Genomic DNA, 57,671 nt, shown 5'->3' with positions numbered 1-57,671 from the left:
TCGCGGGGTGTGCAGTCGTCCTCCCCACGCCCACTCTCAAAGAAACCTCAACTGCCGCGGTAATCCTGCCTATTCCCGCTGCGGCTGCCGTCCGTGGCCGGAAATCGCAGGTGGGCGCCGCCTCTGGGTCCGGCACCGTCTTACCGCCGGTTTATGGGCGTAAGGGGCAGGATGGAAGCTCACAGTCACTGGTTCAGTGCACAGACATGCCCGCGGACGACGCGGGACCCTAGGGAAGGAAATGCGCCGTGCGCGTACTCGTCGTCGAGGACGAGCAACTGCTCGCCGATGCGGTGGCCACCGGACTGCGCCGGGAGGCCATGGCCGTCGACGTCGTGTACGACGGCGCCGCGGCCCTGGAGCGGATCGGCGTGAACGACTACGACGTCGTGGTGCTCGACCGGGACCTTCCGCTGGTCCACGGCGACGACGTCTGCCGCAAGATCGTCGAGCTGGGCATGCCCACCCGGGTCCTGATGCTGACCGCCGCCGGAGACGTCAGCGACCGCGTCGAGGGCCTGGAGATCGGCGCGGACGACTATCTGCCCAAGCCCTTCGCCTTCACCGAGCTGACCGCCCGGGTCCGCGCGCTCGGCCGGCGCACCACCGTCCCGCTGCCGCCCATCCTGGAGCGGGCCGGCATCAAGCTGGACCCCAACCGCCGTGAGGTGTTCCGCGAGGGCAAGGAGATCCAGCTCGCGCCGAAGGAGTTCGCGGTCCTGGAGGTCCTCATGCGCAGCGAAGGGGCCGTGGTCTCGGCCGAGCAGCTCCTGGAGAAGGCCTGGGACGAGAACACCGACCCGTTCACCAATGTGGTGCGCGTGACCGTCATGACGCTGCGGCGCAAGCTCGGCGAGCCCCCGGTGATCGTCACCGTGCCGGGCTCCGGCTACCGGATCTGACGGCGATGGCCGCCACTCCCGCCCCGCCGTCGGCGCCTCCCAAGCCGACCTGGGCCCCGAAAAGCGCCGAACCGCCCTTCCCCTGGCTGCGACCGACCATCCGGATACGCCTCACGCTGCTCTACGGCGGCATGTTCATGATCGCGGGGATACTGCTCCTCTCGATCATCTATCTGCTGGCCGCGCAGGCCCTGCACGCCGGCAGCGCCCCCTTCAAGATCGTGGGCGGTCAGAACCTCACGCTGTCCAGCAGCAACTGCCAGCTGCCGAGGACCGGCACCGTCGCGGAGTTCAACGACGCGATCAGCGCCTGCATGGCCCAGCAGCGCCAAGAAGCCTTGGACAACCTCCTGAGCCGCTCCCTGCTCGCGCTCGTCGGCCTCAGCGTCATCGCCTTCGCTTTCGGGTACGCGATGGCCGGCCGGGTGCTCTCGCCGCTCGGCCGGATCACCCGGACCGCCCGCCGGGTGGCCGGTACGGACCTGAGCCGGCGGATCGAGCTGGACGGCCCCGACGACGAGCTCAAGGAGCTCTCCGACACCTTCGACGAGATGCTGGACCGCCTGGAGCGGTCCTTCACGGCCCAGCAGCGGTTCGTCGCGAACGCCTCGCACGAGCTGCGCACCCCGCTGGCGATCAACCGCACGCTGCTTGAGGTGCACCTCTCCGACCCCGGCGCCCCGGTGGAGCTCCAGCAGCTCGGCAAGACGCTGCTCGCCACCAACGAGCGCAGCGAGCAGCTCGTCGAGGGCCTGCTGCTGCTCGCCCGCAGCGACAACGAGATCATCGACCGCAAGCCGGTCGATCTCGCCGAGGTCGCCTCCCGCGCCATCGACCAGGCCAGGAGCGAGGCCGAGACCAAGGGCGTGGAGATCAAGGGGGAGCGGGCGCCCGCGGTAGTCCAGGGCAACGGCGTCCTGCTGGAGCGCATCGCGCTGAACCTGGTCCAGAACGCGGTCCGCTACAACGTCCCCGAAGGCGGCTGGGTCGAAGTGGTCACCGAGCTCCGGGACGGCCATGCGACGCTGCTGGTGTCGAACACGGGGCCAGTGGTTCCCGCGTACGAGATCGACAACATCTTCGAGCCGTTCCGGCGGCTGCGCACCGAGCGCACCGGCAGCGACAAGGGGGTCGGCCTCGGCCTATCCATCGCCCGGTCGGTCGCGCGGGCCCACGGAGGCCGTATCATCGCGGAGCCCCGCGAAGGCGGCGGCCTCGTGATGCGTGTCACCCTGCCGGTCTGAGACGCTGCTCGAAGCTGTTTCGGCAGTTCGCTTTGCGCGGAATTTTCGGGACCCGTTCCCAAGAGTTTCGTGTGTGATCAGTCACAAAGGCAAACTTCCGGCCACCTACTCTCCGTGATCGGTGAATCCCCTGGAATCCCGGTAAAAGTCCGGGTTTCCGGGGGGTGAGATCACGGGAAGTACACGGGGTGGCACTCGTGAAGTGCGACATGAGGACCGTGTACGGTCCCGATCGCCATCCAAGACGATCACTCTTGAGGAGTGCGGTTGGGTGTCGATTGAGTAACAGACCTTGATGTGAGGCAAAATCTCCGCCTCAGGTCGGGCACAAGTCCGGCCTCTCACGCGTTACGTGCGCTGAGACACCGCAACCACCCAGAGGGGGAGAGCGACATGGCAACGGACTACGACACCCCACGCAAGACCGACGACGACGTCGATTCCGACAGCCTTGAAGAGCTGAAGGCCCGGCGTAACGACAAGTCCACCTCGACTGTTGACGTCGACGAGTACGAGGCCGCCGAAGGCATGGAACTGCCCGGCGCGGACCTCTCCAACGAAGAGCTCGCCGTTCGCGTCCTGCCCAAGCAGGCCGACGAGTTCACCTGCATGAGCTGCTTCCTCGTGCACCACCGCAGCCAGCTGGCCCGGGAGAAGAACGGTCAGCCGATCTGCCGCGACTGCGACTGAAGCAGGTCGGCGTGGCAGGCGCGAAACCGCCCCGGAAGCGACCGTTCCGGGCGGAGGGTGCCCCGGGTTCCACCGAGGCACCACAGGGCGGCACAGGCCCGGCAGAAGGCGTTGAAGCCCCCGCCGAGCCGGCCGGCCTCCCCGCGGTGAGCGCTGCCGACGGTGCACGTGACGCCGGGCGGGGCCAACAGGCCTCGCTCGAAGCAGCCGTCACGGCAGCAGGTACGGGGAAAGAGAAGAAGGCGGGGCCCGCGGCCGGGGCCCGACGCCTGGACGCCCTGCGCAAGGGCGCTCTCGACAAGGGCGTCCCCGCCCTGAAGAAGAGTGTTCCGGCGCTCAAGAAGGGCGTACGCAAGGGCGGCGAGGGCATCAAGACCTCGCTCGGCCACCTTGCCGACCGGATCATCGACGTCGCCCCCCGCATTCCCGTGCGGGACCTGGCGACGCTGCGCGCGCACTTCCCGGGCCTCGGCCCGGAGGAGATCGCCGACAAGCTGATCGCGGGCGCCGCCAACGGCACGTCCACGGTCGGCGCGGGCATCGGCGCGGCCGCGATGCTGCCCGTTCCGCCCGCGATGCCCGCGGAGCTGGCCGCCGAGGTCACCGGGGTCGCCGCGATCGAGCTGAAGCTCATCGCCGAGCTGCACGAGGTCTACGGAATGCGGCCGCCCGGCACCCTCAAGCAGCGCTCGATGGCGTATCTGACGTCATGGACCGAGGAGCGCGGCATCGACGTCACCAAGCCGACGACGCTCAACTTCGCGCTCGGCGGCCAGATGAAGCGCGAGCTGCGCCAGCAGATCATGAAGCGCATGGCCCGCAACCTGCCGAACCTGACGCCGTTCATGGTCGGCGCGGCTGTTGGCGCCGTGATGAACCGCCGCGACACCAAGAGGCTCGCCGCGCACATCAGGAAGGACCTGCGCAAGCACCAGGTGCCCTGGGACGCGCTGCCCGAGCTCCCCGCCCTGGAACGGCCGGACAACCCGCTGCCGCCGGGGGAGCACCCCAAGGAACTCGGCCGCTGAAGGCCGGGCCCCCGCGAAGCGGAGGGCTCAGGCGGTACGGACCGCGTTGAGCGCCGTCTTCAGCGCCTCGGGGTCGCGGGTCGAGAGGTAGACGTACGGGGTCGGGTCCGCCGGGTCCGTGATCTCCACCTTCACCGCCGTCGGGATGTACGCCCGCAGCAGCATGAACGCGCGCGGATCGGCCTTGTGCAGCCGCCAGGCCCGCGCCTCCTCGGCATCCAGGACCTCGGGCTCGCCCAGCGCCTGCACCGGAATCCGGGCCTCCCCGGCGACCAGGGTGTCCGCGAGCACCCGGATCCGCACCGAACCGTACGAACTCACCACCACCCAGGACACCGCCGTGCCGCCCACCAGACCGGCCAGCATCGGCAGCGTGCCCACCGGCAGCAGCATCAGCGCGCAGGCGACGCCGACCAGGCCGGAGATGAACCACCAGGAACGGGGCGCGGTGAGGCGTTCTGCGTACTGCGGGGCGTTGGGCTGCATGAAACCTAGCTTGGCACGGCGCGACCTGCGGCTTGGACCGCGGGTAAGGTCTGCGGCTGTGACTGCTACATCTGCGTCCCTGACGCCCCCGCCCGACGCCATGGCGCCGGTGCGGCACCCGGAGGCGCCCGCACCCGGCGAGCTGCTCGGTGCGCACTACGGGCACTGCTTCGGCTGCGGCGACGGACAGCCCCACGGCCTGCACCTGGCGGCGCGGGCCGGCGAGGGCGTCACCGTCACCGCCGAGTTCACCGTGCGCGAGGCGCACCAGGGCGCCCCCGGTCTCGCGCACGGCGGGGTGCTGGCCACCGCGCTCGACGAGACGCTCGGCTCGCTGAACTGGCTGCTGAGGGTGATCGCGGTGACCGGCCGTCTGGAGACGGACTTCGCCCGACCGGTCCCGGTCGGCACGGTGCTGCACCTGGCGGCCGAGGTCACCGCGGTGGCCGGCCGCAAGATCTACTCCCGGGCCACCGGCCGCATCGGCGGCCCCGAGGGGCCCGTGGCGGTCCGGGCCCAGGCCCTCTTCATCGAGGTGAAGGTGGACCACTTCATCGACAACGGGCGCCCGGCCGAGATCCAGGCCGCCATGTCCGACCCCGACCAGCTCAGGCGCGCTCGCGCCTTCGAGGTGAATCCGTGATGCGTGAACCCGTAGACGTCCTCATCCGCCGTGTCGACCCGGAAGTGCCGATCCCGGCGTACGGGCACCCGGGCGATGCCGGAGCCGATCTGGTCACCACCGAGGCCGCCGAACTCGCTCCGGGCGAGCGGGCCGTCCTGGCGACCGGCGTCTCCATCGCGCTGCCCGACGGGTACGCGGCCTTCGTGCACCCCCGTTCGGGCCTGGCCGCCCGGTGCGGTGTCGCCCTGGTGAATGCCCCGGGGACGGTGGATGCCGGGTACCGTGGAGAGATCAAGGTGATCGTGGTCAACCTCGACCCGCGCGAGAGCGTGCGGTTCGAGCGTTTCGACCGCATTGCCCAACTGGTCGTCCAGCAGGTCGAGAAGGTGCGCTTCCACGAGGTGGCGGAGCTTCCCGGCTCGGCGCGGGCCGAGGGGGGCTTCGGGTCCACCGGCGGTCATGCCGCCGTGGACGGTTCGGCCGCCAGTGGCGGTACAACGGGTGGGAATCGATACGCTTCGGTCGTATCCGACCGGGAAGGACAGTGACGTGTTCGGACGTCGCAAGAAGAGCGGGACTGCCGATGACGCGGCGGGCGAGGCCGAGCAGGTCGTCGACGGCACCGAGGCCGATGACATCGAGGCCGGGGACAAGAGCGAGGTCCGCAGGGTGAACCTGCCGCCGGCACCGCGTCCGGACGGCCCCTGGGACCTCGCCGAGGTCACCGAGCCCGGCGAGGGCCGGGTGGACCTCGGCGGACTCTTCGTCCCCGGGGTCGAGGGCATGGAGCTGCGGGTCGAGGTCGCGGGCGACGCGATCGTGGCGGCCACGGTCGTGCTGAACGACAGCGCGGTCCAGCTGCAGGCCTTCGCGGCGCCGAAGAAGGAAGGCATCTGGGGCGAGGTCCGCGAGGAGATCGCCTCCGGCATCACCCAGCAGGGCGGCATCATCGACGAGGTCGAGGGCCCGCTGGGCTGGGAGCTGCGCGCGCAGGTCCCGGTGCAGCTGCCGGACGGCACCAACGGCGTCCAGCTGGTCCGCTTCGTGGGCGTGGACGGCCCGCGCTGGTTCCTGCGCGGTGTCATCTCCGGCCAGGGCGCGGTGCAGCCGCAGGCCGCCGGGCTGCTTGAGACGATCTTCCGCGACACCGTGGTGGTCCGCGGCGAGGGCCCCATGGCGCCCCGCGACCCGATCGTCCTGAAGCTGCCCAACGACGCGCAGATGGTGCCCGAGGGCGTCCAGCAGGACGACCAGGAGGGCTCCCGCTTCTCCGGCGGCATGGGCCAGCTCCAGCGCGGCCCCGAAATCACCGAGGTCCGCTGACCCCGGCCGGCGCCCCGCGCGCCGGGCAATTCGCTTACGGCCCGCGGCGGTTGGTCCTCGAAAACCAACCGCCGCGGGCCGTCGCATTGCGTTCGGGCTTTCGGCCGGGCCGACCCTCGCCACCTGCGCCGGAGCATCAGAATCGCGTCAATACGGGACCTCCGCCCCACCCCCACCCCATTTGCCGCAATTGTTGGCCGTAAGGTCGACGCTGCGTACGCAGCTGAATTCTGAAAGACAATGGGGCCATGGCACGCGGCAAGCTTCGGATCTACCTCGGCGCGGCACCGGGCGTCGGCAAGACGTACGCGATGCTGTCCGAGGCCCATCGGCGGGTGGAGCGCGGCACCGACTGCGTCGTCGCCTTCGTCGAGCACCACGGGCGGCCGCGCACCGAGGTGATGCTGCACGGCCTGGAGCAGATCCAGCGGCGCGAGATCGAATACCGCGGGACCGTCTTCACCGAGATGGACGTGGACGCGGTCCTGGAGCGGCGCCCCGCCGTCGCCCTGGTGGACGAACTCGCGCACACCAATGTCCCCGGCGCCCGCAACACCAAGCGCTGGCAGGACGTCGAGGAACTGCTCGCGGCCGGGATCGACGTGGTGTCCACCGTCAACATCCAGCACCTGGAATCCCTCGGCGACGTGGTCGAGTCGATCACCGGCGTACGGCAGCGCGAGACCGTGCCCGACGAGGTGGTGCGGCGGGCCGACCAGATCGAGCTGGTCGACATGTCGCCCCAGGCGCTGCGCCGCCGCATGGCGCACGGCAACATCTACAAGTCCGAGAAGGTCGACGCGGCCCTGTCGAACTACTTCCGGCCCGGCAACCTCACCGCGCTGCGCGAGCTGGCGCTCCTGTGGGTCGCCGACCGGGTGGACGAATACCTCCAGCAGTACCGCGGCGAGCACGACATCCAGTCCACCTGGCAGGCCCGCGAGCGGATCGTCGTCGGCCTGACCGGCGGACCCGAGGGCCGCACCCTCATCCGCCGGGCCGCCCGGATGGCCGCCAAGGGCTCCGGCAGCGAGATCCTCGCGGTGTACGTGGCCAGGAGCGACGGCCTCACCTCCGCCTCGCCCAAGGAACTCGCCGTCCAGCGCACCCTGGTCGAAGACCTTGGCGGAACCTTCCACCACGTCATAGGCGACGACATCCCCACCTCGCTGCTGGCCTTCGCGCGGGGCGTCAACGCCACCCAGATCGTCCTCGGATCCAGCCGCCGCAAGGCCTGGCAGTACATCCTCGGCCCCGGTGTCGGGCAGACCGTGGCCCGCGACTCCGGGCCCGACCTCGACGTCCACATCGTCACCCACGAGGAAGTCGCCAAGGGCCGCGGACTGCCGGTGGCGCGCGGGGCCCGGCTCGGGCGCGCCCGCATCGTGTGGGGCTGGGCGGCCGGCGTGATCGGCCCCGCCCTGATGACCGTGCTGCTCAACAATGTCGACGCGGACCTCGGGCTCGCCAACGACATGCTGCTGTTCCTGACGCTGACCGTGGCCGCGGCCCTGCTAGGCGGCCTGATGCCGGCGCTCGCCTCGGCCGCGGTCGGCTCGTTCCTGCTGAACTACTACTTCACCCCGCCCATCCACAAGATCACGATCGCCGATCCGAAGAACATCGTCGCCATCGTGATCTTCGTGCTCGTGGCCGTGTCGGTGGCCTCCGTCGTGGACGTCGCGGCCCGCCGCACCCACCAGGCCGCCCGGCTGCGCGCGGAATCGGAGATCCTCTCCTTCCTCGCGGGCAGCGTGCTGCGCGGCGAGACCAGCCTGGACGCCCTGTTGGAGCGGGTCCGCGAGACCTTCGCCATGGAGTCCGTGGCCCTCCTGGAGCGCGAGAGCGACGTGGCGCCCTGGACCCGCGCGGGCAGCGTCGGACCGCGCCCGGTCGGCCGCCCCGAGGACGCGGACGTCGACATGCCGGTCGGCGACCACATGGCGCTGGCGCTGTCCGGACGCGTCCTGCCCGCCGAGGACCGCCGCGTGCTCGGCGCCTTCGCCGCCCAGGCCGCCGTCGTGCTCGACCGCCAGCGCCTGGTGGGGGAGGCCGAGGAGGCCCGCAAGCTCGCCGAGGGCAACCGCATCCGTACCGCGCTGCTCGCCGCCGTCAGCCACGACCTGCGCACCCCGCTCGCCTCCATCAAGGCCGCCGTCACCTCGCTCCGCTCCGACGACGTCGAATGGTCCGACCAGGACCGCGCCGAGCTCCTCGAAGGCATCGAGGGCGGCGCCGACCGCCTCGACCACCTGGTCGGCAACCTCCTCGACATGTCCCGCCTGCAGACCGGCACCGTCACCCCGCTCATCCGCGAGATCGACCTCGACGAGGTCGTCCCCATGGCGCTCGGCGGCGTCCCCGAGGACAGCGTCGTCCTCGACATCCCCGAGTCGCTGCCCATGGTCGAGGTCGACCCGGGCCTGCTGGAGCGGGCCGTCGCGAACGTCGTGGAGAACGCCGTCAAGTACAGCCCGCCCGACAGCCCCGTCACCGTCGCCGCCAGCGGCATGGCCGAGCGCGTCGAGATACGGGTCACCGACCGCGGCCCCGGCGTCCCCGACGCCGCCAAGGACCGCATCTTCGCGCCCTTCCAGCGCTACGGCGACGCCCCGCGCGGCGCCGGAGTCGGCCTCGGCCTCGCCGTCGCCCGCGGCTTCGCCGAAGCCATGGGCGGCACCCTCTCCGCCGAGGACACCCCCGGCGGCGGCCTCACGATGGTCCTCACCGTCCGCGCCGCCCCCAGTCCGGGCCGGGCCCCCGCCGACCTCTCCGCCCAGGTCACCTCATGAACCGAACCGTTCCGCCAGAGAATGCAGAAGGCAGGTACTCCAGATGACCCGGGTGCTCGTGGTCGAGGACGAGCCGCAGATCGTGCGCGCGCTCGTGATCAACCTCAAGGCACGGAAGTACGAGGTGGACGCGGCCCCCGACGGCGCGACCGCCCTCCAGCTCGCCGCCGCCCGCCACCCCGACGTGGTCGTGCTCGACCTCGGCCTGCCCGACATGGACGGCGTCGAGGTCATCAAGGGGCTGCGCGGCTGGACCCGGGTCCCGATCCTGGTGCTCTCCGCCCGCCACACCTCCGACGAGAAGGTCGAGGCGCTGGACGCCGGCGCCGACGACTACGTCACCAAGCCGTTCGGCATGGACGAGCTGCTCGCCCGGCTGCGTGCCGCCGTACGCAGGGCCGAGCCGGTCGGCGGCGCCGACGGCGCCGACGACCTGGTGATCGTCGAGACCGACGGATTCACCGTCGATCTCGCCGCCAAGAAGGTCAACCGCGACGGCCGCGACGTACGCCTCACCCCGACCGAATGGCACCTGCTCGAAGTCCTGGTGCGCAACACCGGCCGCCTCGTCAGCCAGAAGCAGCTGCTCCAGGAGGTCTGGGGGCCCTCCTACGGCACCGAGACCAACTACCTGCGGGTCTACATGGCCCAGCTGCGCCGCAAACTGGAGCTCGACCCCTCGCACCCGCGCCACTTCATCACCGAGCCGGGCATGGGCTACCGCTTCGAACGCTGAGCCGGTGATCGGTGCTGTCCACACGCTTTGATCGGGTGGGGGTGTCCCCCGGTACGCTTTCTGTATGAGTGCTGACCTTCGTACCGAGAAGCCCGCGGGGCGCTTCCGCCGGATGCTCGACCGGCTGTCCACCTCGCAGGAGGATCTGCACTCCGCGGAGCTGCAGGAGGACACGCAGGCCACGGGGTGCACCCGCATCTCCGAGTGCAGCGACCGCCAGATAGTCAAAGTGACTGGTACCTTGCGGACCGTCACCCTGCGTCCGCGGGCGGGTGTGCCGGCGCTGGAGGCCGAGCTCTTCGACGGCACCGCCCCGCTGGACGTGGTGTGGCTGGGACGGCGCTCGATCGTGGGCATCGAGCCGGGCCGCAAGCTGATCGCTTCGGGCCGGATCTCCATGAGTCACGGCCGGCGAGTCCTGTTCAACCCCAAATACGAACTCCGACCGCTCGGACAGGAGTAGCCGGTGACGTCAGTCGACAAGCCGACCACCACCCCCACGCACACCCCGCCCGACGCCGACGCGAAAGCCGTCACCGAGGCCGCGCTCTTCGAGGCGTTCGGCGGGGTGCGCGGCATGGTGGAGACGGTCCTGCCGGGGCTGCTCTTCGTCACGATCTTCACGGTCAACAAGGACCTGCACACCTCGGCGATCGCCGCCCTCGCGGTCTCGCTGCTGCTCGTCGTGGTCCGCCTGGTCCGCAAGGACACCATGAAGCACGCCTTCAGCGGCGTCTTCGGCGTGGCCTTCGGCGTGGTCTTCGCGATGATGACGGGCAACGCCAAGGACTTCTACCTGCCGGGCATGCTGTACACCCTGGGCCTGGCCCTGGCGTACCTCGTCACCACGGTCTTCGGGGTTCCCCTGATCGGGCTGATCCTCGGCCCGGTCTTCAAGGAGAACCTGTCCTGGCGCACCCGCAACCCGGGCCGCAAGAAGGCGTACGCGAAGGCGAGTTGGGCCTGGGGGCTCATCCTGCTCGCCAAGTGCGCGATCCTCTTCCCGCTGTACTGGTGGGCCAACACCTCCCAGCTCGGCTGGGTGCTGATCGCCCTGAAGATCCCGCCGTTCCTCCTCGCGGTCTGGCTCACCTGGGTCTTCCTCGCGAAGGCCCCGGCGCCGATCGACGTCTTCGCCGAGATGGAGGCGGAGGAAGCGGCCGAGAAGGCCCGCAAGGCCGCGGCTCAGGCCCCCGGCGCGAGCTGATCCCCGAACGCGGGAAGGGCCCGGAACCACCTGGTTCCGGGCCCTTCCGTGTGTGCGGTGTCAGCCCTCGCGGCGGACCGACAGCAGGTCCTCCAACTGCTCCTCGCGGGCCTGCGCGGCCACGAACAGCAGCTCGTCGCCCGCCTCCAGGGTCTCCTCCTGGCTCGGCGTGAGCACCCGCGTGCCCCGGATGATCGTGACCAGGGAGGTGTCCTCCGGCCAGGCCACATCGCCGACCTGCGTGCCCGCCAGCGCCGACTCCGGCGGCAGCGTCAGCTCGACCAGGTTGGCGTCGCCGTGGCTGAAGCGCAGCAGGCGTACGAGATCACCGACGCTCACCGCCTCCTCCACAAGCGCCGACATCAGCCGCGGCGTCGAGACGGCGACGTCCACGCCCCACGACTCGTTGAACAGCCACTCGTTCTTCGGGTTGTTGACCCGGGCCACCACCCGCGGCACCCCGTACTCGGTCTTCGCGAGCAGCGAGACGACCAGGTTCACCTTGTCGTCGCCGGTGGCCGCGATGACCACGTTGCAGCGCTGGAGCGCCGCCTCGTCCAGCGAGGTGATCTCGCAGGCGTCCGCGAGCAGCCACTCGGCGAGCGGCACCCGCTCCACCGAGATGGCGGTGGGCGCCTTGTCGACCAGCAGCACCTCGTGCCCGTTCTCCAGGAGCTCGCCCGCGATGGAACGGCCCACCGCGCCGGCCCCGGCAATCGCCACACGCATCAGTGACCGCCCTCCTCGGGGCCCTGGGCGAACGCCGCCTCGACCTTTTCGACCTCGTCGGTACGCATCATCACGTGCACCAGGTCGCCCTCCTGCAGCACCGTCTGGGACGTCGGCAGAACCGCTTCGCCCAGCCGGGTGAGGAACGCGACGCGCACGCCGGTCTCCTCCTGCAGCTTGCTGATCTTGTGGCCGATCCAGGCCGCCGAGGTGTGCACCTCGGCCAGCTGCACGCCACCGCTCGGGTCGCGCCACAGCGGCTCCGCGCCGGACGGCAGCAGCCGCCGCAACATCTGGTCGGCGGTCCAGCTGACCGTGGCGACCGTCGGGATGCCGAGACGCTGGTAGACCTCGGCACGGCGCGGGTCGTAGATCCGCGCCGCCACGTTCTCGATGCCGAACATCTCGCGGGCCACCCGGGCCGCGATGATGTTGGAGTTGTCACCGCTGGAGACCGCCGCGAACGCGCCGGCCTCCTCGATCCCCGCCTCGCGCAGGGTGTCCTGGTCGAAGCCGACCCCGGTCACCCGGCGTCCGCCGAAGCCCGAACCGAGCCGACGGAAGGCCGTGGGGTCCTGGTCGATCACCGCGACCGTGTGCCCCTGCTGTTCCAGGGTCTGCGCGAGAGCGGCTCCCACTCGCCCGCAGCCCATGATGACGATGTGCACGTGCCCTTTACCCCGCACTCCTGGTCGCCCCGATGACCTGCGCAAACACCCTGCTCACTACTTCCTTCTCGGCTAGCCGGGCAACAGCGTGGCAACAGAAATCCACGTTGCCGCCTGACGAGCTTATGCGGCCCGCCCCCGGATGCACTCACCAGTGCCGTTATCGCATCAGGACGTCAACAGGAGGCGGCTGGGCCTTATCCATACGCAACGCTTACGATCCTCTGCGTGTCCAAACTGACCGACCTGCCCAAACGGATCCTGATCGGCCGGGCGCTGCGCAGCGACAAGCTGGGAGAAACACTCCTCCCCAAGCGCATCGCACTCCCCGTCTTTGCCTCCGACCCGCTCTCGTCCGTTGCGTACGCACCCGGAGAGGTACTCCTGGTGCTCTCCGTGGCGGGTGTGTCGGCGTACCACTTCAGCCCCTGGATCGCGGTCGCGGTCGTGGTGCTGATGTTCACCGTGGTCGCCTCGTACCGGCAGAACGTGCACGCCTACCCGAGCGGCGGCGGTGACTACGAGGTCGCCACCACCAACCTCGGACCGAAGGCCGGACTCACCGTCGCGAGCGCCCTGCTCGTCGACTACGTGCTGACCGTGGCCGTCTCCATCGCCTCCGGCATCGAGAACCTCGGCTCCGCGATCCCCTTCGTGGTCGAGCACAAGGTGCTGTGCGCCGTCGCGGTGATCGTGCTGCTCACCCTGATGAACCTGCGCGGAGTGAAGGAGTCGGGCAAGCTCTTCGCGATCCCGACGTACGTCTTCGTCGCCGGCGTCTTCATCATGATCGCGTGGGGCGCCTACCGGGGCCTCGTCATGGGCGACACCATGAAGGCCCCCACCGCCGACTACACGATCAAGGCCGAGCACCAGGGCCTGGCCGGCTTCGCCCTCGTCTTCCTGCTGCTGCGCGCCTTCTCCTCCGGCTGCGCGGCGCTCACCGGCGTCGAGGCCATCAGCAACGGCGTCCCCGCCTTCCGCAAGCCGAAGTCCAAGAACGCCGCCGGCACCCTGGCCCTCATGGGCGGCCTCGCCGTGACCATGTTCTGCGGCATCATCGCGCTGGCCATGGCCACGAACGTACGGATGGCCGAGAAGCCCACCGAGGACCTGCTGCTGGGCGGCGCCCCCGTCGGCTCCGGATACGTCCAGAACCCGGTGATCTCGCAGGTCGCCGAGGCCGTCTTCGGCAACGGCAGCTTCCTGTTCATCGTGCTCGCCGCGGCCACCGCGCTGGTCCTGTTCCTGGCCGCGAACACCGCGTACAACGGCTTCCCGCTGCTCGGCTCGATCCTCGCCCAGGACCGTTACCTGCCCCGCCAGCTGCACACCCGCGGCGACCGCCTCGCGTTCTCCAACGGCATCGTGCTGCTGGCCGGCGCCGCGGTCCTGCTCGTCGTGATCTACGGCGCGGACTCGACCCGGCTGATCCAGCTGTACATCGTCGGCGTCTTCGTCTCCTTCACGCTCAGCCAGACCGGCATGGTCCGCCACTGGAACCGCCATCTGGCCACCGAAACCGACCCGGCCGAGCGCCGCCGCATGATCCGCTCCCGCGCGATCAACGCGTTCGGCGCCTTCTTCACCGGGCTCGTCCTGGTCGTCGTGCTCGCCACCAAGTTCACCCACGGCGCCTGGGTCGCGCTGCTCGGCATGGTGATCTTCTACGGAACGATGACCGCGATCCGCAAGCACTACGACCGGGTCGCCGAGGAGATCGCGGCTCCGGACGAGCCCTCCGACGACAGCCTGCGGCCCTCCCGGGTGCACTCGATCGTCCTGGTCTCCAAGGTCCACCGCCCCACCCTGCGCGCCCTGGCCTACGCCAAGCTGATGCGTTCGGACCAGCTGGAAGCCCTGTCGATCTCGGTCGACCCGGCCGAGACGAAGGCGCTGAAGGAGGAGTGGGAACGGCGCGGCATCAACGTACCGCTGAAGATCCTCGACTCCCCGTACCGCGAGATCACCCGGCCGATCATCGAGTACGTCAAGGGCCTGCGCCGCGAGAGCCCGCGCGACGCGGTCAGCGTGTTCATCCCCGAGTACGTGGTCGGCCACTGGTACGAGCACCTGCTGCACAACCAGAGCGCCCTGCGGCTCAAGGGCCGCCTGCTCTTCACCCCCGGCGTGATGGTGACCTCGGTCCCCTACCAGCTGGAGTCCTCCGAGGCCGCGAAGAAGCGGGCCCGCAGGCGCGCGGACTGGAACGCGCCCGGTTCGGTGCGGCGGGGCCCGGCACCCCGCCCCAAGGAGCCCAGCGGCAAGAGCTGAGCGGTGCTGGTGGCGGGCGGCCGGGCGACACCCACGTAGACTGGTGGGCTGTTCACCCGGTCGCCCCGCCGTTTCCCCCTCATCCCTGGAGTCACCCACCCATGCAGCAGAACGCATCCGAGTCGTCGCTGTCGTCGCTGGTCGGGGAGGAGTACGAGGTCGAGGTCGGCCCCGTCGCGCACGGCGGCCACTGCATCGCCCGCACCGCCGAGGGCCGTGTCCTGTTCGTACGCCACGCCCTGCCGGGCGAGAAGATCGTCGCCCGCGTCACCGAGGGCGAGGCGGATTCCCGCTTCCTGCGCGCGGACGCGGTGCGGATCATCGAGGCGTCCAAGGACCGGGTCGAGGCGCCGTGCAAGTACGCGGGCCCCGGCATGTGCGGCGGCTGCGACTGGCAGCACGCCAAGCCCGGCGCCCAGCGCCGGCTCAAGGGCGAGGTCATCGCCGAGCAGCTCCAGCGGCTCGCGGGCCTCACCCCCGAGGAGGCGGGCTGGGACGGCACGGTCATGCCCGCCGAGGGCGACAAGCTGCCCGCGGGGCAGGTCCCGGCGTGGCGCACCCGCGTCCAGTACGCCATTGACGACGAGGGCCGCGCGGGCCTGCGCAAGCACCGCTCGCACGACGTCGAGCCCGTCGACCACTGCATGATCGCCTCGCCGGGCGTCTCGGAACTGGGCATCGAGAAGCGCGAGTGGCCGCAGCTGGAGTCGGTCGAGGCGATCGCGGCGTCGGGTTCGCACGACCGCCAGGTCGTCCTGACCCCGAAGCCGGGCGGCCGCCTCCCGCTGGTCGAACTCGACAAGCCGGTGTCGGTCCTGCGCGTGGAGGAGAAGGACGGCGGCGTCCACCGCGTCCACGGCCGCGCCTTCGTCCGCGAGCGGGCCGACGGCCGCACCTACCGCGTCGGCATGGGCGGCTTCTGGCAGGTCCACCCGCAGGCCCCCGACACCCTGGTCAAGGCCGTGATGCAGGGGCTGATGCCGCGCAAGGGCGAGATGGCGCTCGACCTGTACTGCGGCGTCGGCCTGTTCGCCGGCGCGATCGCGGAGCGGGTGGGGGAGACGGGCGCGGTGCTGGGCATCGAGTCCTCCAAGCGCGCGGTGGAGGACGCCCGCCACAACCTGGCGGACCTGCCGCGGGTCCGCGTGGAACAGGGCAAGGTCGAACAGGTCCTGCCCCGCACCAAGATCACCGAAGCCGACCTGATCGTCCTGGACCCGCCCCGAGCGGGCGCCGGCAAGCAGACGGTCCGCTACCTGGCAGCCCTGGGCGCCCGCCGCATCGCCTACGTGGCCTGCGACCCGGCGGCGCTGGCGCGGGACCTGGGGTATTTCCTTGAGAACGGGTACAAGCCGCGGACGCTGCGGGCGTTTGATTTGTTTCCGATGACGCATCATGTGGAGTGCGTGGCGATTCTGGAGCCTGTCAGGGAAGGCGCCTAAAGCAGCGGTCCGCGGCCGCGCCTGTTGCAGGCTGCACCAGGCGCGGGCCTGTCGGCACAGCTACGAGCTTGGGACCGGCACGACGGAGCGCGTCTTGTGGTGCAGCAGCGCGCGCAGTTCGGCCCGGGTTTCCGGGTCGGTCGAGTAGATGACCGTGCCGACCATGCCGCGTGTCAGCAGCACTTTGTAGGTGTTGCGGATCAGCCGGTCGATGTCCTTGTCCGAGGTGGCATCCTTGCCGTTTCGCTTCTTCAGCGCAGGGTCCCTGGAGGCGTCGCGGTCGGTGACCCAAGCCTCTCCCCGTCGGACCAGATCAGGACCGATGATCACTCCGCTCCAGTCGTACTCGAAGCCCTGCGCTGTGTAAACGCAGCCGACTTGGTTGAATCCGGCCGGATCTGTGGCCCAGAGCGCGGAGGGGGGAGCGCCCATGATCGACCGGTCGCCCTTGAGGTTCCAGGGGCGTGCCCAGTCGCCGATCCGCACGTCGGCAGGGAGCGGCTCGCCGGGTTTCGCGTCGGACCAGGGCCAGCAGAAGCCGGCTGAAATCCTGGCCGTATAGCCCTTTGTCTGCTTCTCCCGTAGGGATGCTTCCAGTTCCGCCGGGGAGTCGACGACCTCGAGCTGCATACGACCGTCCGGCTCCCAGGGCTCAGGTGCATCCCCCTCCAACGAAAGAAGGCGGACCACCCACCGCACGTAGGCGTCACTGCCACCGCAGCGGAACTGGCTGTCCAACTCCACCACATGGCAGATCAGCTTTTTCTGGGCAGCCGCAGCCTCGATCTCCTCGACTGTGCCCGTTTCCCCGGGCCGGACGACCTGGTGCTGGTCCAGAAGGAAGACCGGGACGCGCGCAACGTCGATCAGTTCCTCGAGCTGCCGCTTGCCCGTGCGCTCAGCTGCCGGAGTGAAGCGGCTGGCCGATGTCTCCCGGATCCGGTGCGCCTCGTCGCACACCAGCACATCCAGACTGTTGCGCTTCGCGGTTCCAAAACTGTTGAAGTACTTGAAGAGCTCGCGGACCTCCGGCTTTCGTGTGCCCGCCACCTTGCGCATGGTCTTGGTGAAGGACTGGGAACCGGTGGCGTGCAGCGCCGGGATGCCACGGCGATACAGTTCGCCGAGCACCGACAGCGCGATCACGCTTTTGCCGGTTCCCGGGCCGCCGGTGATCACGACAACTTCCTTGTGGTCCGACTCGTGGGCTCGAGCGACCGTCTTCAACACCGTCTCGTATGCGATCCGTTGCTCGTCGAGGAGTACGAACTGTTCACGCTCACGTACCTCTTGTGCGGCAACGTTCAGCAGCTGCTTCGACGGCTGAACCTTGGCGGCTAGCAGCTCGTCGGCTGCCTGTGCTCCTGAAACAGGTGCCAGCCTGGATTGCAGGTATGCGAGGAATGCACTGCGGCGGTCGGCGGTGAAGAGACGACCCCGCTCATTGAGGGCCACCTCGTCCAGGCCCGCGACGCCGAACTCGGTCGCGTTGTGCAGATAAACAGCGCCCCAGATCCGCTCGGGGTGCTGCGCGAGGGCCCCGTTGAAGGCGATCAGGTAGTCGCAGTAGCCGCGTACCTGCTCAATGGGGTTCAGGACAGGGTGGCGATACCCGTCGACGCGGCACAGCAGCGGATCGATGCCGTCGTCAGGGTGGGCTTCACTCCACTGCTTGAGCTCCACGACGACGTATGACGGCTGTCCCGTCTTCGGATCCACCCCGGCCACTACGGCATCGGCCCGCTTGCTGGTCAGCGGAAGCCCGAATTCAATGAGCACTTCCGCCTGACCGAGCCCGGCATCGAGGAGCGCATCGGTGAGCGCCGGAAGGCTCCGCTCCCAGGAGCGTACTTCTGAGAAGCTGGGTCGGTATCCGTGCGCATGGGTGAATTGTTCGGTCAGATGGAGAGTCAATGACCCTTCGAGCAGGCGCGCAGCGACTGCGGTGGCCGAGTCACGAAACAGCAAGGAATGCCCCCAGGCAGCACGAAGTCCCTCGTGCGGGTGGGGGCATGTCCTGTGGCGGAAGCCCGGCGGGCCGCGATTGACGATTGATCGAATGTTATCGAAACGCCGACCGGGCGCGGTGGCGGGAAGACGACGTCAATGACGGGCGATCTTGCGCATGGGACTCGGGAGTGGGTGCTGTACGGAGGTGATCACGCGTCCGCGCAGGGCGTCCCTTGTCGCTTCGTCCGTGGCGTAGACAACAACTCCCATGATCCCGCGGGTCAACAGCACGTGGTACGCGTTGCGGACACATCGCTCGATGTCGGCCTGGTCGATGGATTTGGGTCGCAGTTCTGGGTCGTGCGTTGCCGTCCGGTCGACGATGAACTGGCCGCCCCGCCAGAGCAGGTCGGGGCCGATGATGATGCCCACCCAGTCGAACTCGAACGTCTGAGACGTGTAGACACAGCCGATCTGGTCGGCACCGCGAGGATCCGTGGCCCAGAAGTCGGCGTCCGGCGCGCCTTCCACCGCATACCCGGCCTTGACGTTCCAGGGCCGCTGCCATCCGTCGATCGTGACGTCCGGAATCAACTCACCATTGTCGTCAGGATTGCTCCATGGCCAGCAGAAGCCGGCCACGGCCCGGGTGCTCGCCCCTTCGAGCCTTCGGGCAGAGAGGAAGTCCTCCATCTCCTGCGGGGTGTCGGCGAGATGGACCTGCATCCGTCCGTCCGGTACCCACGCCTGAGGCGTGTGGATGCCCACGCTGAGCAGCTTCAGTACCCAGTCCCGGTAGTAGGCGCTGCCCTGCGCCCGGAACATTCCGCCCAGGTCGATCAGGGTGTGTTTGAGCCCCAGCGCCTTGGCGCGTTCAACCAGGTACTCGGCGGTGCCGACTTCACCGGGGCGCAGAGACTGCCAGTCATCGAGCAGAAAGACGGGGACGCGAGCGGCTTCGATGATTTCGTCCGCCTGCGGACGCGGGTTCTCCCGTTCTTCCCGCGGCGTGTAGCGGTCGATGGAGTGCCGTCGAATCCGGTGTGCCTCGTCGCAGATCACCACGTCGCAGCTGTCTGTGGGGAGTTTCTTCAGCTGGTTGAAGTATGTGAACAGCCGGGTGGCTTCCTTCTTGAGCTTCCCCTTCGTGCCGTGCGGCGCGTTCTGCGCATAGGTTTCGCGCAGGGTCAACGTGAGCGCCTTCGCACCAGAGGCATGTACGACATTCCAGCCGGCCTGGTCGAGAGTTCGGCGGAGCTCGAGCGCGATCGCGCTCTTGCCGCTGCCGGGCCCGCCCCGGACGATGATCACCTCCTTGGTGCCGCCGTTGTGGACCCGCCGCACCGCCTCGTGGACGTCCTGGTGCGCCATCTCCTGTTCGTCCAGCAGCTCAAACCGCTCGCCCGAGCCCAGACGCGCGGCCAGGTTGACGTCGGTGATCTTGGGGGGCTCGTACTCGGCGGAATCGATGAGGGCCTGTGCTGCCTCTCCACCCGGCCGCGGTGCCAGCCGCGCGCCGAGCAGTTTCCTGAACGATTCCAGACGATCCATGGTGTAAAGCCGCCCGTGATCGCTCTCGGGTAGCTCGAACAGCTCGCGCACGTCGTTGTCATGGGCGTTGTGCATGAGCACGGCTCCCGCCATGCTGTTGGGTTTGCCGCGCAACACGGCCTTGTACTGCATCAAGTAGTCGCAGTACTTCTGCACTTGCCGGACGGGGTGCAGTTTCCACTTGTCGAAGCCGAGGTCGACCGCGACCGATCGCTCGGGGTGCACCTTGGTCGTGCGCTGCTGCTTTAGTTCGATCAGTACGTAGGAGGGGGCACCGCTTCCGGGGTGCACGCCGGCGAGCAGCATGTCCACATCGGCATCGGTGTGCGGCAGCCCGAACTCGATGAACACCTCGACCTGACCGAGCCCGCGCTCGTGGAGAGCGTTGATCACCGGGGGGAGGCTGTTCTCCCACGACTCGACCAGCGACTTCCCGGGGTCCTTCCCGTCGTCCTGCCCATTGTCCTTCTTGTGCTTGTCCTTGTAGGCCCGAATCAGCCGCTCGGTGAGCGGACGGTGCTCCATCCCGGGCTGCCGTCTGATCTCTTCAAGCAACGCAGATGCGGATTCCCGGAGCAGATATGACGACAAGGACTTCTCCCACGGCACGCGAAAGCTCGTGCGGGTGGAGGCATGTCCTGGAGGCGGAAGCCTGGCGGGCCGCGATGACAGTGGGAACGTTAGCTCGATCTCGGGAGGCGAGGGGCAGATCGCGCCACAGGCTGCACGGGATCCGGACGTGGGGTGGCCTCCTGGGCGCAAGGGCGGGTGTTCAAGGTCGCCCTCGACCGGGAGAAGGCCGAGCGACTGCGCGCCGAAGCCCGCGCCCTGGACATGGTCGGCGGCGGCACGGTCGTTCAGCTCAGGAGCGACCCCCGTGAGCTGGGCGGACGTACGCCCCTGGAATTGGAGTACGCCGGCGAGCGAACTCCGGGCGCCAGGCTCGGAGCCGATGGAACGCTCTCATACCACGAACTGGAGCGGTACGGCGGCGACTTGTTCACCGCCCTCGATCAACTCGCCGCCAAGGGGGTGCGTCACCGAGACCTCAAGCCGGACACCTTCGGGCCGTACGAGCCCAGTGCCCGCACTTGGCAGTTGATGCTCCTCGACTTCTCGCTCGCCGACGCCTCCGACCGCGACATCAAGGCGGGCACCCGCGGGTATGTTCGGTGACCGGCGCAGCGCATAGACCGAGTCTGCCGACCGTCCGTGAACAGGCTTTGAGGGGGCCTGAAGTTCAGCGCGGCACTGCCGCCCCGCCTTGCGGAGGCGATGCTGGCAGCACGGCTGGCCGACCTTGAAGGGGCGGCCGCCGTACTGAAGGAGTCCGTCCGGTTCATCAACATGGCCACCGGAGCTCCGGCGGCACCGTGGTGCGGCTATGGGGACGATGAGGGCCCACCGGGGGCTGCTGCCGCAACAGCCAGGTCGAGTGCGGGACCCTGGTTGGGGAAGCCGGCCAGCGGCGTGCTCATTGTCGAAGGCGCGAACAGCTTCCCTGCGGACTTATGGCCGCGAGTGTCGGACACCACAACCCCACCCGTCCACTTTCCGGTTGATGACTGATACCGGTGCTGGAGCTTTCGGATGCGAGGACAATGCCGGTCGCGCACCTCGACGAACCCTGGGTGGCAGTGGACATTGCCGGTCAGGTCTCCGGCGTAGGTCACCGCCGCTGCGGGGGCCAGCACGGCGCTCACCAGGAGATCGGCGATCTGCAGTCCCAGATGCGTATTGCTATGCCCAAACACCGGGGACTCGGGCAGGTGCGGCAGCGGATCGCCGCCCTTGGCGAACTTCCTGGTCGTCACGCAGTGCACGTTGTCGGCGTTGTCGCTGGGGTTGCGACTGTCCAGGACCGCGATCCCACTGCTGGACCGCTCAGCGAGGAAGTGTTCGAAGTTGGCACACAGGGCGTTCACCGAGGCCGCATACATGGCGGTGTCATCGTTGATGGCACCGTCTTGCTTCACCCAGATACGAGCCATGACGGTGCACTCGCGCTGTTCGAGGATGGTCAGCAGGTGATCGAGGAAACCGTGCGCCATCCGCCGCTGGTTACGGCCCGGCCGACGGAAGGACTTGCGGATTGTCTCGCCCTTGATCTCGTGATGGACGACCTGGCTCAGAGTGGGGGCCTTGCGGAGCTCTGGCCGGAACTGCTTCTTCAGCGCTATGAAGTCCCACGCGAGTGCCTTGAACTGGCTGTCCGGAACTGTAAATCCGCCGATCGCCATGACCGGTACCGAGTCGGCCACGGCTGGGTTGAGGACCTGCCCGGTCCCGGATTCATCGAGATAACACAGGTGCAAGAGCTTCCCCCTGGCGCACAAACAGCTATGGCCGACCCCAAATCCTTGGGGGACGGCCATAGGAGGTTCCACGCCGAGCCTTGCTCGGACGCAGAGTGGTGTTCTTTCTGAGCGCAGCGTAATCGAGGACATCCTCGTCGGGCAATGCCAGGCATCGGCTGGGGTTAAGGACGGGGATGAGTTCGGCCGAACAGACTCGGCGCCGCGTCACAACACAGCAAGTAGCCCTCTGAATCGGGTGGACCGCGAGGGCGGTCCGTCAGTGGGCCAGGGTGGCCAGGGCGAGGAAGTGGGTCTTGGCGTCGTCGTACTCCGTCAACTGCCAGCCGGCCGTGCGGAGTTCCGGTTCCAGGTTGGGGCGGGCCAGTGGGTCGGCGGGGCTCAGCGGGCGGCCGTGGCGGGCGGCGCGCTCCGCGCGGCCCGAGGGGTGGAAGATGGCCAGGGTGCCGTCGGCGGCCGCGACTCGGGCCCATTCCCGCAGGGCCGCGCCGGGGTTCGGCAGGTGATCCAGCAACCCCGCGCTGAAGATTCCGTGGACCGTGCGGGAAGGCAGCGGCAGGCGGTGGCAATCCGCGAGGAGAAGGTGGGCGAGTGCGGTGCGTCCGGTACGGGCGGCGGCGCTCAGCATCGCCTGTGTGACGTCGATGCCCAGTACCGAGCCGTGGTCGTCCACTTCGGCGCGTAGTGCCGGGAGAGCGCGTCCGGTACCGCAACCGAGGTCGAGAGCCGTCTGGCCGGGCTTCAGACCCATGCGGGCAACGGCTGCCGCGTATGCCGGGGCCTGATGGGCGAAGCGGTCCTCCCACGCCTCGGCCCTCGGCGTGAAGAAGGTGCGGGTGGCCGTGTGGCCGGAGCGTGCGGCCACCAGCGCGGCGAACCGGCCGAGCACACGATCGCGGTACGGAGCCAGTGCCGCCAGGCTCTCTGGTGTGTCGTGCCGAAGGCCGGGCGCGCTCGCCGCTTCCTCGGGGAATGCCGCCGCGAAGGCGTCGACGGCGGCGCTGTCGACCTCCAGGTGGAATTGCAGACCCCAGGCGCTGCTGTTCACCCGGAATGCCTGCACGGGGTAGCGGTCGCACGACGCGAGCAGCACCGCCCGGTCCGGGAGGTCCATGGTGTCGCCGTGCCAGTGCAGCACCCTGAGCTGTTCGGGCAGACCGGCGAACAAGAGGTCCGCGTCCGCCGGCGGGGAGAGGCTGATCCCGCCCCATCCGATCTGGGCTCCCGATCCGGGCCGGGCCGCTCCGCCCGCCGCCACCGCCAGCAGCTGAGCACCGAGACACACCCCGAGCACCGGGACGTCCGCGGCCAGGGCGGCCCGCACCAGCGCCAGCTCCGCCTCGCGCGTGGGGAACCCCTGGTCGCTGTACGCCGACATCGGCCCGCCCATCACCACCAGCGCCTCGACCCCGATGAGGCCGGTCGGTACCCGGTCGCCCGCCCACACCCGGCACACCCGCATGCGCAGCCCTGCCGATTCCAGCGCCGTGGCGATCGCGTAGGGGCCCTCGCCGGGCTCGTGCTGCACCACTACGACGCTCATCGATCCATCCTTCGTTCGCACGTTCCGCAGATGCGCCCCGCATGGCGCGAATGCATGGCACATGCGAGAGGTACGGCTGTTTTTCCTGGCACCTGGCTGATTCTGCGCGATCTCACAGTGCGGGTCCAGCACGTGTGCAATGCCTGTTACCGGCCATGATCGGCCGGGGTCACACCGGCGTAATGGGCGGTTCGTACCGTCGGAGCACCCTTCGATCGACAGAGAGGCCCTTCGGTGCCCCCACAGGATGTGTCGACGGCTGTCACCCAGGTGCGGACGGTCTGCTCGTACTGCGGGGTGGGCTGCGGCATGGTGCTCGACGTCGCCTCCGGCCCGGACGGTCGCCGCACGGTCCTCAAGGCGTCGGGGGACGAGGCGCACCCGGCGAACTTCGGCTTCCTGGAGGAACGCCGCGCACTGTGCCAGCGCGGCCCCAACTGGCTCTTCTTCGGCGAACAGCGCCGTGCCACCGACTTCTACCACGAGGACGAGCCGGCAGCCCTCCGCGCCGACGGCACGCTCACCCGCCTGGACACCGCCTTCTCGCGCGACCGGCGCGCCAAGGTCTATGTGCAGGACCGGATGCGCGAGCACGGTGCCAAGCTGTGGTCCTGGCTCCAGGGCGGCGCCCACTTCTACGTCTGCGGCGACGCGGGGCGGATGGCCAAGGACGTCGACCGGGCGCTCCGCGACATCGCCGTCGCACACGGGGGCGTCGATCCCGACGGAGCGGCCCTGTACGTCAAGCAACTGGCCGCCGACAAGCGGTATGTCCGCGACGTCTACTGACCGGCGCCGGCCCGTCCCGCCGCATGCCGGTCCATCGCCAGCCAGACCCGGTCACGGGTCACCGGCAGCTCGGTGAAGCGGATGCCCGTCGCATCGCGCAGGGCGTTGGCGAAGGCGGGGCCCACCGGGTTGAAGGGGCTCTCGCTCATCGACTTGGCTCCGAGCGGGCCGATCGCGTCGGTCGTCTCCATGAAGTGGACCTCGGTACGCGGTACGTCGGCGTACTGCGGGAGGCGGTAGCGCCGGAAGGCCGCCGTGGTCACCTCGCCGCGCTCGTCGAGCCGTACGGTCTCGAACAGTGTGGCGCCCAGCGCCTGGGCGACTCCGCCCTCGACCTGGCCGCGGCACTGGAGCGGGTTCATGACCTTCCCGGCGTCGGCGGCGTGGACGCTGCGCAGGATCTTCATCTCGCCCGTGTCCGGATCGACGGCGATCCGGAACCACTGGGCGTTGAAGGCCACCGAGCGCGGGCTGCCGCCCCAGTGACCGTCGGCCGCCAACTCGCCCTGCGCGCCCAGCAGTTGAGCAGCCTCGAACAGCTCCTTTAGCGTGACGACGCGGCCCGCGCAGTCGAACGCCTCCGCGCCGAGCGTGCACAGGTGGCGGGCCACTCCCGTGTACCGGGCCGCGAACGTCTTCAGGCGCCCGGCCAGGGACTCCGCGGCGAGCAGGACCGCCTTGCCGGCCACGACCGTACCGGCCGAACCGAAGGCGCCCGTGTCGTGGCGGACGACGTCGGTGTCGGACTGGCGGATCGCGATCCGGTCCACGGTGGTGTTGAGGGCCCCCGCGGTGATCTGCTTGTGGACGGTGGTGGTGCCGTTGCCGAACTCCGCCGTGCCCACCGCGATGTCGTACGTCCCGTCGGTGAGCAGACTGACGGTCGCGTCGGCGTAGTGGCCGCCGGGCGGGCCGGTGGCGATCATCGCCATGGCCGTGCCCTGGCCGGTCAGCCAGCCGTCCGGCACGTCCTCGTCGCTCCGGTCCTCGGCGATGGCCCCGCGGACGATCGACAGGCACTGCGCGAGGCCGTACGAGGCGATGTGCAGGTCCTCCTCCTCGCCGATCGGACTGGCCATGTGATCACCGGGGCCGATGATGTTCTTCTCCCGGAAGGCGAGCGGGTCCATGCCCAGGCGGCGGGCCGTCTCGTCCATGGCGGACTCGACGGCGAAGGTGACCTGGCCCAGGCCGTAGCCGCGGAAGGCGCCCGCGGGGACGGCGTTGGTGTAGACGGAGTACGCGTCGACCTTCTTGTGCGGGGCCCGGTAGACGGCGAAGGACTCGCCGACGCTGTGGAACATGACGGCGGGGCCGTGGTTGCCGTACGCCCCGGTGTTGGAGACCACGCGCATCTGGATCGCGGTCAGAGTGCCGTCGGCTCGGGCGCCCAGCTTGATGCGGATCGTGAACGGATGGCGGGTGGTGGCGCCGTAGAACTGCTCGGCCCGGGTGTATTCGAGCTTGACCGGGCGGCGCAGCTTGAGCGCGGCGAGGACGACGATGTCCTCGGTCAGCATCTCCTGCTTGCCGCCGAAGCCGCCGCCCACCCGGCCCGCGACCACACGTACTTCGTCTTCGGGAAGGTTGTAGAGGGCGCACAGCGCGCGGCGGGTCAGGAACGGGGTCTGGGTGCTGGAGCGCACGGTGAGCCGCTCGCCGGTGCCGTCGGCACTGTCGTCCTTCGGCTCGAAGTAGGCGACGCAGCCGTGGGTTTCGAGACTCGCGTGCTGGACGCGCTGGGTGCGGTAGGTCTCCTCGTAGACGACGGCGGCCTCGGCGAATCCGTCGGCGACGCAGCCGATCTCGCCGTGCACCTCGCCGGCGACGTTGTTCTCGACCCGGGCGATCCGCACCTCGGGCCCCTTGCCGGCGTGGATCACGGGCGCGCCGGTGCGCATGGCCTCCTCGGGGTCGGTGACGTGAGGGAGTTGCTCGTACGTCACCTCGACCCGGCGGCAGCCCTCCTCGGCCGCCTGCTCGCTGTCGGCGACGACGGCTGCGACGCGCTGGCCGACGTAGCGGACGGTGTCGTCCAGGACGCGGGTGTCGTCGGGGTCCTCGGTGGGGTGCTCGTGCCGGGCGCTGGAGTACAGCGTGGCGGGGGCGTCCTCGTGGGTGAGGACGGCGTGGACGCCGGGGACCCGCAGGGCGGCGGAGGTGTCGATGGCGAGGATGCGGGCGTGCGGGTGCGGGGAGCGCAGCAGCTTCATGTGGAGCAGCCCGGGGACCTCGACGTCGAAGGTGTACCGGGCGGTGCCGGTGACGACCTGGGGGCCGGCCGGGGCGCCGAGACTTTTGCCCACCGCCTGCCCCGCGCAGGGGCGTTCGGTGTGCTTGACGCCGCGGACGGCGTCCTCGATGGCGCGATAGCCCGTGCAGCGGCAGATGTTGCCCTTGAAGGCCCGGGGGAGGTCGTCCAGCTTGCCGTCGTCGTGGGCACCGCCCTTCTCCTGTTCGAGGGCGGCCGTGGTCATGAGGAACCCCGCGGTGCAGAACCCGCACTGGAAGCCCTGGGCGTCCAGAAACTTCCGCTGTACGGGGTGGAGTTCGCCGTCCTTCGCGGCCAGACCCTCCACCGTGGTGACCGACCGGCCCTCGGCCCGTACGGCCGGATACAGGCAGCTGTGCACCGGCTCGCCGTCCACATGGACCGTGCAGGCCCCGCAGTCCCCGGCGTCGCAGCCCTTCTTCACCCCGAACCAGCCGCGCTCGCGCAGATACGTGCGCAGACACTGGCCGGCCCGGGGCTCGGAGTCGAAGGGCTGGTCGTTGACCTGGATGCTGAAGCTCATCGCACACCGTCCCGGGTGAGTTCGTGACGGACCTGCTCGGCGAGGTGGCCGGCCATGTGCCGCCGCCACTGGGGCAGTCCGTGGATGTCGTCGAACCAGTCGCGGTCGCCCACGGCCGACGCGATCGCCCCGCGCAGCTCGGCCCGGTCCGGCGGCAGCGCGAACCAGAGACGGAACGGCCGTCGGGTGGCGGCCGTGATGGTCACGGCCAGCGAGCCGTCCAACGGATCCAGCGTCCCGATGACGAGGGCGCCGGAGCGTCCGAGTCCGTACAGCGAAGCCTGCCGGAAAGCGGTACGACACCTCAGCGAGCGGGCGGGGATCGTCACCGAGCGCAACAACTCGCCCTCGGCAAGGTCCTTGCGGCCCGCTCCGGTGACGAAGGCGGCCGCCTTCACCCGCCGAACCGAGCCGTCCTGGGCCCGGAGCAGGCACTCGCCGTCGAGGGCCGCGGTGAGGGAGATCATCGGGCCGGCCGGCAGGGCGTTGCAGAGGTTCCCGCCGACGGTCGCCATGTTCCAGATCTTGAAGGAGGCGAGGAAGGCCCGGCAGCACTGCTCGAAGAGCGGGGCGGCCGCCGCGTCGAGCGCCCGCCCGAACCGCGACAGCCGCGCGATGGTGCACGTGGCCGCGATCTCCACCGATCCGTCGGGCAGCGTGTGGATCGGCTCCCAGCCCATCCGGCTCAGATCCACCAGCCGCCGCAGCTGCGGCTGGGGCTCGGAGAAGAGGTACGTTCCGCCGCCGAGCCAGGCGTCGCCCGGACGCCAGGGCTCGTGACGGCGTGCGTCCCGCACGTCGAGAACCGTGTTCAGATCCATGTCCCCACCGTCTTCAGCCGCTGTTGCCCTGTCAGTGAAGCCGGGCCCGCGGCCGAAAACGACTGGTGCGCAGAACGGAAAATCTCCAGCCGCGCCGGTCGTGTCCTGGTGAATCAACCAAGGGGAATTCTGCTTCCAGGTCCTTGCATCTACGATGATGCGACTCGCACCTGCCTTGCGGATGTGAGAAGCCGGGGCAAGGACCCGGTGGCCGCACAAGGAGTCAGCACATGCACGTCGGAGACCTCCTCCAGATCGAGGGCCTCGATCTCACCCTCGTCTGGGGTGGCGAGAATCTGCTCAGCCAGGCGATCAGCGGGGTGACCGCCACCGATCTGGAGGATCCCGCCCGTTTCCTCCAGCGCGGAGAGATCGTGCTCAGCGGTCTGGTGTGGTGGAACGAAGCGGACCGCGAGGCCAGGACCGAGCGATTCGTCTCCGCCCTTGCCGAGTCCGGAGCCACGGCGCTCCTCGCCGGAGAGGAGACCCACGGCACCGTCCCCGTCGATGTGGTCGACGCGTGCCGCGAACACGGCATCGCGCTCCTTGCCGTACCGGCGCACACCAACTTCCGGGCGATCACCGAAGCCGTGTACCGGCGCCAGTGGGGCGACCTCAGCCGCCGCCCCGCAACCCACTTCGCCCTGCCCGAGAACGTACGGGGCGAACTCGGCCGTCTCGTCGATCACGGCGCCACCGCCGGCGAACTCCTTGAGTGCGCGCTCGCTCCGTTCGGCACACCGTCGTGCTACGTGCTCACCAGCAGCGGGCGCACGATCGCCCGCACCGCGGCGGCCCCCGAACTGCCGGCGGCGCGGGCCGCGGAGAACCTGCGCGGCCTCACCGGTGAAACGCTGCGCGTCCAGGCCGAGGCCACGCCGTACGACACCTGGTACCTCCACCTGCCGCAGGCCGACGGAGCACCTCCCCGGGCCCTGCACGAGATCGCTGAGGTCGTCGGCCAGTACCGCCACCATCACGACCAGCAGCACGCGGCCCGGCGCCGGATCGGGCAGGAGCTGATCGGCCTCGTAGGCAGAGGCGACGCCGATGCCGGAGCCCTCACGAACGCCCTCACGTCCTGCGGGCCGCTCGCCGAGGGGCCCTGGCAGGTCGTGGTCGCGGCCACCGGCGGGCGGCCCGCGGGCAGTGGTGCCGAGGAGGCGCTCACCGAGGCCCTTCGCCAGCTCCTCCCCTCGACGGACTTCGCGGTCGGCGCCACCCCGGACGCGGAGGCCGTCGCCGTCGTACGAAGCGGCGGCGAGGGCATCGCCTCGCTCCGCGAGCCCTGGTCCCTGCTGCACGACTGCCGGCCCGGGACCGCGCTGTACGCCGGCGTCAGCGCGCTCACCGCGGAGCCCGCCGGACTCCACGGAGCCCTCACCCAGGCCCGCTACGCCCTCGCGGCGGCGCGGCACGGCTCCCCGGCGACCGGCCGCGTGACCGCGGTCGAGGAACTCTCCTCCCTGGACTCACTCCTGGCCGGCATCCCCGCCGACGTACGTGCCATCTTCAGCGCCAGGACACTCGGCGCCCTCGCCCACGGCGGACCGGCCTCGCACCACATGCTGCTGGAGACCCTGGAGGTCTTCCTCGCCCACAACTGCTCCTGGGCCCGCACCGCCGAAGCCCTGCATCTGCACGTCAACACCGTCCACTACCGCATCGAACGCGTGCAGCTCCTCACCGGACGGGATCTCTCCCGCCTCGACCACAAGCTCGACCTGCGCGCCGCGCTCCTGTGCCGCTGAGACGGTCGCCGGTGCAGGGCCGTTTCAAGGGGTGTCGATGTGTACGTTGGTCGACTTCACGCGTGCGGTGACGGTGACACCGACCTCGATGCCGAGCTCCTCCACGGACTCCCGCGTCACCAGCGAGACAATCCGGTGCGGTCCCGACTGGACCTCGACCTGCGCGGCGACGTCGTCGAGCGTCACCCGGGTCACGATGCCGGGGAACGCGTTCCGTACGGACGTGGCCACGGCGCCCTCCGGGAGCGGATGCATCCCTTGCGCCCGCTCCTTCGCGAACGCCGCCAGACTCACGCTGTCGATCGCGCGGTTCCCCGGCCCTTCCCGGTCCATGCGCAGCCGTCCGGAGTCGGCCCACCGGCGGACGGTCTCCGAACTGACTCCCAGCAGCCTCGCTGCCTGCCCAATGCTGTACGACGACACGCACCGCACTCTAGGGCCTGTCCGGTGGGTCTTGCCTGGGCCGCGAGGGCGGCCCGGACCGAAGGCGGCCAGACCCACCGGACAGGCCCTAGGGGGTGTTCTCCGTCGCCCCATCGCAGGCAGGTGCGGCGGCGGTTACGCCAGGTCCAGCAACTGCTCGTAGAAGCCGCCGAATCCGCGCCGCTCGTCGACGAGGTGGAGCTCCAGGATCCAGTGGCAGACCCGTCCCGCGCGGTCGGTGCGGCGCAGCGGGTTGTCGTTGTCCGGGGTGATGAAGGACTCCGCCCTCGCCCCCTCGTTGGTCTCGTGCGGGAACTCCCCGACGAGGTGACCGGCGTGCCAGATGCCGATGCTCCAGCCCGCCTCGGCGGCCAGGCGCTCGACCTCGGCGTGGAGTTGCCTGCCGGTGATGTGCGGATCGGCGGCGAACGCGGCGCGTCCGGCGGCGAAGACGCGCGGCAGGTCGGCGAGGAGGCGGTGCTTGTGCGGGTCGTCGCCGAAGACGTAGGTACGGCCGAAGTCCGCCTCGTACTCCTCGAAGATCGGGCCGAAGTCGGCGAAGGCGATGTCGTCCTCGCCGATGATCCGGTCCGGCGGGTTGTCCCGGTACGGGGCCAGGGTGTTGGGGCCGGAGCGGATGATCCGCTTGTGCCAGTGCTTGGTGGTGCCGAACATGTCGTTCGCCAGGTCCCGGATGCGGTCGCTCGCCTCCCGCTCCCCGACGCCGGGCGCGACCAGCCCGCGCGCCGCCACCTCGGCGAACAGCGCGACCGCCTTCTCCTGCGCCGCCACCAGACCCGCGACGCGCAGGTCCTCCTGCGGACCTGTTGACGCGACTGCCATGCCCAAGCCCCCCATTTCTCCGTATCTCCGAGCCCCGCCGAGGCCCCCGGGCCGGCCGATGCGTGGCGGCCGGCCCGGGGGGGGCAAGGTCAGACCAGGTCGAAGCGGTCCAGGTTCATCACCTTGGTCCACGCCGCGACGAAGTCCGTCACGAACTTCTCCTTCGCGTCGTCGCTGGCGTAGACCTCCGCGAGGGCGCGCAGCTCGGAGTTGGAGCCGAAGACCAGGTCGGCGCGGGTGCCGGTCCACTTGAGGTCGCCGGTGGCCGCGTCGCGGCCCTCGAACGTGGTCTCGTCCGCGGACGTCGCCTTCCACGTCGTACCCAGGTCGAGCAGGTTGACGAAGAAGTCGTTGGTCAGCGAGCCGGGCCTCGTGGTGAGGACGCCGAGCGGCGACTGCTGGTGGTTGGCGCCCAGGACGCGCAGGCCGCCGACGAGGACCGTCAGCTCGGGGGCGCTCAGGGTCAGCAGGTTCGCCTTGTCGAGCAGCAGGTACTCGGCCGGGAGCCGGTTGCCCTTGCCGAGGTAGTTGCGGAACCCGTCGGCCGTCGGCTCAAGCGCGGAGAACGACTCCACGTCCGTCTGCTCCTGCGACGCGTCCATGCGGCCCGGCGTGAAGGGGACCTCGACGGTGATGCCGGCGTCCTTGGCGGCCTTCTCGACCCCCGCGGCACCGGCCAGCACGATCAGATCGGCGAGCGAGACCTGCTTGCCGCCGGACTGCGCGGAGTTGAAGGTCCGCTGGACGCCCTCCAGGGTGCGCAGCACCGTCGCCAGCTCGTCGGGCTCGTTGACCTCCCAGGCGCTCTGCGGGTGGAGGCGGATGCGCGCGCCGTTGGCGCCGCCGCGCTTGTCGCTGCCCCGGAAGGACGAGGCGGACGCCCACGCGGTGGACACCAGCTGGGACACCGACAGGCCCGAGGCCAGGATCTGCTCCTTGAGGGAGGCGATGTCCCCGGAGCCGATGAGCTCGTACGTCCGCTTCGGCAGCGGGTCCTGCCACAGCAGTTCCTCGGCCGGGACCTCCGGGCCGAGGTAGCGCGCGACCGGGCCCATGTCGCGGTGGGTCAGCTTGAACCAGGCGCGGGCGAAGGCGTCCGCGAACTCCTCGGGGTTGTCCTTGAACCGCCGCGCGATCGGCTCGTAGGCCGGGTCGAGCCGGAGCGAGAGGTCGGTCGTCAGCATCGTCGGAGCGTGGCTCTTCGACGCGTCGTGGGCGTCCGGCACGGTGCCCGCACCGGCGCCGCCCTTCGGCCGCCACTGGTGCGCGCCCGCGGGGCTCTTGAAGAGCTCCCACTCGTAGCCGAACAGGATCTCGAAGAAGCTGTTGTCCCAGGTGGTGGGGGTGTTCGTCCAGATGCCCTCAAGGCCGCTGGTGATCGCGTCGCCGCCCTTGCCGGTGCCGTGGGTGCTCTTCCAGCCGAGGCCCTGCTGCTCCAGCGGGGCGGCCTCGGGGTCGGGGCCCACGGCGTCGGCGGGGCCCGCGCCGTGCGTCTTGCCGAAGGTGTGACCGCCCGCGATCAGCGCGACGGTCTCCTCGTCGTTCATCGCCATCCGGCGGAACGTCTCGCGGATGTCACGGGCCGCCGAGATGGGGTCCGGGTTGCCGTTCGGGCCCTCGGGGTTGACGTAGATGAGACCCATCTGGACCGCGCCGAGGGGGTTCTCCAGCTCGCGGTCGCCGGTGTAGCGCTCGTCGTCGAGCCAGGTGGTCTCGGGACCCCAGTAGACGTCCTCGTCGGGCTCCCAGACGTCCGGACGTCCGCCGCCGAAGCCGAAGGTCTCGAAGCCCATCGACTCCAGGGCGACGTTGCCGGTGAGGATCATGAGGTCGGCCCACGAAAGGCTCTTGCCGTACTTCTTCTTCACCGGCCACAGCAGTCGGCGGGCCTTGTCGAGGCTCGCGTTGTCCGGCCAGCTGTTGAGGGGAGCGAAGCGCTGCTGGCCCGCGCCTGCGCCGCCGCGGCCGTCGCTGATCCGGTAGGTGCCCGCGCTGTGCCACGCCATCCGGATCATCAACGGGCCGTAAGTGCCGAAGTCGGCGGGCCACCAGTCCTGCGAGGTCGTCAGGAGCTCCGCGATGTCCCGCTTCACGGCCGGCAGGTCGAGGGTCTTGAACGCCGCGGCGTAGTCGAACTCCTCGCCGAGCGGGTTGGCCACGGCGGGGTTCTTGGCGAGGATCTTCAGATTGAGCCGATCCGGCCACCACTGGCGGTTTCCGCCGCCCTGGGTCGGGTGCGGGGCGCGCCCGTGCGCGACCGGGCAGCCACCTGCGCCCTCCGTCTTGGGATCTGTGACGATTGCATCGGGGTTCTCGGACATGGCAATCCTTCTTGACTCGGTGGATCACGGTGCTCAGGAACTGCGGGCGGTGGAACGGCCGGGGCACAGGCCCCGATGGACGGCCTCGGCCTCGTCGGACGTGAAGCCGCGGCCGGGGAGAGGGGACGGGGGCGGGGAAGCAGAAGGCCGCGCGCACGACGTAAAACGAGCTTACGGCCCACGCGATCACGCACCCGGGAAGCGATTGCTGCGATGCCGGGACGGTCGAACCCCACGGCGGTCTCCAGCGGCGTGACGCGGGCGGCACCCTGCTGCTGCCCGACACCCCGCACCTTCGCGGCGGCGATCCGCCATCACGTCTCTGTCTCCTGGTGTGTTGGAGTCTTCTCGTCCCTGGGCGTGTCCGCCGGGTCCTGTCCGGGGCGCGGGGGTCTGGCCACGCCCTGGGCTCTCGGCGGCATCGATCCTATGATGGACGCGATCCAAGTCAAGAAGTACGCCAAACCCATATCTCATCGGAGCGCGGGCGCGCCGGACCACTTCGCGTGTCCGACCGGACCCACCGGACCCACCGGACCTGAACAGGTGAACCGATATGAGTGACCTGCTGGAGCGGCTGCGAGGGCGTGGCTGGCGGATGACCTCCCAGCGCCGGGTGGTCGCGGAGGTCCTGGACGGCGACCACGTGCATCTCACGGCCGACGAGGTGCACGTCCGCGCGGCCCGGCGGCTGCCCGAGATCTCCCGGGCGACCGTCTACAACACCCTGGGTGAGCTGGTCCTGCTCGGCGAGGTCATGGAGGTCTGCACCGAGGGCCGCGCCAAGCGCTACGACCCCAACGCACACCACCCGCACCAGCACCTGGTGTGCTCCCGCTGCGGCACCATCCGCGACGTCCACCCGGCCGGCGATCCGCTGGCCGACCTCCCGGCCGAGGAACGGTTCGGCTTCACCCTGTCCGGGGTCGAGATCACCTACCGCGGACTGTGCCCGTCCTGCGCCTAGCAGGTGTCCGACCCCGACCCGGACACCCTCTGGGCAGTGCGCCCTTCCGGTTTGGCGGAGGGGCGGTGGTGGGGGATTCCCGTCGTGCGGTGGGGGGTGCGCCGGATGGGCACGGCGCCGCCGGTGGCGGAGCCTTGCTGCATGACACGTCGGACGTCACTCACCCTGGTACTGCTGCTCTGCGCGGGAGCCCTGATCGCCGCCGCGTTCCCACCGCCAGGACAACGCGCTCTCGCGGCGATGGAAGGCGCCGCCCGCCCGCTGCGCACCACCGAGCCGAACGGCGGGCCGGACGACCTGAAGGCCTTCGGCCACATGGTGGGCGGCGCACAGGTGGTGGGCCTGGGGGAGGCGACGCACAGCTCGCACGAGTTCTTCACGATGAAGCACCGGGTGCTGCGCTATCTGGTGGAGAACAAGGGGTTCCGGGCCTTCGCGCTGGAGACGAGCTGGAGCAGCGGGCTGCGCATCGACGCGTATCTGCGGACCGGCGAGGGCGATCCGAGGCAGATCATGCGGGAGGAATTCCAGGACACCTACGCGTGGTGGAACACCGGTGAGTATCTGGCGCTGATCGAGTGGATGCGCGCGTACAACGTCCGTCACCCGCATGACCAAGTGCACTTCATGGGCGACGACTTCGCCTATGCGGGGCCGGACCTCTACGACAAGGTGCTCTCCTACGTGGCCCGGACCCACCCGGCGCTGCTGCCCCGCTTCACCGAGCTGTACCGGGGGCTGCGGCCGACCACCGCGTCCGGCACGTACATGAAGCAGTACCTCACCCGCCCGCCGGCCGAACGCCGGTCCATGGCGAGCAGGGCCGAGCGCGCTCTGGCCCTGCTCCAGCGCCAACCGGTGAACAACCAGGCACAGAAGGGCAGTTACGCCTGGGCCGTGCAGCATGCGACCGCCATCGCCCAGACCGCCCGGGGCTACGCCTTCGACTTCCGGGACCAGCGCCAGGCCGAGGCGGCCATGCGCTTCCGCGACCAGCTCATGGCGGAGAACGTCGCCTGGTGGCATGCGCACACAGGGCAGAAGATCCTGGTGTCGGCCCACAACACCCATGTCTCCTACGAGTCGTCCGATCCGAGCTATCCCAAGGTGCAGGGCGCCTTCCTGCACGAGAGGTTCGGCAAGGACTACGTGAGTGTCGGCACGACCTTCGGCCGCGGCTCCTTCAACGCGACCGGCCCCGACGGGAAGACGGGTGTCCACACCTTCGGGCCCGCCGCGCGAGGGGGCACCGAGCACCTCCTCGACCGGGTGAGCCCCCGCGACTACGTCATGGACATGCGTACGCTTCCGCAGCCGGCCCGCGCCTGGCTGACCACCGCCCGCCCCACGCGGAGCGTCGGCACCTCCTATCCGGAACCGGTGCTGCGCACGGCGCCGGCGCGGTCGCACGACATCCTCATCCACCTGCACCGCGTACGTCCCGCCCGGCTGCTGGCGGTTCCGTAGCGGCCCGCTGCCGGAAGATCCGGGCGAGCCTCTGCACGCCCTCCTCGATCTCCGCCGGACCGTGCCCGGCGAAGGACATCCGCAGGGTGGCCGGGTCGCCCCGTCCCGCGAAGAACGGGGCGCCCGGAACATAGGCGACGTCATGGGCAACGGCCTTGGGCAGCAGGGCGATCGCGTCGTGGCCCGCGGGCAGCCGGACCCAGACGAACATCCCTCCGTCGGGCCTGCTCCACGTGCTGCCGGGCGGCAGCGCGTGCGCGAGCGCGCCGAGCATGACGTCGCAGCGTTCCCGGTACGCCGCCGAGGTCAGCGCCAGCCGCGCGTCGAGGTCGTACTCCCGCAGGTAGTGCGCGGCGGCCGCCTGGTCGACCGTGGACGTGTGCAGATCGAGGGCCTGCTTGGCCAGTGTGCACGCGTCGCGCAGCGCCGCCGGGGCGCGCAGCCAGCCAAGGCGCATGCCGGGAGAGAGGATCTTGGACAGGCTGCCGAGGAGCACGGTGCGGTCCTCGGCGTCGTCCAGCGAGGCGATCCACGGCACCTGCTCGCCGCGGAACCGCAGCTCGCCGTAAGGGTCGTCCTCGGCGATCCACAGCCCCTGTTCGGCCGCGATGCGCGCCACCGCGCGGCGGCGCTCAAGGGGCAGCGTGTGGCCGGTGGGGTTCTGGAAGGTGGGGACCAGGTACAGCAGTCTGGGACGTTCCTCGGCCACGATCCGCGCCAGCGCCTCGACGTCGATGCCCTGGTCGTCGCTCGGCACGGGGACGACGCGCGCGCCCGCGTAGGCGAAGCACTGGAGCGCCGCCAGATAGGTCGGGTCCTCGACCAGCACCGTGTCACCGGGTTCGAGGAGCACGGTCGCCAGCAGCGCCAGCGCCTGCTGCGACCCGGTCGTCACCAGCAGGTCGTCGGCGCGGGAGGGCAGCCGCCGGGCGGACAGCCGGGCCGCGACGGCCTCGCGCAGCCGGGGGTCGCCCTCCGTGGTCGAGTACTGCAGGACGCGGTGGGGGGCTTCGCTCAGCACATGGTCGTACGCCGCGCGGATTCCCTCGGCGTCGAGCAGTTCCGACGCGGGCAGGCCGCCGGCGAAGGAGATCACCTCGGGCCGGGCCGTCAGGGCGAGTGCCTCCCGGATGACGGAGCCCCCGGCCGCGGAGGCGCGGGCGGCGAAGCCCGGGGGAGCGGTGCGTGTGTTCATGACGTCCGGTCGTCCGTCCCGCGCCTGAGCAGCGCCATCACCTCGTCCATGAACCGCTCGGTGGTTCCCTGCCCGCCGAGGTCGGGGGTGGCCGCGTCGCTGCGCGACACCTCGGTCACACAGCCGCGGAGCAGTGCGGCCGGCCGGCCGTGCCCCAGGTGGTCGAGCATCATCGCCAGCGACATCGCCGCGGCATAGGGGTTCGCGATGCCCTTGCCCGCGATGTCGGGGGCACTGCCGTGCACCGGCTCGAACAGCGCGAGTCCCGTTTCCGGGCAGACGCTCGCGCTCGACGCGAGGCCGAGGCCGCCCATCAGGGCCGCACCGATGTCGCTGACGATGTCTCCGAAGAGATTCGACGCCAGGACGCCTTCGTACGGCGTCGCGTCGCGCACCAGGTTGTAGCAGAACGAGTCGACGTACTCCTCCGAGCCCGTCAGCTCCGGGAAGGCCGTCAGCTCCCGGCGGAACACGTCCTGCCAGAGGCCGCCGGTGTTCGGTACGGCGTTGGACTTGTGGACCAGGGTCACCTTCCGCCGCCCCTTGTCCCGGAGTTGGCCGAGACAGAAACGTACGAACTTCTCGACGGTGTCCCGGGTGTAGACGCACTCGTCGATCGCCACGGTGACGCGGCCCGCGGGGGCGACCGTGCCGCCGATGCCCACGTAGAGGCCCTGGGTGTTCTCGCGGTAGAGGTCGATGACCCCGCTCGGCAGGGTGATGGGGCGGTGGTTGACGTACAGGTCGAGGCCCTTGCGCATGCCCAGCAGGATGTCCCGGCCGTGCGCCATGTCCGGAATGCGCGGGTCGCCCAGCGCGCCCAGGAAGACGGACGCGTACTCGCTCGTCAGCAGGTCGATCGCCCCGGCGGGCAGGCCGACGCCGGTGGCGAGCCACTCGTCGGCTCCCCAGGGGAACACCTCGTATTCCAGGCCGAGCCGGTACGCCCCGTTCAGGTACTCCAGGGCCGGCAGGACCGCCGGGACCACTTCCTTGCCGATTCCGTCACCGGGAACCACTGCGATCTTCATGACTGCGTCCCCGTGGCGAACGTGTCGAACATGTCTTCAACCGAGCTGAGGCGGCCCGCGATGGCGGTGGCGGCCACCACGTAGGGAGAGGCCAGATACACCTGACCGGGCCCGGAACGGCCGGGGAAGTTCCGGTTCTGCGCGCTCACCGTGACCTCGTCCGGGCTTTCCGACACGCCCGGCCCGGCGTTGATGCAGGCGCCACAGGAGGGCGGCAGCACTTCGACGCCGACCGCCCCGAAGAGCTCGATGTAGCCGCGGTCGACCGCGTAGCGCATGACGGCCTCGCTGCCGACCTGGATGTACGCCTTCACGCCGTCGGGTACGGTCACTCCCCGCGCGCGAGCCTGCTCGAAGACGCTCGCGTACATGTCCATGTCGTACGCCTTGCCGCCGGTGCAGGACCCGCCGTACACCTTGTCGACCTTGACCTCGGTGTCAACGGAGGCCAGCGGAACGGAGTTTCGCGGGTCGCCGGGCAGGGCCACCATCGGCTCGACGCCGGCCAGCTCGATGTCCACCACCGCGAAGTACGTCGCACCCTCGTCGGAGCGGACGTCCGTGCCGGTGGACGCCGACGGGCCGCGCAGCGCCAGGTGCGCGTGGGTCACCTCGTCCGGCTCGAACAGCGCGGTCATGCCGCCCGCCTCCACCGCCATGTTGCACAGCGTGGCGCGCTCGTCGAGGTTCATCGAGGCGCAGCCGGGACCGCTGAACAGGATGACCTTGCCCAGCGTCTGGCTGCCCTGGATCATCGGGTGCGCCAGCAGCGCCAGCATGAGGTCCTTCGCGCACGCGCCCGGTGCCAGCTCGCCCAGCAGGTTGACCCGGATGACCGCCGGGACCTTCACCAGGATCTCGCGGTTGTACCAGGAGTTGGCGATGTCGGTGGCGCCCACGCCGAAGGCGAAGGCACCCACGGCGCCGGCCGTGCAGGTGTGGCTGTCGGTGCCGATGATCACGTCACCGGGCCGGGCGACGTTCTCGACGATGTAGTTGTGGCAGATCGCGCGGCTGCCCCCGGTGTCCGCGGGGCCGATGAAGTTCCCGCCGCTCAGGGTCGCGAACTCCTGCTGCCGCTTGCCGAGGTTCTCCACCCGGTCGATCAGCTCCAGGCCGTTGGCCCGCCGCTTGAGGACCGGCTCCGCCAGCGAGAGGTGGTCCTGGAAGAAGTAGCAGGACTCCGGGTCGGCCAGGGCGGCGTCCGCGCCGAACTCCTTGCCGAACATGCCGGCGGCCATCGGCGTCACGTACTCGTGCGAGAACCTGACGTCCGCCTCGACGAAGTACGACTCGCCGATCCGTACGGCGGCGTCCTGCGGGCACTGGTTGCGGGACGACAGACGGCTCTGAATGATCTTCTCGACGGCGTTCAGCGGGCGCGCCGCAGTGAAGTCGGGCTTGATGGCGGACTGCGTGCCCTCGCGGGTCTCGCGGTTGAACCCGAACAGGCCGCCCAGGTCGATGATGGCGCGTTCGATGTCGTTGGCCCGGCGGGTGAAGGCGTCGAGCGGCAGTTCCTCGCCCGCGAGCAGCGCGTCGAGGACGGTGAAGTCGTCGCACGTGATGATGCCGACGTTGCGGCAGTTCTGCTGGTAGATCCGCTCGAAGGACCGGGCGAAGACGATCTCGACGCCGGCGTACTTCTCCGCGTAGACGGCGTGTTCCCGCGACGATCCGCAGCCCTTCGCCTCGCCGCTGACGATGATCTGCGGAGCGAACGCCTTCACCGCGCCCTGGCCGAACTTCTTGTCCCGCAGGCCCAGGTACGCGTACTCGCCCAGCTTCTCGTCGTACCAGTAGCAGCACCAGCCGGGGATGATCTCGTCGGTGGAGATGTTGTTCATCAGCGGGGCGCGCAGCAGCTCCGACGGAGTCGCGGTGCCGGTGCCGTCCAGCTGCGCGGCGACCAGATCCGGGTCCTCCGTGATGACCAGAACGCTGCCGCGGAGACTGATGGTGCGGGGGCGGCTGCCGCTGGTCGGTTCACTCGGCGTTCGCAATGATCTGCCTTATCTGTTCGTCGGTCAGGGGGCCGCGGCCCGACTTCGCCTTCGCCAGCACGTTCTTGACGAACGTGGCGTTGTCGCTGTCGTAACCGTGCACCGTCAGCCAGTACTTGACGTTGTTGGCGCCGGAGGCCTCGTCGATGAGCACTTCCTGCTCACGGCCCAGATAGCTGGCCGGGACGCTGGAGTAGACCGCGTCCTTCACCAGCACATTGCCCTTTTCGTGGGCCTTGAGGATGGCGGAGGCGTGCACTCCGGCACTGGTCTTGAAGACGTCCCGGCCCAGCGCCGGGTAGTTCTGCGGGACCTCGACGCCCAGCACGGAGGCCGCGTACTCGGAGTACTCGCGCAGCGCCTTCAGGTCGTAGCGGCCGTGCTCGTCCAGGTGACGGTTGATCATGAGCTGGTCGAGGGAGGCGTTTCCGGCCCGCTCCCCGATGCCCAGGATCGTGCCGTGCACGCGCTGGCAGCCGTGGGCGAGGGCGACCAGCGAGTTGGCCAGCGCCAGCCCGCGGTCGTTGTGCCCGTGCCACTCGAAGCCGACCCGGTGGCCGCGCTCGGCGAAGTACTGGTTGGACCACTGCAGGAGCGCTTCGACGCCGCTGGGCAGCGCCGCGCCGACCGTGTCGCACAGGGTCACCCGCCGCACGCCCGTCTCGATGGCGACGTCGTACACCTGGCCCAGTACGTGCGGAGTGCACCGCACCGCGTCCTCCAGGACCAGTACGAACTCCGCCCCGCCGCGCCGGCATTCGACCACCGACTCGCGGATGTGACGCTGGATCAGCTGGACGTCCCAGTTCTCCACGTACTGCCGGATGGGGCTGACGCCGATGAAGATGTACGCGTCCACGGACACCCCCACCTGCTGGGCTATCTCGCAGATCGCGTTGATGTCCGAGGGGTGGGTGCGCCCCGCGTACCCCTGGGAGAGGGAGTGGCCGCTGCGCACGATGTGCCGGGCGATCTCCACGCAATTCTGTAACGCGGCCGGGTCCGAGCCGGGGAATCCCAGGTCCGCGGAGGTGACGCCGGAGCGGGCCATGTGGTCCACTAGCCTCAGCTTCTGCTCCAGCGAGGGATTACGGATGTTCGGAGCCTGGAGCCCGTCGCGCAGGGTCTCGTCGAAAAAGGTCCCCGAATAGGGGGGCTCCGGCACCGGTTGAGGTGTCGCCACCCTCATGGCATTCCAGTTGAACCAGACATCGGGGCTCGGACTGGAGCTGTCGGCAGTTCTTCCGTTCACTGCGATCTCCGCGTTTCTTGACATGCGGGTCCCCCGCGCCAGCGGCGGCCGCGTGGTCCGCTACGGCATGGCCCACAGAACGACCGCCACGGCGGACGGCGGCGTCTTCGCCAGTACGGCTACCCGCACCAAGGGGGGTGCGGGTAGCCGTACCTCTCAATCCTTGATCGTCCACCCGGCCGAGGGCAAGCTGTTTCCCTGGTAGGCAAAAGGCCAGGTCAGATGGCGTCCGGTGACCAGGGGAGGATGGCGCGGGCGGTGGTTGGGCCACCGACCGGGCTGGTGAGGACGAGCTTGCCCCGCAGGGCGGCGGTGCGGTCAACGAGCCCGCGCAGGCCGGTTCCCGCGTCCAGCGTGGCGCCGCCCACCCCGTCGTCGGTCACCACGACCACCAGGCAGTTGTCGGCCCGCTCCAGGGACACGTGAATACAGGTGGCCGAGGAGTGCTTGACGGCATTCGCGAGGGACTCCGCGATGATGTAATACGCCGTGGATTCCACCTGGGTGGCCGGCCGGCGCTCCAGTGTCGAGGTCACGTGGACCGGGACGTGGAACGTCTCGGTCAATGCGGTGACGGCGGCGTTCAGACCGCGGTCGCTGAGGATCGGCGGCTGGATTCCGCGGACCAGGTCGCGGATTTCATCGAGAGCCTTTCCGATCTCCTGGTGGGTCTCCTGGAGAAGCTCGCGCAAATCCTCGGCGCTGCGGTCCTTCCGGCGCGTGGCATGGGAAATCCGCATCAGCAGTACGGCCAGTCTGGCCTGCGCGCCGTCGTGCAGATCGCGCTCTATGCGCCGGTAGTCCGCGTCGTTGACCCGCAGGGCCGCGGTGCGCTGCCGCTCGGCCAACTCCTCGCGGCGGCGCCTCTCGTCCTCGTTCATGTGGCCGAGCAGGCGCCGGACCAGCCGCGCCCGCAGTTTCCCCAGCCAGAAGAGCAGCATCACCAGCGCGGCGAAGAGCGCGACGGCGCCCACCGCCACACACAGGCGGGTGACACCGCCTTGCACGACGACCGTTGTCCCCTCGCCGAAGGCCAGTTGCTCGGTCCTGCCGAAGGGGAGGCTCGCGATGAAGGCGACCGCGGGCAGCGTCATCGCGAAGACCGGCAGCAGCCAGAGCAGTCCCAGCAGGAGCAGGCACAGATAGCCGGACTCCCCCCAGCCGGAGGCGTTGTGCCGGGGCTCGCCCTCCTCGGGGACGGCGTACTCAAGTCCCCTCGCGGAGGCGGGATCCTGGGTCACCGAGGCCGCAAGGAGCAGTTCCAGGTCGGCGACCGCGCGCAGCAGCGGCAGTCCCGAGAGCAGCCCCGGGCTCATGCCGCCCAGCCGCTGTCGCAGTTTGCTCAGGGTCGGGCCCAGCCGGCGCTCCCGCTCCGGCAGCGGCTCGGCCCCCGGGACGAGCAGCACCATGATGCCGCGCACCGCATTGGTGATGACCTGTACGAGCAGCGTCGCCAGCAGGGGAAGCGCGTTGAGGAGAGCGGAGACCACTCTCAGCACCATCTCCGCGATGGTCAGCGGGACCAGGAGAATGCCGACGAGGCTGCCGACGGACAGATAGATGACCCCCGCGGCGACCCGGGACCGGCCGGGCGGGCCGTCCTGACCGGGTCTTTCCGCATCATTTACTGGCGCTTGACGGTACGTCATGACTCCAAAACCGCCGCGATTCACTCGATTTCAATGTGCGCCGTTCCGATGGTGGGGAGATCTGCTGCCGGCCGGTTGCGGTGCTCACGGACGCAGGGCCGGTCGCCGGCCCACCGCGCGGGCGGGCGGCGGACCTGTACCGATGAGCGGGGAGCGCCGTGGCGCGGGCCCCTTCGGGCAGCCGACGAGGCGCGCCGCCGCGGTACCCCGGGTGACGGCCGCGGTGGTGAGCGTCCCTCACAACGCCGTCCCGCGCAACACTCCGCCGACGCGTTCGCGGGCACCGCACTACAGTTGTCCCGGATCATGCATGCGGGGCTCAGCAGGAGGCTACACACGTGTCAGGGCGGCCGGGCGGGACTCAGCAGGCGCCCGCGGGGCAGTCCCCGGAGCCCCCGGGGGCACCCGAGCAGGACCTTCCGGGCATCGCCGTGTGGGAGGCGATGAAGCAGCACCCGCTGCGCTTCCTCACCTCCAGCTGGCCCGTACGCTCCTGGGCCTTTCTGCTGGGTGGCCTCCCGCTCGGCCTGGCCGTACTGGTGAGCCTCGCCGTGCTGCTCTGCTTCGGGGTGCTGCTCTCGGTCGTCGGGGTGGGCCTGGTGATCCTGGCGGTCACCATGGTGTTCGGCCTGCCCGTCGCCAACATGGAGCGCAGGCGCCTGAGGCTGGTGGAGCCGGTGCCGCCGCCTGACCCGCACCGTTCGCTGGCGGGAGCCGGTGCGCGAACCTGGCTGCAAACACGGCTGAGAGAACGCGCAACATGGCGTGAACTGGGCTATGCCGTCATCCTCGCGGTCTTCTTCACCGGAGCGAACGCCGGTTTCGTGGCGCTGCTCGGGCTGTCGGGCATGCTGGTGGCGACCCCGGTCGTGGTCTGGGCGCTCGCCCCCGAGACCGTAATGATCATTCCGGGGCAGGCGATCGACGGCCCGGTGGCCGCCCTGCCGTTCTGCGGCCTGGGGCTGCTCGGCCTGGTGCTGTGCGCGTACGTGGCGGGCCTGCTGACGGCGGCACAGGTCAAGACGGCCTGGTTCCTGCTGTCCCCGCGCGACGAGCCGTCCCGGAGCCGGGTCATCGAACTCACCCGCTCCCGCATCCGCCTTGCCGACGCCTTCGAGGCCGAGCGGCGCCGGATCGAACGCGATCTGCACGACGGCGCCCAGCAGCAACTGGTCGCGCTCACCATGACCTTGGGGCTGGCCCAGATGGAGATGGGGGAGGGCGACTCCCCGGCCGCCGAGCTCGTCACCCGGGCCCGCCGCGAGGCCCGGCAGGCGCTGGACGAGCTGCGCAGGCTCGTCCGCGGCATCCACCCTCAGGTGCTGACCGACCACGGGCTCGCCGCCGCCGTGGCGGAGGTCGCGATGGGCCACCCGCTGCCCGTCACCGTCGACATCGACCTGCCGCACCGGCTGCCCGGCATGGTGGAGAGCACGGCGTACTTCACCGTGACGGAGGCGCTGACCAACGCGGCCAAGCACAGCGGCGCGACCCAGGTAGCGGTCGTCGGCAGGTATGTGAACGAGCGGCTTATCCTGCTGATCACCGATGACGGACACGGTGGCGCGGACCCCGCCGGGGGAACCGGGCTGTCGGGATTGGCGGACCGTATGGCGATTCTCAAGGGCCGGCTGGTGGTGTCCAGCCCCAAGGGCGGTCCGACCCAGCTTCGAGTGGAGGTGCCGTGCTCCGGGTAGTGCTGGCCGAGGACGCCGTGCTGCTGCGCGCCGGACTGGTCGAACTCCTCACCCGCAGCGGCCACGAGGTGGTCGCCGCCGTCGGCGACGCCGAGGCCCTGGCCCGCGCCGTGGACGAGCAGCCTCCGGACGTCGTGATCACCGACGTCCGGATGCCGCCCGGTTTCCGGGACGAGGGGCTCAAGGCCGCGCTGGAGCTGCGGGCCCGCCACGACCGGCTGCCGGTCCTGGTGCTCTCCCAGTACGTCGCGACCGCCTACGCCACCCAACTGCTCAGCGGTGACGGCCGGGAGGCGGCCGGGCTGGGGTATCTGCTCAAGGACCGGGTGGGGGAGGTCTCCGAGTTCCTGGACGCCCTGCAACGGGTCGCGGACGGCCAGACCGTCATCGACCCCGAGGTGGTGCGCGTGCTGCTCGCCCAGCAGACGGCGAGCCGGCCGCTGCGCCAGCTCACCCCGCGCGAGCGCGAGGTGCTCGCGCTGATGGCGGAGGGCCTCAACAACCAGCTGATCGCCGGGCGGTTGAGCGTGACCGAGGCTTCCGTGGTCAAGCACTCCAGCAACATCTTCATGAAGCTGAACCTCGGCCCCAGCGACGGCAACCGGCGGGTGCTCGCGGTACTCGCCCACCTGCGCGGCGAGTCGGCCTGAGGCAGGGACGGCCTGCGGTGGCCCCGGGTGGATCGTCGTGAGCCGGATCCGGCCCTGACGCCTCGGCTCAGGGCCGGCCGTCCTGGACGCGCGCCAGCCAGTCCGCCGCCTCCACGAACTCGCGGTCACTGGTGCCGGGCCGCATGGCGCGTACGCCCACCGGCGCCGCCCCCGCCCGCGGATAGGAGCCGAGGAAGCGCATCTTGGGGACCCAGCGGCGCAGCCCCATCAGGGCCTCGGTGACCCGCGGTTCGCTGATGTGGCCCTCGGCGTCCACGGCGAACCAGTAGTTGCCGATCCCCGCGCCCGTCGGCCGCGACTGGATCAGCATCAGATTGACCCCGCGCACCGCGAGTTCCTGGAGCAGTTCGAGCAGGGCGCCCGAGTGGTCGTCGTCCAGCCAGACGATCAGCGAGGTCCGGTCGGCGCCGGTCGGTGCCGACGGCCGCGCCGAACGGCCCACCAGCACGAAGCGCGTCTCGGCGTTCGCCGCGTCGTGGATCTGCGTGGCCAGCGCTTCGAGCCCGTACGCCGGCGCCGCGAACTCGCCCGCGAACGCGGCGTCATGGCGTCCCTCCCGCACCAGCCGCGCGCCGTCCGCGTTGGAGGGCGCCGACTCCCACCGGGCCTCCGGCAGCTTCGCCGCGAGCCAGTTGCGCACCTGGGGCTGGGCGGCCGGGTGACCCGTCACCGTCTTGATGTCGGACAGCCGGGTACCGGGGCGTACCAGCAGCGCGAAGGTGATGGGAAGCAGCACTTCGCGGTAGATCATCAGCGGTTCGCCGTTGGCGAGTTCGTCGAGCGTGGTGGTGACGCCGCCCTCCACCGAGTTCTCGATCGGCACGAGGGCGGCCGCGGCCTCGCTGCCGCGTACGGCGTCCAGCGCCGCCGAGACCGACACCATGGGGACGAGTTCGCGGGTGGCCGCTTCCGGGAGCGTACGGAGCGCGGCTTCGGTGAAGGTGCCCTCCGGACCGAGGTAGGTGTAGCGGGTGGCTGACATGCCGTCACCCTAAAGGGCCAACGCGCCGCACATTCTGCTTCCACAGCTCCCAGAAGGCCCCTGACCTGGGCTTTTTCCTCCCAGGGAAACGGCTTGCCCTGGGCTGGGACGAAGATCAAGGATTGAGAGGTACGGCTACCCGCACCCCCCGTGGTGCGGGTAGCCGTACTGGCGGAGGTATCGCCGGTCGGTCAACTGATGGGGGAAGTCATGGAAGCGCGGCACCTCGCGAGCCTATTGGAGGAACTGGCGGACACCCACGCCGTCCCCGGGGCGCAGCTCGCCGTGTACACCGGTACTGAAACCGTGAGTGCGGTCGCCGGATTCGAGTGCTCCGGCGAACCCCGTGCGGTGGACTCCCGTACGGCATTCGCCTACGGCTCCGTGAGCAAGGTCTTCGCCGCGACGCTGGTCCTCCAGCTCGTGTCGGACGGCGACCTGGAGCTCGACGAGCCGGTCTCCGCGTTCCTGGCGGAATTCCGCGACGCGGCGGACGCCCGGCTCGCGTCGATCACCCCGCGGCAGCTCCTCAGCCACACCAGCGGCCTGGTGGCCGACCACGAACCGGACGACCCCGACGAGCGGTCCCTGCTGCGTTACGCGACGAGCGTGGCCCAACTCCCGCTGCTCGACCGCCCCGGGAGCTCCTTCTCGTACTCCAACACCGGCTACAACATCCTGGGCCGGCTGGTCGAGGAGGTCACCGCCCTGAAGTGGCGTGACGCGCTCCAGGACTTCCTGCTGCGCCCGCTGGGCGTCGACCCGTACATCGACCACAGCCCCGAGCGCCCCGCCCGGACGTCGGCCAAGGGCCACGCGGTGCGGCCCGGACAGCGCGCGGCGCGCCCCGTCGAGCAGTTCCTGCCGCCCACCTGGACACCGGCCGGCGGGCTCAGCGGCAGCGCCGAAGAGCTGATCTCACTCGCGCGGCTGCACCTGGGCACCGACCCGAGGACCGCCGCCCTCCTGGCGGACGAGCAGCGCGTCGAGATGCGGACCGCCGTGGCCGGTGCCGACGCCTTCGGCATGGCCGACGCCTGGGCGCTGGGCCTCGGCCACTACGGCAGCCCGGACAACCGCTGGCCGGGCCACGACGGCACAGTGGATGGCGGCACGGCCCACCTGCGCTTCCACCCGGAATCGGGCGTTGCCGTCGCCCTGACCACCAACGCCACCACCGGATCCAGCCTCTGGCCCGACGTGGTCGGGGCCCTGCGCACCCTCGGCATCGACGTCGGCGACTACGAGCCCGGCCCGGCCCCGCACCCCGACGCCTCCGAGGCCGGCCCCCGTGACCTCGAACCGCTCGTGGGCGACTACGGCAACGGCGACACCGTCTTCTCCGTCCGGCGCCACCGCGACGGGATCCGGCTCAGTGACCGCACCGGCCTGGTCGCCGACGTCACCGTGCACGGCGGCCTGAACTTCACCGCCCGGCGCGTCGACACCGACGCGGCGCCGTACACCGGACGCTTCGTCCGGGACGGCAGTACCGGCGCGATCGCGCTCCTGCAGCTCGCCGGGCGCTCTGCCAAGCGCATCCACGCCGCGGCCTGACGCCTTCCCGCCGCGCGTTCTGACCACTTTCTTTCCGACTTCTCGGCAGCCCGACCCGGCCGCAGGCAGGGGGGCACTTCTCGCCGGAGTCCGTCAATTCCTGGAGGTACAGCGTGACTCGCGCTGCAGCGTCGGCCGGCTGGGAGCTCTCCCAGCACGTTGAATTCTGGCGGCAGCAGTTGGCGGGGATCGCTCCCCTCGAACTGCCGACGGACCGTCAGCGCCCCGTCGTGCGGTCGGCCCGAACGGCGACCTGCGACATCGATGTCCCGCTCGCCGTGGCCACCGCCGTACGCGAACTGGCCGGGCGCTTCGAGGCCACCGGGCACGAGGTGCTCGTGGCCGCCGTGCAGGCGCTGTTCACCCGCTACTCGGGCCAGGACGACATCGCCGTCGGCACGCTCTCCCCGCGCAGCGGGCACACGCTCGTGCTGCGCGGCCGGGTCGAGGCGGCGGCCTCGTTCGGCGAGCTGGTCGCCCGCGCCAAGGAGACGGTGCGGGCCGCCTTCGCGCATGACGGCGTCCCGCTCGCGCGGCTGGTCGACGCGCTGGCTCCGCAACAGGACACCAGCGTCACCCCGTTCGTCCAGGCCATGGTCGTGGTGCGGGAGGAGAGCGAGGCGACTGTGGCGCCGTTCGATCCGCTGGACCTCGCCCTGGAGTTCACCGACTCGGCACATCCGACGGCGAGCATCCGCTTCAGCACGGCCCTCTTCGACCGGCCCACCATCGCCCGGCTCGCCGGCCACCTCGGCGTTCTCCTGACGGGCGCCGCCGCCGACCCCGGGCGCGCGGTCTCGGCGCTGCCGATGCTCACCGACAGCGAGTTCGACCAGGTCGTACGGGAGTGGAACGCCACCGGCCGCGAGGTGCCCACCGGCACCTTCCCCGAGCTGTTCGCCACCCATGCCGCGGCCCGCCCGGACGCCGTCGCCGTCATCGACGAGCACGGCCCGATGACCTACCGCGAGCTGGACGAGCGGGCCAACCGCCTCGCGCACCGGTTGCGTGGACTCGGCGCCGGCCGGGACGTCCTGGTCGGCCTCTGCGTGGAGCGCGGCGCCCCGATGGCGGTGGGACTGCTCGGCATCATGAAGGCGGGCGCCGCCTATCTGCCGCTGGACGCCGACTATCCCTCGGGCCGGCTCGCCTACATGCTCCAGGACTCCGGCGCGCGGCTGGTCGTGACGCACCAGGACCTGGGCGACCGGCTGCCGCGCACCGACGCCGTCCTGGTCAGCCTGGACCAGGACCCGCAGCCCGGCGACGAGGACCGCCACCCGTCCACCGCGCCCGCCATCGAGATGTCCCCGCAGGACCTCGCGTACGTCATCTACACCTCGGGCTCCACCGGCAAGCCCAAGGGCGTGCTCGTCTCGCACGCCGGAATCGGCAACCTCGCGGCCGTACAGACCGAGCACTTCGACGTCACGCCGGACAGCCGGATCCTGCAGTTCGCCTCCGCCAGCTTCGACGCGGCGTTCTGGGAGATCTGCATGGGCCTGGTCACCGGCGCCACGCTGGTCATGGGCTCCAAGGACGCCATGCTCCCCGGCGAGCCGCTGGCCGCGTACGCCGCCGAGCACGGCGTCACCCACGCCACGCTCACCCCGGCCACCGTCGCCGTCCTGCCGGAGGGCCGCGGCCTGCCCGCCGACGCCACGCTGGTGGTCGCCGGTGAGGCGAGCACCGGTGACCTGGTGGCGCGCTGGTCCGCCGGGCGCCGCATGGTCAACGCGTACGGCCCGACCGAGACCACGGTGTGCGCGACCATGAGCGCGCCGCTCAGCGGCGGCGCGGTGCCGCCGATCGGCGCGCCGATCGCCAACACGCAGGTCTACGTCCTGGACGACGCGTTGCGCCCGGTGCCCGCCGGGGTCCGGGGCGAGCTCTACATCGCCGGCGCCGGGCTGGCCCGCGGCTACCACGGCCGGGCCTCCCTGACCGCGGAGCGGTTCGTCGCCAACCCGTTCGGCGAGCCGGGCCACCGGATGTACCGCACCGGTGACGTGGCCCGCTGGAAGGCCGACGGCACCCTGGAGTACCTGGGCCGCGCGGACGACCAGGTCAAGGTACGCGGCTTCCGCATCGAACTCGGCGAGATCGAGAGCGCGTTGGTCCAGCACCCGGACCTGGCGCAGGCCGTGGTCGTCACCCACAACACCAACCTGCTCGCGTATGTCTCGCCGCTCGGCGCCGCGCGCCCCACGGCCGATGACATCAGGACCCACCTCGCCGCGAGCCTGCCCGCATACATGGTGCCGTCGGCGATCGTGGTGCTCGACACCCTGCCGCTGACCCCCAACGGCAAGGTCGACCGCAGGGCGCTGCCCGACCCGGCCGCGGCGCAGCAGCCGGCCGGCGGCCACCTCGCGCCGCGCAACGCCGTCGAGGAAGCCATCGCCGGCGTGTGGGCCGAGGTGTTGGGCGTCGACAACTTCGGCGTCGACGACGACTTCTTCGCCCTCGGCGGCAACTCGATCCTCTCCGTGCGCGCCGTCTCCCGGATGCGCAAGGCGCTGGGCATCAAGCTCTCGCCGCGCGTCCTGTTCGACACCCCGACCGTCGCCTCGCTGGCCGCCTCGGTCGCCACCGCCGAGCAGGCGGGCGACGCGCCGATCCCGGTGGTCTCCCGCGAGGACGAGCTGCCGATGTCCTACGGGCAGCAACGCCTGTGGTTCCTGGAGGACTTCGACCCGGGGAGCGCCGAGTACCACACCGCCATGGGGCTGCGGCTGACCGGCGAACTGAACGCCGATGCCCTGCGCGGCGCCGTGCGCGACCTGGTGGAACGCCACGAATCGCTGCGCACCACCTTCGGCGTGGTCGGCGGCCGGGGCGTGCAGGTGATCCACCCGGTGCTTGAGCCGCAGTGGCGGACCGCCGATCTCACCACCGTCGCCGCCGATCTGCGCGAGGAGCGGCTGCGCGAGCTGGTGCGCGCCGAGGTGACCCGGCCCTACGACCTCCAGGGCGGCCCGCTGGTCCGCGTCCTGCTGGTCGCGCTCTCGGCCGACGACTACGTCTGCGTCCTGGGGATGCACCACATCGTGACCGACGGCTGGTCGATGGGCGTGGTCGCCAGGGAACTCGGCGAGCTGTACGCGGCCCGCGCGCTCGGACGCCCCTCCACCCTGGCCGGCGCTCCCCCGCAGTACGCGGACTTCGCCGCCTGGCAGCGCGGCCGTCTGGAGGGCGGCGGACTGCTGGGCCGGCAGCTGGACTGGTGGCGCGAGCGGCTGGCGGGCATCACCCCGCTGGAGCTGCCGACCGACCGGCCCCGCCCGGTGGTGCGCTCCACCGCGGGCGCGGAGTACGCCTTCGAGGTGCCGGCCGCGACCGTCGCCCGCGCCAGGGAGCTGGCCGGGGCCCGCGGTGCCACGCTGTTCATGGTGCTGACCGCCGCGGTCAAGACGGTCTTCGCCCGCTACTCCTCCCAGCGCGACATCGCGGTCGGCACCGCCTCCTCGGGCCGCGGCCACCGCGATCTGGAACAGCTCATCGGCTTCCTGGTCAACACCGTCGTACTGCGCTCCGAGGTCGACCCGCAGCAGTCCTTCGGAGCCTTCCTCGACCAGGTCAAGGAGACCGTCCTGGAGGCGTTCGCCCACGAGGACGTGCCGTTCGAGCGGCTGGTCGAGATGGCGCAGACCGAGCGCGACACCAGTCGCACGCCGCTGATCCAGACCATGGTCGTACTCCAGAACGCCTCGAACGACGCGGTGGTGCTGCCCGGCGTCGAGGTCCGCGACCACCCCGTGCACCGGGTGGCGGCCCCCTTCGACCTGACCATCGAGTTCTCCGAGTCGGGCGCGGACCTCACCGGCCGGATCATCTACAGCACCGCGCTGTTCGACGAGGCCACCGTCGCCCGCCTCGCCGGACACCTCACCGTGCTGCTCGGCGCCGCGGCCGCCGCGCCCGAGCGGGCCGTCGCGGCCCTGCCGATGCTCGGCGACGCCGAGTCCCGGGAGGTCCTGCACACCTGGAACGACACCGCCCACGAGCTGCCGGCGGCGGCGTTGCCCGAGCTGTTCGCCGCCGAGGTGGCCCAGCGCCCCGATGCCGTGGCCCTCTCGTACGGCGCGGAGAAGCTCACCTACCGGGAGCTCGACGAGCGCGCCAACCGGCTCGCCCACCACCTCGTCGAGCAGGGCGCCGGCCCCGACGTGCTCGTCGGCCTGTGCATGGAGCGCGGTGCCCAGACCGTGGTGGCGCTGCTCGCCGTCCTCAAGGCGGGCGCCGCCTATGTGCCGCTCGACCCCGAGTACCCGGCCGACCGGCTCGCCTACATGCTCAAGGACGCCGGTGCCCGGCTGCTCGTCACCCAGCCGCACCTGCGCGACCGGCTGCCGGAGACCGAGGCCCGCCTCATCGACGTGACGCCGGGCGGCGAGGAGTCGGCGCACCACCCGGCCACCGCTCCCGACGCCGCCGTGAGCCCGGACCACCTCGCGTACGTCATCTACACCTCCGGCTCCACCGGCGCCCCCAAGGGCGTGATGACCTCGCACCGTGCCGTGGTGCGCCTGATCCACGAGTCCGGGGTGGTCGACGTACGGCCGGGTGACGTCGTCGCCCAGTTCGCGTCCGTGTCCTTCGACGCCTCCACCCTGGAGGTGTGGTCGGCGCTGCTCAACGGCGCGCGGCTGGCCGTCCACCCGCCGTCCGCGCCCACCGGCAGCGAGCTCGGCAGCTTCCTCAAGGACCACGAGGTCACCCATCTGGCCATCACCGCGGGCCTGTTCCACCAGGTCGTGGACGACGATCCCGGCGCGCTGAGCGGTCTGCGCCAGCTCGTCGCCGGCGGCGACAAGGTCTCGCCCGAGCACTGCGCCCGGCTGCTCGCGGTGCACCCGGCGCTCCGGCTCAGCAACGGCTACGGGCCGACCGAGGCCACCTCGCTGACCACCACCCACGCGCTGAGCCCGGGTCTCGACCCCGCGGCCCCCGTGCCGCTGGGCACCCCGATCGGCAACACCCGGGTCTATGTGCTGACCGAGACGCTGGAGCCCGCGCCGGTCGGCGTGCCGGGCGAGCTCTACATCGCCGGGCCCGGACTGGCCCGGGGCTATCTCAACCGGCCGGGCCTGACGGCCGCGCACTTCGTCGCGGACCCCTACGGCGAGCGCGGCACCCGGATGTACCGCTCGGGCGACCTGGCCCGTTGGCGGTCCGACGGCGTGCTGGAGTTCCTCGGCCGCACCGACGGACAGGTCAAGATCCGCGGCTTCCGCATCGAGCTCGGCGAGGTCGAGAGCGCGCTCAAGACCCACCCGGACCTCACGGACGCCGTGGTGGTGGCCCACCAGGGCGACCGGGGACACCGCCGCCTGGTGGCCTATGTGGTCGGCGACCGCGAGGTGACCACCGGCGAACTCCGCGCCCACCTCGCCCTGTCGCTGCCCGACTACATGACCCCCGCCGTCTTCGTACCGCTGGAGAAGCTGCCGCTCACCTCGAACGGCAAGGTGGACCGGCGCGCGCTGCCGGAGCCCGAGATCCGGGCCGGCCGGCTCGGCTCGGACTACGCCGCCCCGCGCAACGCCGTCGAAGAGGCGCTGGCCGAGGTGTGGGCCGAGGTGCTGGGCGTCGAACGCGTCGGCATCCACGACAACTTCTTCGACCTGGGCGGTGACTCGATCCTGTCCATCCAGGTCGTCTCGCGGGCCCGGCAGGCCGGCCTCCAGCTCACCTCCAAGCTGCTGTTCGTCCACCAGAGCATCGCCACCCTCGCCCCGGCCGTCACCACCCTCGCCGACGCCTCGGTGACGCCCACCGCGGTCTTCGGCAGCGTCGAACTCACCCCCATCCAGGCCCGGTTCTTCGCGGAGCACCCCGAGGCCCCGGACCAGTACGCCATGTCGGTCCAGGCCGAACTGGCCCCCGACACCGACACCGCCGTCCTGGAACGCGCGCTGACCGCGGTCACCGCCCACCACGACGCCCTGCGGATGCGCTACGTCCACGACGGGGACGGCTGGACCCAGGAGTACAGCGACGAGGCCCCGCACCTGCTGCTCGCGGTACGGGACATCTCCGCCCTCGGTGAGAGCGAGCAGAGCCTTGCGCTGGACGAGGCGGCCCTGGCCGCCCAGCGCTCGCTGGACCTGAAGTCCGCCGCCCTGCTCAAGGGCGTCTTCTTCCGCCTGGGCGCGGGCCGGCTGCCCCGCCTCTTCCTGACCGCGCACCACCTCGTCATGGACGGCGTCTCCTGGCGGGTGCTCCTGGAGGACCTGGCCACCGCGTACGCCCAGCTCGCCGAGGGCCGCGGCGCCGACCTCGGGGCCAAGTCCAGCAGCTACCAGCAGTGGGCGGGCCGGCTCGCGGACCACGCGCGCTCCGGCGGCTTCGACCACGAACTGCCGTACTGGGACAGTGTCGAGCGGCACCACGCGATACCCCGCGACGGCGAGGCACCCAACACCTTCGGCACCTCCGCGGTGGCGTCCGTGCACCTGGACCGCACCCAGACCAGGGCACTGCTCCAGCGCGTGCCGTCGGTCTACCGCACCCAGATCAACGACGTACTGCTCACGGCGCTCGGCCGGGTCCTGCACCAGTGGGCCGGCTCGCCGGTCACCATCGCGCTCGAAGGCCACGGCCGCGAGGACCTCTTCGACGACATCGACCTGTCCCGCACGCTCGGCTGGTTCACCACCGTCTACCCGGTCTCCCTGGACGTACCGGCCGAGGACTGGGGCTCCGCGCTGAAGTCGGTCAAGGAGCGGATCCGGGCCATACCGGGCCGGGGCCTGGGCCACGGCGCGCTGCGTCACCTGCCCACCGCGGACGGACCGAGCCGGATCCCGGCCGACGGTACGGGACCGCAGATCAGCTTCAACTACCTTGGCCAGTGGGACGGTTCGACCAGCCAGGACGGCCTGGTGCGCAGGCGGCTGGCCGGGCTCGGCCGGGACCAGGCACCCGAGCTCGACCGCCCGCACCTGATGGACATCGTGGCCGCCGTCAACGACGGCGAGCTGCGGATCGACTGGATCCACTCGCCCGGCAACCACAGCTCCGCCACGGTCGAGCGGCTCGCCGGGGAGTTCCTGACGGCGCTGCGCGAGATCATCGGGCACTGCCTGGAGGCGGGCAGCGGCGGCGCCACGCCCTCCGACTTCCCGCTGGCGGGCCTCGACCAGGCCGGAGTGGACCGGCTCGTGGGCGACGGGCGCACGGTGGAGGACGTCTTCCCGCTGACGCCGATGCAGGCCGGCATGCTCTTCCACACCCTGGCCAACCCCGAGTCGCCGACCTACTTCGAGCAGATGACCTGCGTGTTCGACGGGGTGTCGGACGTGGACCTGCTGGCCCGCGCCTGGCAGACGGTCGCCGACCACCTGGAGGTGCTGCGCGGCTCGGTGGTCTGGGAGCAGGTGGAGCGCCCCCTGATGGTGATCCACCGCCACACCGAACTGCCGATCACCCGGCTCGACTGGCGGCACCTGTCCGAGCCGGAACAGGACCGGGCGCTGGAGCGGCACCTGGCCGCGGCCCGTGCGGAAGGGCTTGACCTGTCCGCCCCGCCGCTGCTGCGGCTGGCCCTGATCCGCCTCTCCGACACCACCGTTCGGCTGGCCGGCTCCTTCCACCACCTGCTGCTCGACGGCTGGAGCACCTTCAGCGTGCTCACCGAGGTGATCAGCGCCTACGCGGCGCTCGCCGCGGGCGAGGCACCCGCGCTGCCGGTGCGCCGGCCACTGCGGGCGTACGTGGAATGGCTGGCGGAGCAGGATCTCGACCAGGCCGAGAAGTACTGGCGGGGGCTGCTGTCCGGATTCACCGAGCCGACGGCGCTGCCGTACGACCGGCGTCCGCAGGCCAGCCACAGCACCCGGTCCACCAGCCGGCTGACCGGCGGGCTGTCCCGGCAGGAGTCGCGGGAGCTGTTCGACTTCGCCCGCAGGCACCGGCTGACGGCCAACACCGTGGTGCAGGGCGCCTGGGCGCTGCTGCTCTCCCGCTACGCCGGCGAGCGCGACGTGGTCTTCGGCGCGACGGTCTCGGGCCGTCCGACGGACCTGGCCCAGGCCGACTCGATCGCGGGCATGCTGATCAACACGCTGCCCGCTCGCGTCGAGGTCGACGGCGGGGCCCCGGTGTCGCAGTGGCTCGGCCGGTTGCAGCGCGACCAGGTCGAGGCCCGCGACTACGAGTTCGTACCGCTGGGGCAGGTGCAGGGCTGGAGCGGCGTCGAGCGCGGCACCAGCCTCTTCGAGAGCCTGGTCGTCTTCGAGAACTACCCGAAGGACGAGCAGGCGACGGCGGACCGGGGCCTGCGGATGCGGGACCTGCGGGGCATGGACGTCACCAACTTCCCGCTGAACCTGCTCGCCTACGCCGAGGAGGAGTTCTCCTACACGCTGGCCTACGACGCCGACCTGTTCGACGCGCGGACCGTCGAGCGGATGGCGGGCCACTTCAACGCCCTGCTCGCGGGGATCGTCGCGGACCCGGAGCGGACCATGGCGGCGGTGCCCATGCTGTCGGACGGGGAGTTCGACCGGGTGGTGCACGAGTGGAACGCCACGGGCGGAGCGCGGGCGACGGCCGGTGGCGTGCACGAGCGGGTCGCCGAGCAGGCGGCCGCCACCCCGGACGCGATCGCTGTGACGTACGGTCAGGAGTGCTTGAGCTACCGGGAGTTGGACGAGCGATCCAGTCAACTCGCCCATCATCTGGCCTCGTTGGGAGCTGGCCCCGGTCAACTGGTGGCTCTCGCGGTCGAGCGCGGCGTACAGCTGCTCGTCGGGCTGCTCGGCATCATGAAGTCGGGCGCCGCCTATGTGCCCCTGGACTCCGCCTATCCGACGGACCGCCTGGAGTACATGCTGCGCGACTCGGGCGCCACGGTGCTGGTGACCCACCACGGCACCCAGGACCGGCTGAACGTCGACGGCCTGCGGGTCGTGGACCTCGACGCCGACTGGCCCGGCATCTCCCGGCTTCCGGTGTCGGCGCCCCCGGTGAAGGTGACCGGCGAGGACCTGGCGTACGTGATCTACACGTCGGGCTCCACGGGCCGGCCCAAGGGCGTGGCGATCGAGCACCGCACGGTGCTGAACCTGCTGGAGAACACCCGGCCGCGGTTCGGGTTCGGCACGGACGATGTGTGGACGGTCTTCCACTCCTACGCGTTCGACGTCTCCGTATGGGAGATGTGGGGCTGCCTGACGTCCGGCGGCCGGGTGGTCGTCGTCCCGCAGGACTGGGCCCAGCAACCGGATGCCACCTGGGCGATGCTGCGGGCCGAGGGCGTCACCGTGCTGAGCCAGACGCCGTCGATGTTCCGCGCCCTGGTGGAGAGCGCGGCCGCCTCCGACGGGCCGGCGCTGCCGGATCTGCGCTGGGTCGTCCTGGCCGGTGAGGCGCTGGAGCCCAAGCACCTGACGGCCTGGTTCGACCGGTACGGCACCGGGGCGGCCCGGCTGGTCAACATGTACGGGCCGACCGAGGCCACCGTGTACGTGACCCACCAGGAGATCACGGCGGAGCACGTCCACGCGGGCGGCCCCATGCCCATCGGACGTCCGCTGCCCGGCTACCGGGTGCTGCTCCTCGACGAGACCGGCGCACCGGTCCCGGCCGGGGTCACCGGTGAACTCCACGTGGCGGGCGCCGGACTGGCCCGGGGATACCTGAACCGGCCGGAGCTGACCGAGGAGCGCTTCGTGCGCAACCCGTTCGGCGAGCCGGGCGAGCGCATGTACCGCTCGGGCGACCTGGCGCGGTGGCGTACGGACGGCACGGTGGAATACCTCGGGCGCGCCGACGGCCAGGTCAAGATCCGCGGATTCAGGATCGAGACCGGGGAGATCGAGGCGGCGCTCGTCACCCACCCGCGGATCGCGGACGCGGCGGTCGTGGCCCACACGGACGCCGACCGCACCGTCCTCGTCGGCCACGTGGTGGCGCCGGACCGGAGCGAGCCGCCCACCGCCGAACT

At 70.6% G+C, this 57,671-nt stretch carries 40 protein-coding genes and 1 pseudogene (1 of these 41 only partly in view); 23 read left to right on the top strand and 18 right to left on the bottom strand.

Annotation, left to right across the window (positions count from 1 at the left end; genetic code table 11):
• Window positions 1-248: 248 nt before the first annotated feature.
• The 4 genes from ACIQ8J_RS11305 to ACIQ8J_RS11290 all read left to right on the top strand — a co-directional run bounded on the left by ACIQ8J_RS11305 (window position 249) and on the right by ACIQ8J_RS11290 (window position 3,864).
• Window positions 249-902 carry a response regulator transcription factor gene (locus ACIQ8J_RS11305; RefSeq protein ID WP_399052669.1) on the top strand — a complete coding sequence of 218 codons (654 nt, stop codon included), beginning with the start codon at window positions 249-251 and terminating at the stop codon, window positions 900-902.
• Window positions 903-907: 5 nt separating this feature from the next.
• Entirely contained in the window at window positions 908-2,146 is a 1,239-nt protein-coding gene (locus ACIQ8J_RS11300; protein WP_403270766.1) for a sensor histidine kinase, read from the top strand.
• Between the two features lie 393 nt (window positions 2,147-2,539).
• A complete protein-coding gene (locus tag ACIQ8J_RS11295) occupies window positions 2,540-2,836 on the top strand; it encodes a DUF4193 domain-containing protein (RefSeq protein WP_053725482.1) in 297 nt (98 codons plus the stop codon).
• Between the two features lie 11 nt (window positions 2,837-2,847).
• Window positions 2,848-3,864 (top strand): hypothetical protein, encoded by a 1,017-nt coding sequence (locus ACIQ8J_RS11290; RefSeq protein ID WP_403270768.1) that lies wholly within the window; start codon window positions 2,848-2,850, stop codon window positions 3,862-3,864.
• Window positions 3,865-3,891: 27 nt separating this feature from the next.
• Here ACIQ8J_RS11290 and ACIQ8J_RS11285 read toward each other — a convergent pair whose 3' ends face one another.
• Window positions 3,892-4,350: a DUF3093 domain-containing protein gene (locus ACIQ8J_RS11285; RefSeq protein ID WP_403270772.1), complete on the bottom strand. Its 459-nt coding sequence runs from the start codon at window positions 4,348-4,350 to the stop codon at window positions 3,892-3,894.
• A 58-nt stretch (window positions 4,351-4,408) separates the two neighbouring features.
• On the opposite strand from ACIQ8J_RS11285, the gene ACIQ8J_RS11280 reads away from it, so the two are divergent.
• The 7 genes from ACIQ8J_RS11280 to ACIQ8J_RS11250 all read left to right on the top strand — a co-directional run bounded on the left by ACIQ8J_RS11280 (window position 4,409) and on the right by ACIQ8J_RS11250 (window position 11,033).
• On the top strand, window positions 4,409-4,993 hold the full coding sequence (locus ACIQ8J_RS11280; RefSeq protein WP_403270775.1) for a PaaI family thioesterase: 585 nt from the start codon (window positions 4,409-4,411) through the stop codon (window positions 4,991-4,993).
• Window positions 4,993-5,523: a dUTP diphosphatase gene (gene dut, locus ACIQ8J_RS11275; RefSeq protein ID WP_403270778.1), complete on the top strand. Its 531-nt coding sequence runs from the start codon at window positions 4,993-4,995 to the stop codon at window positions 5,521-5,523. The genes ACIQ8J_RS11280 and dut overlap by 1 nt, the downstream gene beginning before the upstream one ends.
• 1 nt (window position 5,524) lies before the next feature.
• Window positions 5,525-6,298, top strand: coding sequence for a DUF3710 domain-containing protein (locus ACIQ8J_RS11270; RefSeq protein WP_403270781.1), 774 nt, complete (start codon window positions 5,525-5,527; stop codon window positions 6,296-6,298).
• Window positions 6,299-6,546: 248 nt separating this feature from the next.
• Window positions 6,547-9,090 (top strand): ATP-binding protein, encoded by a 2,544-nt coding sequence (locus tag ACIQ8J_RS11265; RefSeq protein WP_403270784.1) that lies wholly within the window; start codon window positions 6,547-6,549, stop codon window positions 9,088-9,090.
• Window positions 9,091-9,133: 43 nt separating this feature from the next.
• Window positions 9,134-9,826, top strand: coding sequence for a response regulator (locus tag ACIQ8J_RS11260; RefSeq protein ID WP_403270786.1), 693 nt, complete (start codon window positions 9,134-9,136; stop codon window positions 9,824-9,826).
• 64 nt (window positions 9,827-9,890) lie between these two features.
• Window positions 9,891-10,289, top strand: coding sequence for an OB-fold nucleic acid binding domain-containing protein (locus tag ACIQ8J_RS11255; protein ID WP_078966308.1), 399 nt, complete (start codon window positions 9,891-9,893; stop codon window positions 10,287-10,289).
• A gap of 3 nt (window positions 10,290-10,292) precedes the next feature.
• A complete protein-coding gene (locus ACIQ8J_RS11250; RefSeq protein WP_403270789.1) occupies window positions 10,293-11,033 on the top strand; it encodes a DUF3159 domain-containing protein in 741 nt (246 codons plus the stop codon).
• A 60-nt stretch (window positions 11,034-11,093) separates the two neighbouring features.
• Here ACIQ8J_RS11250 and ACIQ8J_RS11245 read toward each other — a convergent pair whose 3' ends face one another.
• Window positions 11,094-11,762 carry a TrkA family potassium uptake protein gene (locus ACIQ8J_RS11245; protein ID WP_053725471.1) on the bottom strand — a complete coding sequence of 223 codons (669 nt, stop codon included), beginning with the start codon at window positions 11,760-11,762 and terminating at the stop codon, window positions 11,094-11,096.
• Window positions 11,762-12,430: a potassium channel family protein gene (locus ACIQ8J_RS11240; protein WP_399052657.1), complete on the bottom strand. Its 669-nt coding sequence runs from the start codon at window positions 12,428-12,430 to the stop codon at window positions 11,762-11,764. Before ACIQ8J_RS11240 ends, ACIQ8J_RS11245 begins: the two co-directional genes overlap by 1 nt.
• A gap of 228 nt (window positions 12,431-12,658) precedes the next feature.
• On the opposite strand from ACIQ8J_RS11240, the gene ACIQ8J_RS11235 reads away from it, so the two are divergent.
• The gene (locus ACIQ8J_RS11235; RefSeq protein ID WP_403270792.1) at window positions 12,659-14,704 is read left to right on the top strand and encodes an APC family permease; all 2,046 of its coding nucleotides are present in this window, start codon (window positions 12,659-12,661) and stop codon (window positions 14,702-14,704) included.
• Window positions 14,705-14,805: 101 nt separating this feature from the next.
• Window positions 14,806-16,146 carry a class I SAM-dependent RNA methyltransferase gene (locus ACIQ8J_RS11230; RefSeq protein WP_403270795.1) on the top strand — a complete coding sequence of 447 codons (1,341 nt, stop codon included), beginning with the start codon at window positions 14,806-14,808 and terminating at the stop codon, window positions 16,144-16,146.
• Window positions 16,147-16,206: 60 nt separating this feature from the next.
• Here the strand turns inward: ACIQ8J_RS11230 and ACIQ8J_RS11225 are convergent, their stop codons facing one another.
• Together ACIQ8J_RS11225 and ACIQ8J_RS11220 are read right to left on the bottom strand one after the other, a co-directional pair.
• Window positions 16,207-18,114 (bottom strand): DNA/RNA helicase domain-containing protein, encoded by a 1,908-nt coding sequence (locus ACIQ8J_RS11225; RefSeq protein WP_403270798.1) that lies wholly within the window; start codon window positions 18,112-18,114, stop codon window positions 16,207-16,209.
• 135 nt (window positions 18,115-18,249) lie between these two features.
• Window positions 18,250-20,238: a DNA/RNA helicase domain-containing protein gene (locus ACIQ8J_RS11220; protein ID WP_403607795.1), complete on the bottom strand. Its 1,989-nt coding sequence runs from the start codon at window positions 20,236-20,238 to the stop codon at window positions 18,250-18,252.
• A 153-nt stretch (window positions 20,239-20,391) separates the two neighbouring features.
• Between ACIQ8J_RS11220 and ACIQ8J_RS11215 the strand changes: the two genes are divergently transcribed.
• Window positions 20,392-20,823 carry a hypothetical protein gene (locus tag ACIQ8J_RS11215; RefSeq protein ID WP_403270804.1) on the top strand — a complete coding sequence of 144 codons (432 nt, stop codon included), beginning with the start codon at window positions 20,392-20,394 and terminating at the stop codon, window positions 20,821-20,823.
• A 206-nt stretch (window positions 20,824-21,029) separates the two neighbouring features.
• Here the strand turns inward: ACIQ8J_RS11215 and ACIQ8J_RS11210 are convergent, their stop codons facing one another.
• Window positions 21,030-22,022 (bottom strand): DUF3800 domain-containing protein, encoded by a 993-nt coding sequence (locus tag ACIQ8J_RS11210; RefSeq protein WP_403270807.1) that lies wholly within the window; start codon window positions 22,020-22,022, stop codon window positions 21,030-21,032.
• Window positions 22,023-22,221: 199 nt separating this feature from the next.
• The gene (locus ACIQ8J_RS11205) at window positions 22,222-23,505 is read right to left on the bottom strand and encodes a methyltransferase domain-containing protein (RefSeq protein ID WP_403270809.1); all 1,284 of its coding nucleotides are present in this window, start codon (window positions 23,503-23,505) and stop codon (window positions 22,222-22,224) included.
• Window positions 23,506-23,733: 228 nt separating this feature from the next.
• Here ACIQ8J_RS11205 and ACIQ8J_RS11200 point away from each other — a divergent pair.
• A pseudogene (locus ACIQ8J_RS11200) lies at window positions 23,734-24,294 on the top strand (hypothetical protein); the annotation flags it as partial.
• On the opposite strand, the gene ACIQ8J_RS11195 reads toward ACIQ8J_RS11200, so the two are convergent.
• Both ACIQ8J_RS11195 and ACIQ8J_RS11190 read right to left on the bottom strand, forming a co-directional pair.
• Complete coding sequence (locus ACIQ8J_RS11195) at window positions 24,288-27,089, bottom strand: molybdopterin-dependent oxidoreductase (protein ID WP_403270812.1); 2,802 nt, start codon at window positions 27,087-27,089, stop codon at window positions 24,288-24,290. The pseudogene ACIQ8J_RS11200 and the gene ACIQ8J_RS11195 overlap by 7 nt on opposite strands.
• Window positions 27,086-27,910 carry an FAD binding domain-containing protein gene (locus tag ACIQ8J_RS11190; RefSeq protein ID WP_403270815.1) on the bottom strand — a complete coding sequence of 275 codons (825 nt, stop codon included), beginning with the start codon at window positions 27,908-27,910 and terminating at the stop codon, window positions 27,086-27,088. The genes ACIQ8J_RS11195 and ACIQ8J_RS11190 overlap by 4 nt, the downstream gene beginning before the upstream one ends.
• A 230-nt stretch (window positions 27,911-28,140) precedes the next feature.
• Between ACIQ8J_RS11190 and ACIQ8J_RS11185 the strand changes: the two genes are divergently transcribed.
• Window positions 28,141-29,661, top strand: coding sequence for a PucR family transcriptional regulator (locus ACIQ8J_RS11185; protein WP_403270817.1), 1,521 nt, complete (start codon window positions 28,141-28,143; stop codon window positions 29,659-29,661).
• 24 nt (window positions 29,662-29,685) lie between these two features.
• Here ACIQ8J_RS11185 and ACIQ8J_RS11180 read toward each other — a convergent pair whose 3' ends face one another.
• The 3 genes from ACIQ8J_RS11180 to katG all read right to left on the bottom strand — a co-directional run bounded on the left by ACIQ8J_RS11180 (window position 29,686) and on the right by katG (window position 33,248).
• Complete coding sequence (locus tag ACIQ8J_RS11180; protein WP_403270820.1) at window positions 29,686-30,084, bottom strand: molybdopterin-binding protein; 399 nt, start codon at window positions 30,082-30,084, stop codon at window positions 29,686-29,688.
• A gap of 135 nt (window positions 30,085-30,219) precedes the next feature.
• A complete protein-coding gene (locus ACIQ8J_RS11175; RefSeq protein WP_403270823.1) occupies window positions 30,220-30,927 on the bottom strand; it encodes a M24 family metallopeptidase in 708 nt (235 codons plus the stop codon).
• Window positions 30,928-31,016: 89 nt separating this feature from the next.
• On the bottom strand, window positions 31,017-33,248 hold the full coding sequence (gene katG, locus ACIQ8J_RS11170) for a catalase/peroxidase HPI (protein ID WP_403270826.1): 2,232 nt from the start codon (window positions 33,246-33,248) through the stop codon (window positions 31,017-31,019).
• Window positions 33,249-33,804: 556 nt separating this feature from the next.
• Here katG and ACIQ8J_RS11165 point away from each other — a divergent pair.
• Together ACIQ8J_RS11165 and ACIQ8J_RS11160 are read left to right on the top strand one after the other, a co-directional pair.
• Entirely contained in the window at window positions 33,805-34,215 is a 411-nt protein-coding gene (locus ACIQ8J_RS11165) for a Fur family transcriptional regulator (RefSeq protein WP_403270829.1), read from the top strand.
• Window positions 34,216-34,356: 141 nt separating this feature from the next.
• A complete protein-coding gene (locus tag ACIQ8J_RS11160) occupies window positions 34,357-35,682 on the top strand; it encodes an erythromycin esterase family protein (RefSeq protein WP_403270832.1) in 1,326 nt (441 codons plus the stop codon).
• Here the strand turns inward: ACIQ8J_RS11160 and ACIQ8J_RS11155 are convergent.
• The 4 genes from ACIQ8J_RS11155 to ACIQ8J_RS11140 are packed head-to-tail and all read right to left on the bottom strand — an operon-like array spanning window position 35,633 to window position 41,076.
• Window positions 35,633-36,877: a PLP-dependent aminotransferase family protein gene (locus ACIQ8J_RS11155; protein ID WP_403270834.1), complete on the bottom strand. Its 1,245-nt coding sequence runs from the start codon at window positions 36,875-36,877 to the stop codon at window positions 35,633-35,635. The genes ACIQ8J_RS11160 and ACIQ8J_RS11155 overlap by 50 nt on opposite strands.
• Window positions 36,874-37,908: an isocitrate/isopropylmalate dehydrogenase family protein gene (locus ACIQ8J_RS11150; protein WP_403270836.1), complete on the bottom strand. Its 1,035-nt coding sequence runs from the start codon at window positions 37,906-37,908 to the stop codon at window positions 36,874-36,876. The genes ACIQ8J_RS11155 and ACIQ8J_RS11150 overlap by 4 nt, the downstream gene beginning before the upstream one ends.
• The gene (locus tag ACIQ8J_RS11145; protein WP_403270839.1) at window positions 37,905-39,911 is read right to left on the bottom strand and encodes an aconitase family protein; all 2,007 of its coding nucleotides are present in this window, start codon (window positions 39,909-39,911) and stop codon (window positions 37,905-37,907) included. The genes ACIQ8J_RS11150 and ACIQ8J_RS11145 overlap by 4 nt, the downstream gene beginning before the upstream one ends.
• On the bottom strand, window positions 39,895-41,076 hold the full coding sequence (locus ACIQ8J_RS11140) for a LeuA family protein (protein WP_403270842.1): 1,182 nt from the start codon (window positions 41,074-41,076) through the stop codon (window positions 39,895-39,897). Before ACIQ8J_RS11140 ends, ACIQ8J_RS11145 begins: the two co-directional genes overlap by 17 nt.
• A gap of 22 nt (window positions 41,077-41,098) precedes the next feature.
• On the opposite strand from ACIQ8J_RS11140, the gene ACIQ8J_RS11135 reads away from it, so the two are divergent.
• Complete coding sequence (locus ACIQ8J_RS11135; RefSeq protein ID WP_403270844.1) at window positions 41,099-41,368, top strand: hypothetical protein; 270 nt, start codon at window positions 41,099-41,101, stop codon at window positions 41,366-41,368.
• A 13-nt stretch (window positions 41,369-41,381) separates the two neighbouring features.
• On the opposite strand, the gene ACIQ8J_RS11130 is transcribed toward ACIQ8J_RS11135, so the two are convergent.
• Window positions 41,382-42,812: a sensor histidine kinase gene (locus ACIQ8J_RS11130; RefSeq protein ID WP_403270847.1), complete on the bottom strand. Its 1,431-nt coding sequence runs from the start codon at window positions 42,810-42,812 to the stop codon at window positions 41,382-41,384.
• A gap of 443 nt (window positions 42,813-43,255) precedes the next feature.
• Here ACIQ8J_RS11130 and ACIQ8J_RS11125 point away from each other — a divergent pair, with 443 nt between their 5' ends.
• Together ACIQ8J_RS11125 and ACIQ8J_RS11120 are read left to right on the top strand one after the other, a co-directional pair.
• Entirely contained in the window at window positions 43,256-44,509 is a 1,254-nt protein-coding gene (locus ACIQ8J_RS11125; protein WP_403271113.1) for a sensor histidine kinase, read from the top strand.
• Window positions 44,497-45,159 carry a response regulator gene (locus tag ACIQ8J_RS11120; RefSeq protein WP_403270850.1) on the top strand — a complete coding sequence of 221 codons (663 nt, stop codon included), beginning with the start codon at window positions 44,497-44,499 and terminating at the stop codon, window positions 45,157-45,159. The genes ACIQ8J_RS11125 and ACIQ8J_RS11120 overlap by 13 nt, the downstream gene beginning before the upstream one ends.
• 67 nt (window positions 45,160-45,226) lie before the next feature.
• On the opposite strand, the gene pheA is transcribed toward ACIQ8J_RS11120, so the two are convergent.
• A complete protein-coding gene (pheA, locus tag ACIQ8J_RS11115; protein WP_403270853.1) occupies window positions 45,227-46,162 on the bottom strand; it encodes a prephenate dehydratase in 936 nt (311 codons plus the stop codon).
• A gap of 210 nt (window positions 46,163-46,372) precedes the next feature.
• On the opposite strand from pheA, the gene ACIQ8J_RS11110 reads away from it, so the two are divergent.
• Window positions 46,373-47,719 (top strand): serine hydrolase domain-containing protein, encoded by a 1,347-nt coding sequence (locus ACIQ8J_RS11110; RefSeq protein WP_403270856.1) that lies wholly within the window; start codon window positions 46,373-46,375, stop codon window positions 47,717-47,719.
• A gap of 113 nt (window positions 47,720-47,832) precedes the next feature.
• Window positions 47,833-57,671 carry the 5' portion of an amino acid adenylation domain-containing protein gene (locus ACIQ8J_RS11105; RefSeq protein ID WP_403270859.1) on the top strand. 415 nt of this gene lie beyond the right edge of the window, so 9,839 of the gene's 10,254 nt are visible here — the first part of the coding sequence; the start codon lies at window positions 47,833-47,835; its stop codon lies beyond the right edge, outside the window.

The sequence above is a fragment of the Streptomyces sp. NPDC094147 genome, from assembly GCF_044764265.1.
GTDB lineage: Bacteria > Actinomycetota > Actinomycetes > Streptomycetales > Streptomycetaceae > Streptomyces.
The sequence above is the reverse complement of the archived record's forward strand: the minus strand, read 5'-3'. Positions and strand labels throughout refer to the sequence as shown.

Bases quoted from the DNA above. Each gene is read 5' to 3' on its own strand.
- ACIQ8J_RS11190 (WP_403270815.1), bottom strand. From the start codon at position 27,910: ATGGATCTGAACACGGTTCTCGACGTGCGGGACGCACGCCGTCACGAG.
- ACIQ8J_RS11260 (WP_403270786.1), top strand. From the start codon at position 9,134: ATGACCCGGGTGCTCGTGGTCGAGGACGAGCCGCAGATCGTGCGCGCG.
- ACIQ8J_RS11195 (WP_403270812.1), bottom strand. From the start codon at position 27,089: ATGAGCTTCAGCATCCAGGTCAACGACCAGCCCTTCGACTCCGAGCCC.
- ACIQ8J_RS11175 (WP_403270823.1), bottom strand. From the start codon at position 30,927: ATGGCAGTCGCGTCAACAGGTCCGCAGGAGGACCTGCGCGTCGCGGGT.
- ACIQ8J_RS11300 (WP_403270766.1), top strand. From the start codon at position 908: ATGGCCGCCACTCCCGCCCCGCCGTCGGCGCCTCCCAAGCCGACCTGG.
- ACIQ8J_RS11150 (WP_403270836.1), bottom strand. From the start codon at position 37,908: ATGAAGATCGCAGTGGTTCCCGGTGACGGAATCGGCAAGGAAGTGGTC.
- dut (WP_403270778.1), top strand. From the start codon at position 4,993: ATGCGTGAACCCGTAGACGTCCTCATCCGCCGTGTCGACCCGGAAGTG.
- ACIQ8J_RS11230 (WP_403270795.1), top strand. From the start codon at position 14,806: ATGCAGCAGAACGCATCCGAGTCGTCGCTGTCGTCGCTGGTCGGGGAG.
- ACIQ8J_RS11285 (WP_403270772.1), bottom strand. From the start codon at position 4,350: ATGCAGCCCAACGCCCCGCAGTACGCAGAACGCCTCACCGCGCCCCGT.
- pheA (WP_403270853.1), bottom strand. From the start codon at position 46,162: ATGTCAGCCACCCGCTACACCTACCTCGGTCCGGAGGGCACCTTCACC.
- ACIQ8J_RS11205 (WP_403270809.1), bottom strand. From the start codon at position 23,505: ATGAGCGTCGTAGTGGTGCAGCACGAGCCCGGCGAGGGCCCCTACGCG.
- ACIQ8J_RS11160 (WP_403270832.1), top strand. From the start codon at position 34,357: ATGACACGTCGGACGTCACTCACCCTGGTACTGCTGCTCTGCGCGGGA.
- ACIQ8J_RS11295 (WP_053725482.1), top strand. From the start codon at position 2,540: ATGGCAACGGACTACGACACCCCACGCAAGACCGACGACGACGTCGAT.
- ACIQ8J_RS11255 (WP_078966308.1), top strand. From the start codon at position 9,891: ATGAGTGCTGACCTTCGTACCGAGAAGCCCGCGGGGCGCTTCCGCCGG.
- ACIQ8J_RS11245 (WP_053725471.1), bottom strand. From the start codon at position 11,762: ATGCGTGTGGCGATTGCCGGGGCCGGCGCGGTGGGCCGTTCCATCGCG.
- ACIQ8J_RS11155 (WP_403270834.1), bottom strand. From the start codon at position 36,877: ATGAACACACGCACCGCTCCCCCGGGCTTCGCCGCCCGCGCCTCCGCG.
- ACIQ8J_RS11110 (WP_403270856.1), top strand. From the start codon at position 46,373: ATGGAAGCGCGGCACCTCGCGAGCCTATTGGAGGAACTGGCGGACACC.
- katG (WP_403270826.1), bottom strand. From the start codon at position 33,248: ATGTCCGAGAACCCCGATGCAATCGTCACAGATCCCAAGACGGAGGGC.
- ACIQ8J_RS11210 (WP_403270807.1), bottom strand. From the start codon at position 22,022: ATGGCCGTCCCCCAAGGATTTGGGGTCGGCCATAGCTGTTTGTGCGCC.
- ACIQ8J_RS11165 (WP_403270829.1), top strand. From the start codon at position 33,805: ATGAGTGACCTGCTGGAGCGGCTGCGAGGGCGTGGCTGGCGGATGACC.
- ACIQ8J_RS11130 (WP_403270847.1), bottom strand. From the start codon at position 42,812: ATGACGTACCGTCAAGCGCCAGTAAATGATGCGGAAAGACCCGGTCAG.
- ACIQ8J_RS11135 (WP_403270844.1), top strand. From the start codon at position 41,099: ATGGCATTCCAGTTGAACCAGACATCGGGGCTCGGACTGGAGCTGTCG.
- ACIQ8J_RS11125 (WP_403271113.1), top strand. From the start codon at position 43,256: ATGAAGCAGCACCCGCTGCGCTTCCTCACCTCCAGCTGGCCCGTACGC.
- ACIQ8J_RS11265 (WP_403270784.1), top strand. From the start codon at position 6,547: ATGGCACGCGGCAAGCTTCGGATCTACCTCGGCGCGGCACCGGGCGTC.
- ACIQ8J_RS11185 (WP_403270817.1), top strand. From the start codon at position 28,141: ATGCACGTCGGAGACCTCCTCCAGATCGAGGGCCTCGATCTCACCCTC.